Source organism: Gammaproteobacteria bacterium (assembly GCA_029882975.1).
In the GTDB taxonomy this organism is placed as follows: domain Bacteria; phylum Pseudomonadota; class Gammaproteobacteria; order SZUA-152; family SZUA-152; genus JAJDNG01.
Genome location: JAOUJW010000034.1, coordinates 1 through 53,514 on the forward strand (window position 1 = coordinate 1; position 53,514 = coordinate 53,514).

The following is a 53,514-nucleotide window of genomic DNA, read 5'->3' on the forward strand; positions in this document are numbered from 1 at the left end:
AAATCAGCACAGCGGATTCAAACGCCACATAAAACCCATGCAACAACACTATCCCAAACTGGGAAACATCCGGCATCACATACACAGGAAATCCCGCGGCCTGTAAAAAGAAAAAACAAACATGATGCAGGACAATTAAGACAGCCGCACAAGCCACCGGCAGCCAGTCGCGATAATGCAGTAAAAACGCCAGAAAGACGAAAATCCCGAAATGCATTTCAATCATGCCCTGGGATTGGTTGATTTGCACCGCCGCAAAAAACATAAACAGGCCGGCGACGACCACTCGGCTAAAACGTGTCCCCCTGCGCAACCGGGTCACCGCAGTGATCATGACGGCAGCCGGTAGCGCCAACAAAAAAACCTGCCCCCAAGTATGGTGTATAAACGCTAAAGCCACGCACAGACCCACCATGGTCCAGGCCAACTTTTCGGAAAGCCGGTCGGCGTTATTCCGTTGTTGTTGCAAAGACGCCAGTTTGGCGCAATTCATCATCGTACCCTAACTTAAAATTGGACAAAGTGCCTGGATAAACCCCCAGATAATCCCTTTTCGGCTAAAAAATCCCCATACTGAACCCAACAACGTGACAAAACAGGACACAAAGCACATTTGCTGAATCCATACAGGATGGGCAAACTATATGCATTTGGAACTCAAATTGTGGGCGGATGAGCGGAGAACAACATGGCCAAAATTATTGTCTTGGGTGCAGGTAGGGTTGGTAGCGCCATGGCTCTGGACCTGTCGCAACGGCACCGGGTTACGGCTGCAGACATCTCTACCACCGCACTTTCGACTTTGGAAAGAAACAACCTTAGAACCTTACCATTGGATGTCACCGACCCCGTCGCCTTGGCGGGTGAAGCAAAAAACCACGACTTGGTCATAAATGCTGTTCCCGGTTTTCTTGGATTCCAGACCCTAAAACAGGTTCTGGAATTAGGTTGTCATGTAGTGGATATTTCTTTTTTTCCGGAAGATCCCCTCCCCTTGGCGGAGCTGGCAAAGAAACACGCTGCTATTGCGGTGGTGGATATGGGGGTAGCCCCCGGCTTGAGCAATATTATATTGGGGCATTATGACCAACACTTACAGATCGATCGCTTCCGCTGTCTGGTGGGAGGGCTGCCCAAACAAAGGCTGTGGCCGTTTCAGTACAAGGCACCATTTTCACCCATAGACGTTATTGAAGAATACACACGCCCGGCTCGCCTAATGGTTAACGGGGAAATATTAATCAAACCCGCCCTCTCCGACTGCGAGTTAGTCAGCATTGAAAATATTGGAACCCTGGAAGCATTCAACACAGATGGCTTACGCAGCCTGCTTTCCACTATGCCCCACATCCCTCAAATGGAAGAAAAAACCCTGCGTTACCCAGGCCACGCAAACTTAATTAACGCTTTGATTAAAGGAGGATTTTTCGACAGCACCCCACTCCCCGGACAAGCCATGAGTCCGTTGCAATTCACTTCGCAAATACTGGAAAAACAGTGGCAATTGGATGCGGAGGAGGTGGAATTTACGGTACTGCAAGTAGAGATGAGTGGTACCAGTAAAACCCCCACACCGGTGGCCACTCAAGTCAGCGCTTTTTTGTATGATGAATATGATCCTCAATCCGGAATTAGCTCTATGGCTCGCACCACAGGTTATACCTGTTGCGCCACTGCCGAACTCATTTTGCAAGATTACCTTACTCACCCGGGCCTTTATGCACCCGAACACATTGGGGCTCAACCACGCTGCTACGAATTTCTGTTTAAATACCTACAAGAGCGTCAGGTTACGGTAAGATTTCAACGCCAAGTCTTGGAATAAATGCGGAAATTTCACTTAAAATTGATTTAGCTCAATTTCTTCCGCAATTTCTAAAAATAGAGTAGGAATATGATTACATCGTTCAGCTCTGATTAAGAAAACCCACCCTATAATCTAAAAAACACTACAACATATGTAGAAATTATTCGAAACTTAGGGTTATGGGGTAACATTTATGGATCACAAAATCTGCAAGCATTGCGGATATACCGGCAAAGCACGTAACTACTATCCAAACAGCGCTTTAGGCTACATCGCTGCCATCCTCATAACCATGCTGGCGGGCTTATATTTGGAAATGCTGTATATCACCATTGTACCCTTTCTGGCTGCTCTGCTGCATATGGCAAAATTCAAAGGAATTCAATGTCCTAAGTGCGACAGCCTGGATATGGTTTCCTTGCGCAGTGCAGAAGCCCGGCTGATATTTACCCGCGCTACCGGCCAACCGAAAGTATGGAGTGACGGCGCCGAATTTATCAAACGCTAGAATTTTTTACAGCTCTTTACAGTTGTTCTGTGAGTGAAGCCACCGCCCGGCCAGGAAGGTCGGGAGGTGGCTTTTTTATTCACCCCCCGAATCTGATACACTTTTACATTCCAAAAAAGCGGTAACACCCTTACCAACAGGAATCGCAAGGGCATGATTCAGCTGCTGTTTGTCACTCCCCTTTTTATTGCCGTCATTTATTTGATCACCGCACTGATCTACCGTGTGGACAATGTATTTGCCGGCACGGTGTTTTTTCATCTACCGCCGCTACTAATGCTATTCATTCCTGCAGTCTATGTCTTACAGCGTCTGGGAATGCTGCAGCTGCGGCTACCATCCAACCTCTGGCTCTACAGTGCTTTTTTGGCCCCCTTGGCCTTGCTGTATTCCTGGGTCATGGCAGGGCAACCTTTAACCGCTCAGGGCTACCTGTTTTTCATGGACTGGTTGAGCCGCGATCCCAATGTCGGCCCACTGAACTTCCAAGTGTTATTTGCGATCAGTTGTATGCTGGGTGGCGCCTTCCTCCCTTCCTTATTTGCACTGCGGGCACTCTCCAGCATAGATATACGCGGCCTGTTAATTCTGTTCTTTATTAACATCGTCGTGTTTATTCCCGTGTTTGTAAAAATGGATTTACTATTGTGGTACGCCGCTTTCTCATCACACCCTAACACTTCCTTGAGCCTGGCATACGGCCCCTTATTGCGAACCGGCTCACTGTTTTGCTGTGGACTGTTTATCATTGGCCGCTTGAAATAAAGCCTGAAAAACCTTTCTGAATTCACAAACAAAACACGCACTGAATCACATTTTTTTTTCTCGCACCAGCCCCTGAAAAACCGTTCGTCGGGGAAAACAAACCCCCTGATCCTTTAAAACCCGAGTTCCCCGGTTTCACTCTCATCTTTTTTTAGCCTCCCCCGATATAGGGCAACAGGACGACCTAATGGTTAAAACCTCAAGGACAGGAGGGCAACTATTCAACATTACAATGCGGTAAACAATGATGAAACAGTTTAAAGGCTTTACGCTGATCGAATTAATGATGACTCTCGCCATTCTGGCCATACTCATGTCTGTGGCATTGCCCAGTTTTATCAGCTTGAACAGAAGCTCCAATATCACCAGCTTATCCAACAGCATGTTGTCTTCCATGCTATTGGCCCGGGCCGAAGCCACCAAGTTGCGCGGCACTGTGGCCGTTTGTAACGCTGCCAGCGCCACTGCTTGTGGCGGCTCCAATCAGGATTGGTCCAACGGTTGGCTGGTGTATTCCCTGGGAACCAGTAGAACCAACATGGCCTACGATGCCACCCAAAACGACAAAATCCTGGCCTTGGTGGAGGCCGAAACCGGCATTACCATTAAGACCAACTCCGCCGCCAGTCAGCTCGTCGCATTTAATCGTGACGGCAGCAGTGTATCCGGCAGCATGGCCAGCTTCGGTATTTGCGACAATCGAGGCGCTGACTATGGTCGCCAGATCCAAATTCAGGCTTCCGGCCGTCCCAGTGTCATCACTCCCCTGGATGGCGTGACCTGTGCCCCATAACACCCCCAAGGATACCCCTATGGCTACTTCACTGCATAAACAAGGAAACTCCAAGTTGCATTTGAGCGGGACTTCAGCGTTGGGTACATCTGTGATGGGTACTTCTATGAGTAAACCCAAGCTCGGTACTTCCATGCTGGGTACTTCCATGCTGGGTACTTCCATGCTGGAAGTGTTGATTGCCATTTTTATTTTTTCCATTGGCTTGATCGGCATTGCCAAACTGCAAGTGGTTGCAAAAAAATCCAACTATGACGCGGTGCAGCGCATGACGGCTACCTCCCTGACCAATGAGATTATTGAGCGCATGCGCAGCAACCCCACGGTACTGAACTCCTATACCGGCGGTGCCACCACCACGATTGGCCGTGCCTCACTGGGAACCGAACCGACTCCCCGTTGTTTGCCCCAAAGGGTTGTCAGCGGCACCACCGTATCCGCAGAACCCTGTACCTCAGCACAAATGGCAACTCATGATTTGTGGTACTTAGAACAGATACTGGATGGCGTTACCGAGCAGGTTGCCAGCTCCAGCACTTATGCCGGCGGGCTGAACCAACCTACGGCTTGCATCAGCGGACCGGCAGGGGGCATATCCGGCGCCTACACCGTAGCCATTGCCTGGCACGGTAAAACGGCTCTCTCCAACCCAACCATCAACACCTGCGGCCAGGGTTTGGGCCTTTATGGCGCCAATGACGAGTTTCGCCGGGTACTGGTTGTGGAAACCTTCATTTTCAACCAAATGTAGAAGATTGCCGTTATGACATTGAATAAAGAATCCGGATTGTCTTTGATCGAGTTAATGGTTGCTATGGTACTGGGTTTACTGGTCACCGGCGCCATCGGCACCTTGTTTATCCAAAACAAAATCAGCTACAAGCAAAGCGACGAAATCGGCTACATCCAGGACAACGGCCGTTATGCCTTAAAGGCCCTGGTAAATGAGCTGGAAATGGTACATTTTTGGGGTGGCTACACGGACCCGGCCTTAATTAAACCCGAAGGGACGATTTCACTTCACAGCTGTCAACCGACCACGGAAGCCAGCGTCACAGGACGGGCAGACAATGGTACCGCCACCTACTCACTCATGTATTACAAGCAATTCGCCGGCGCTGAAGCCAAATTTGGCTGCGTGGCCGGTGATTACAAAGTCAGCCCGGTGGCTTCAGACTTTCTGCGTACCAAACGGGTTAAGGGTGAGGAGTTTACCGGCACACACGTGGCCGGGCAGATGTATTTCCGTACTGACTATTCCACTATTCGCCACACCTATATCGCACCACAGGATATGAGCGCTTATCCCGGTAAAGACTGGGAGTACAAGGAACACTTGTTTTATATCGACCAAAACCATCAGCTGGTACGCCAAACTATGATACCGGGAAGCAGCAGCACTCCTTCCATGCGCCGCGATGTTTTGGTGGAGGGTATCGAATATTTTCACATTGTCTTCGGGCTGGATACGGACAAAGACGGTTTTGTCGATACCCACAAATCGGGCAATTTGACCACGGACCTGCGCTATGCCATTTCAGCCCAGGTGTATGTGTTGGCCCGATCCAAACGTGCCGTGGACGGCTACACCAATGCCAAGTCGTACCAACTGGGAGATATTTATTTTCCCAATGCCACCGACCCCAGCGTTGCAACCAACGACGGTTACTACCGTCGAGTCTTTTCCACCACAGCGGTTTTGCGCAATACCTATATTGTCTCGCGCATGGCCGGTGGCGGTTATTAATGAATAAGGCAAGCAATAAGGAACCACTATGAAATCAACTTCCTTCAGAACCGGTAACAAACTCGGACGCCAGCAAAAAGGCGTGGTGTTACTCACTTCTCTGTCTTTTCTGGTGATTATCACCATTATTGCCGTTGCCGCCATGCGTTCCAGTAACAATGAATTACGTATTGCCGGCATTCATGAAGAAAACATGAGTGCACGCCAGCTGGCGCAAGCGGGAATCGACAGTATTGTGGAAAACTATACCACCGCATTCAACGTGACTGGCAATGCCGGCACCATAACCAACAATGTTAGCCCCTCCGGATTGACTGAATTTACCAACACCACGGTTTTAACCTTAACCGAACAGGGCATCAAAAGCCCCCCGCGGGGATTAGGCGTGAGCAAGGACAAATTTGCCACCGCCTTGTTTGACATAAAAAGCGACTATGACGGTACCGCCGGGCGTAAAGGCCGCGAGGTATTACACCAAGGCATGTTGCTGTTGATTCCACGGATTTAATCCAAGACAACGATGAACCAAATACGATGAACCAAATAAATACAACAAAACAATATCAGTACAACTCTATGCAATCGAGGTTGATGATGTTTACCAGCAAGCAAAGCAAATTACTACCGGTACTGCTGTTCAGTATGCTGTTTTTCAGCTTACCGATCCTGGCAGATGACTCGGACATCTACATTAACAATGTCCAGGGCAGCAGCACCAAGCCCTATGTCATGTTTATGTTGGATTATCAAACCAATTTGGGCTCATCGGCCTGCACCAGTGCCGGCCAGTGCGACAGTATTGCCGCTTACTTGCCGACCCTGGCAGCCGGTCAATCCTATACCAAGTTCGACGTCTTGCGCGCAGTGTTGAAAAAAGTACTGGAGCCCTTGGGTGGTTTGAATATCGGCCTGATGATGAGCCATGCCCATGACCAGGGTTGCACCGGCCCCCTGGATTCCGGCTGCAGTGGCGGTGGCTATGTGGTACAGCGCTTTTTGGAAATTCAGCCGGATGTTTTTGACGCAAGCGGCAACTTGGTTTCCCGTGACACCAACAAACAAGCCTTTCATGCCAAGCTTAACAATATCCCCATCCCCGGGGGAACGATTAATCACAGCTTTCAAGCCAAGGAATTGTACTGGGAATTCTATCGTTATCTGACGGCTCAAGGCGTGTGGAGCGGTCATTTGGGGTACCGGGATTTTGGTGACCGAACCGTAAGCACCAATCTCGATGACGCAAGCATTGCCGGCGGTCTGGCACTACGGGATATGGCAGCGGAAACCAATGCAGACGGACTTTACAACACGCCGGGCACCTACATCACCCCGTTCCGCCTGGTGCGTAACGGTAATGTGGTACCCGACCATTGCGCCAAGATTTTCACCGTTAACTTCATGTTTCAAACCACATCCCAGGATGCGGACACCGATACCCAAATTCAAGCTACCACGGGTTTGAATTTTGGGCGAACCGGTGGTGGCGGTCCCGGTGCAGCCGCTTTCAGCAGCGACGATTTTCAGGCCTATTTGAACTGGCTCTACACCACCGACCTGATCGAACCGTTGGCGGGTAAACAAAACGTCACATCCTTTTTTATTGATTCCGTACCAGCGGACAACAGCGCCGACGGTTATGCCAATGCCGGTGGTACTTCATCAGCCTATGAGTGGTCTGACGACCCGGAACAACTGGTAAAAACCCTGAGCAATATGTTCCGTGAAATACTCAGTGTCAGTACCACCTTTACCGCAGCATCAGTGCCGGTGAGCGTATTGAACCGGGCAGAAATCATCGACAATGTGTATATTGCACTGTTCCGCGCGGATGCCGACGGCAAACCCCGCTGGCCCGGTAACCTGAAAAAACTGCGCCTGGACCTGGCCGATCCCAACGCCTTGCTGAAAGACGCGAACAACGTTAATGCCGTCGCTCAGGACGGTCGCATCCACTATGACGCTTTAACTTACTGGACCGACCCAGCCACACTTCCACCCGCCAATCCGGACCGCAACGAAGTGGCTGGCCGTGACGGACGCTCTGTGGCCCGTGGTGGCGCCGGGCAGAAAATTCCGGGTTTTCTGGGTGGAGACCCGGGCACCACCAATGCGGCCGGAAGCCGCATCCTGTACTATGAGGATACCAGCGATGCCACCACGCCGGTGAAAGCACTGGATGCGGGCACAGGATCCAATGTAGCCAGTGACACCTATTTCCAAACCAATATCGGTTCATTGGTTGACAGCACCAAGTATAGCTACACTGATATTGCACTATACATGCGTGGTTACGACCGCTCCGATGACGACGGCGATAACCAAGTCAACGAGGCCCGTCCTTGGATGTTGGGGGACCCGCTGCACTCCCGCCCCTTGCCCATCAACTACGGTCAAAGCAATGGCGCCACCGTCCCGGATATTCGTATCTTCATGGGCGGCAACGACGGCTTTATGCACCAGTTTAAAAACACAGACAGCACCGGCGGCCAGCTGGGCACGGAAGTATGGGGCTATATGCCGCGCCTCACCATGGGCATCCAACAACGATTGCTCTATAACCAGGTAGGAAGTCATCTCTACGGTGTCGATGGTCCTCCCAGCGGCTTTGTTGAGTACGGCACCAATGGGGTGCCCACCACCGCCCGCATTTACTTCGGCTTACGCCGTGGCGGTAAGGGCATGTATGCCCTGGACGTCACCAATCCGGACAGTGCACCGACAAAACTCTGGACCATTGAAAAAACCAGCGGCGGTCAATTTGATGAACTGGGCTTGACCTTTTCAGCACCCAGAGTCAGTTCCCTGGACGGTTATATTAACGTTACTACAGACAATACCGTTGTACCCAACGTAGTGACACGCACTGCGGTGGCTGTCTTTGCCGGTGGTTATGACGTCAATAAAGACACCCGTGCCGTGGTGGGCTCCGACGATACAGAAGGCAATGCCCTGTACATCGTCAACGCGGAAACCGGCGCCTTGATTTGGAAGGCGGTTAAAGGGACGAGCATCGGCTACGACCCCACCACGAAAACGTTTACCCACCCGCAGCTAACCGACAGCATCCCCAGTACGGTAACCACAGCCGATGCCTACTTGAATGACGGTTTACTGGATCGGATTTACTTCGGTGATACCGGTGGCAAAATTTGGCGGGTGGATCTGCACCCGGCCGGTTCCGACTATATCGCACTATGGCCGGTGGCCAGCGTAGGTCGTCATGCCGAGGCCACTCCCACCAATGCAAACGACCGTCGCTTTTTCCATCGCATTGACTTTGTCCAGTTTAAAGACAACACCAGTCCCTATGATGGCATTATCGTCGGCTCCGGTGATCGTACCGATCCTTTAAGTACGGATACCAACAATGCCATGTTTATGATCAAAGACCGGGAGATTTATCCTTACATGTACGGAGCCCCCGGCTTGCCCACGCGGACTTACATCTATGGCCCAGCTGCGAGCAGCCCACCGGCGGCCATCACCACAGCTCAATTGGGTGATGTAACCAATAACTGCCTGCAGGATGCCAGCTGTGGCAACAATGTTCCCAGTCTGTATTACGGCTGGAAAATGTTTCTGGATGCACCGGGTGAAAAAATCCTGGCCACAGCCACCACCCTGGCCGGCCATATTTATTTCACTTCCTATTTGCCTCCGGTACCGGATATCGACACCAATCAGACCGTCATCGATTGCTCACCCAGCGAAGGTGAGGGTCGACTGTATACCGTGTCTATGGAAGACGCTACGGCGGTAATCGATTACATCGTTACTACGGACGGCATCTTGACCACGGCTGATCGGCACCGTGATTTAAGTTCCGCCGGTATTCCAGCCGAAGTCGTGTACCTGACCGGCGACAATATCATGGCACCGGACCTGTCCAAGGCCAAGGTGAAAACCAAACTGCGCTGGAAGACCTACTGGCATCCCGAGGAACAATAACGGTGTCCCCAGCCTTTAACTAGAAACTACAGAAAAGGAAACTAAAGTGAACAGATCGACAAAAGGTTTTACCCTCATTGAATTAATGATTGTCATAGTGATTATTGGCATCATCTCCATGGTGGCACTACCCTCGTTCCAAAAAAGCATGATGAAGGGTAAACGCAGTGACGCCAAATCTTCTTTGATGGACGGGGCATCCAGAATGGAACAGTTCTATCTGGACAATAAAACCTACACCACTAACTTGACCAGCATTGGTTTGGGCACCACCTCCCAAGAGGGTCATTATGCCCTTAGCGTTACGGCAGCTACAACCGCTTGCCCCATTACGTCCTGCTACGAGATTGTGGCCACGGCTCAAGGCGGACAAACCGATGACACCGGTTGTACTCAGTTAACCTACAACTCCATCGGCGTGAAAGCACCGTCGAGCTGCTGGTAGCCAAGCAGTTGTAAGCATGTCAGCGGCGTCTTATTGGACAGTTCGGTACACCCAGCCTGAGGGACAAATCAGGCGCTACGCCCCCAGTGCAAAGTGCAAGGACGCACTCTATGCACGATACTATGGAACGCGTTACCCTGGGGACACGCTGTCAGTTCGCCTCTAATTGCTGCAATTGCTCCATCAGGTCCAGCCATTGCGCTTCGAGATCTTGCAACTGAGTCGAAATATCACTTTGTTGCTGCAGCAGTTGTTTCAGTTGCGATTTATGATTGTCGCTGTATATTTGCGGTTGGGCCAATTCCTCCTGGATTTGCTTCTGCTCCCCTTCAAGATCCCCAATACCGACTTCCAGCTGTTTGATTTTTTTTCGCAAAGGTTCGGTAAGCGTACGCTGTGCCGCAGCCTGGCGCCGCTGCTCTTTTTTATTGACGGTTTTTGCGTCTTGAGCGGATTGGCTCATGTCGTCACAAGTCTGTGCCGTTACCGCTTTGTGCTCCAAGGACCAACGCCGGTAGTCGTCTAAATCGCCGTCAAAAAGATTCACGCTTCTATTAGCCACCAGGTAAAACTGATCGCAGACACTTTCTAACAAATAACGATCATGGGAAACCAGCAACATGGCACCGGTATAACTTTGCAAGGCATGATTCAGGCTGTGGCGCATCTCCAGGTCCAAATGGTTGGTGGGTTCATCCAACAACAACAAATTGGGTTTTTGGTAGATTAACAAAGCCAACACCAGTCGCGCCTTCTCACCACCGGAAAACGGTGCCACCGCTTCCTGTACCCGGTCTCCGTCAAATCCAAAGCCCCCAAGAAAATCCCGCAAATTTTGTTCGGATGCACGCGGGTCCAGACGTTGTAAATGCAACAAGGGTGAAGCCTGAGCATCCAATTGCTCCAATTGATGCTGGGCAAAATAACCCAAACGCAATCCCGGCGGACGTCGCAGCTCCCCCTCAACCCCGTTCGCCAACTCCCCGGCCAATAGACGAATGAGCGTGGTTTTCCCCGCGCCATTGGGGCCGATCAAACCCAAACGATCACCGCTGCGCAGGGTAAAATCAATGTTTTCCAGCACAGTTGTTGCACCGTACTTAACACATCCCTGTTCCAACTGCAGTAACAAGGGCGGTGCTTCAACGGCAGCAAACTCAAAGCGATAGGCGCTGTCCACATGGGCTTGATCGATAAGCTGCATACGTTCCAGTGCTTTGAGGCGACTTTGAGCCTGCCGCGCTTTGCTGGCCTTGGCACGAAAGCGTTGCACAAAGGCCTCCATGTGCTTTATTTGTCGCTGTTGCTTACTGTATAAAGCCGTTTGCTGCGCCAAGCGTTGGGCTCTTTGTCCCTCGTATAGAGAATAGTTACCGCTGAACAACAGCGCCTCGCCTTGCTCCAGCGCCAACACATGATCCACCACTCCATCGAGAAAAACCCGGTCATGAGAAATCAGTAATAAAGTGCCTTGATAGGAACCCAACCACTGTTCCAGCCAAATCACCGCATCCAGATCCAAATGGTTGGTGGGCTCGTCCAGCAACAACAAATCGGAACGACACATAAGTGCCTGAGCCAGATTCAGTCGCATCCGCCAACCACCGGAAAATTGATTCACCGGCAAACTTTGCTGAGCCTGAGTAAACCCCAGCCCATTTAATAATACGGCGGCCCTCGCATTGGCACTGTGACCGCCTATGGACTCCAATACCCCATGCCAATGAGCCAACTGCATACCGTCTTCGCCGGCTTCCGCTAATTGCAGCTCTGCCTCCACCTGGCGCAGTTCCTTATCACCGTCCATTACATAATCCAACGCAGAGCGATTGACAGCGGGTGTCTCCTGGGCCACATGTGCGACGGTCCACGGAGCCGGCACACTGAATTCACCCTGATCCTGTCCCAAGCGACCCAATATAAGCTCAAACAGACTGGACTTGCCGCTGCCGTTGGCACCGGTAATACCCACTTTAAATTTGGGATGAATATTCAGCGACACGTCCCGCAACAATAGCCTGGGTCCACGGCGTAGGTGTAAGCCTTTAAAATACAACATAATAATCGCTGCTTTATGAAGTTGATGAAGCCCTGAAATTTTTTACTACACTATAATCAGGAGTAGAAAACCGGAGCGGTTATTTTAAACCTGAAGAGCTGTGTGTCCAGTCAGCAAATCTGCACGAGGAAGCCATGGTCTTTTGCATCCAATCCAGCGCCTTTAACAACAACGATGTAATCCCAGTACGCTATACCTGTCGAGGTGAAGACGTATCTCCACCGTTGCAGTGGCAGGACCCACCCAGCGGCACGAAAAGCCTGACTCTGGTGGTAGAAGATACGGACGCCGACCCCCAAACCCCGGAAGCCCCTTGGATTCACTGGGTTTTGTACAACCTGCCACCTCAGTGCCAGTCGCTACCCGAGGGAGTTCAGACCCGGTCCTTGCCGCCAGGCACCCAATTGGCTTTAAACGACTGGAAAACATCGGATTACAACGGACCTTGCCTGGTGAACGGCAAACACCGCTATCGCCATACGCTATATGCCCTGAATACCGTATTGCCGGACCTGGGAAAAATCCCGGGGAAAAAACTCTTACAAATAGTGCGACAACACGTATTAGCCCAGTCCACGCTGACCGGTGAATTTGAGTCCAACACGTAAGCATATCGCTATTTCAGAAACAAAAATGCTTCAAGGGAGAAACCTTAACGAAAAATGACCCACGTCAAACAATGCTATAAATCCATAGGATAGAATTTAAAACAGGATAAGAAAAAGGTAAGGCATGCTAACCGCTACACACAAAAAAACCATTCACACCAAACCCTGCACGTTCTGCAAAGACACAAGTTTTACACAATTCTATACACAATCTCCCGTTATAATTTATACACGTCAAAGACGTTTGGTGAATTCTGTACGGGATAAATGAGGTGAATATGAAATTACCCTTGCAAATTACTTATAGAAACATCGAAGCAACCGAATCTCTAGACCAGCACATTCGAGCCAAAGCCGAAAAACTCAATAAACACTTTCCACACATCACTCAATGCCAGGTTATATTTGAGTGTTCTCACAACCACCAACACAAAGGTAATTTGTACCACACCACCATCGATATCACTGTGCCGGGCAAGGAGATTGCGGCAAGCCGTGAATCACACGATAAACATCAGCATGAAAATGCTTATGTAACCATCAGCGATGCCTTCGAAGCTGTGAGACGACAACTGGAAGAACATAGCCAGCGCATGAAAAAACAGGTCAAACATCACGAAAATCATCCACCCACTATTGACCAACAGGATATCGAACCTTTAGGTGACTAAGATTTCACACTGCGTACGCCGCTGATTTTCTGTATAATACCGGGGGCGGTTAGGACTGCCCCCGGGAGTGAAACCGTGCCGGGACAAACCATTCAATAGACGTCAAAGGAGTGAATTAATGAAAATGCGGTACGCCACTGCGTTGTACCACATCACATTCTTATGGATTCCCTTACTGGCATGGCTTGCACCGGCGGTTAGTGCAGAGGTCGAACCACAGCAATATATTTTGTCAGCGCCTCCGAGGGAAACCCCCGATAAAGGCCGCGAAACCTATGCGCCCATCGCCGCCAAACTCAGCGACCTCTTGGGTGTAAAAGTTGTCTATGAAGCACCCGCAGGTTGGGCTGACTACAGCCAAAAAATGCGCAAAAACAAATACGACATTGTCTTTGATGGGCCTCATTTTACCGCCTGGAGAGTCAAACATTTAAATCACACCCCCATCGCAGCCTTGCCGGGTCAGATTGGCTTTTACCTGATAACGAAGAAGAACACCAACATCAAATCCACTCGATCACTGGTGGGCAAACGTATTTGCGGTATCGTTTCCCCCAACCTGGGTACCAGTCTGGTATACGAGTTTTTTCCTAACCCCTTATTACAACCCATTCTCCATGAAGTTTCCGGCGGCATGAAAGAAGTGTATTCCAGCTTTACCAACGGCGCCTGTGTCGCCGCCATATTACGCAATACCAGTTACCGGCAGCTGCCCAAGAGTGAGCGTTTGAAAATCCGTATCCTTAAAAAAACCCGCCCCCTTCCCAACCAGACCCTGACAATCAGCCACCGTTTAAAAGAACAAACCCACAAACTTGCAGATTTTTTAGTCTCTAAAGAAGGCGCCGTGGCAGCCCAAAATCTCTTGTCCCGTTACAGCAAAAAGGCTCGGTATTTTCAACAAACCAAAACCGCTGACTACGCCGGTATCGAAAGATTGCTGGAAGGCGTGGTCTGGGGTTGGTAAGAGCCCTCAGCTAAGAAAGAGCCTTCAGTTGGGTAAGAGCCTTCAGCTGGGTAAGAGCCTTCAGCTGGGTAAGAGCCTTCAGTTGGGTAAGAGCCTTCAGCTGGGTAAGAGCCTTCAGCTGGGTAAGAGCCTTCAGCTGGGTAAGAGCCTTCAGCTGGGTAAAAGCCCTCAGCTAAAAAAAGCCCAGTTGGAATCGGAAACAGCCTTGCGTTAACAAAGAATCTGGTAAATCAGGGGGTAACTTCATCAAGCAAATTCTGCGACTGCTTTTTTTTACCCTGATCCCACTCCTTAATGATAGGACAAGCGCTGTTGCGCTGATCGCACAAATCAATAAGACTGCGGAACTCCTGCCGCAAAGAATCCAACACGGCAATACGTTCTTCGATTTCGGTTAGCTTGGTTGCCGTAAGATTTCGTATGTTCTCGCAAGCGCCCTCGGGGTCCTGGCGCATACTCAACAGTTCCGAAATCTCGGCCAGAGTAAATTTCATTTGCTGGGCCCTTTGGATAAAACGGATATTGGCCAGGTCCTTGTCAGTATATTCACGCAAGCCGCTCACATTACGCTGAATCCCTGGTAACAAACCAATTTTTTCGTAATACCGTAAGGTGTCTGCGCTGATTTGTAACAGTTTGGTTACATTGCCTATTTTAAAGCACTTCCCAGTCATTGTTGTTGGTTCCATGGATTGCCCCCGAAGCGCACCACCATAACACTTTGAGTCGACTCCATGTCAATACCGTTATATTTTTGTTGTTTTAATATTTCTTTATACCGGTATAAATTCCATTCTTGGTCGCAAAATTGCATTGTTTCACCAATTACCGGCTTAAACCTATGTCACGACTGTTTAAAAAACTCAAATCCTATCAACCTTTTGCCAATATGGATCAGCAAAGGGAATACCGACACGCTGTGGCCCGACTCGGCATTTGTTTTGCTGTTACCTGCGCTTTGGCCATTATGGCTTATGCAGGGAAAATCGCAGGCGTTACCGTGTTACTGGGTTTAAGTTACTTCTTATTCGCGCTGGCATGGGCAGTGATCACTCGGCGTTACCCGGGTGAAATCGACATTCGCCATAACACCACATTGATCAGCGACACCGGCATGACCGCTGTGCTCATGTATTTGTTGGGAAGCACGGGAGCCGTCCTGTTTCCCGTCTATTTGTTGATTATCTCCGGATACGGTTCCCACTTGGGAAAGAAATACTTTACCATCGCCGGCGCAGCCACATTAACAGCTTTTCTGATTACGATGACAGGCTCACCATTTTGGTGGCAATACCCTGGAGTCAGCCTGGGGCTTGCACTCAGCCTGGTTCTTATCCCGATTCTTCTTCACAAAATGACGCAAGAAAAAGAACAAACTGTATACAAACTGGACCGTGAACTGCAAAAAACTACATACGCTGCCACCCATGACGCCACCACCGACCTGGTCAATCGGTTTTATTTTTTCCAGCGGGTAAAAGAGGAAATTCAACGAGCCCAGCGTTATGACAAGAACTTCACCATTCTTTACATCGACCTGGATGGCTTTGAACAAATCAATAAAATATACGGTCACAAGTTTGGCGACGAGGTACTGAAAGTGGTTGCTGACCGCCTGCATGCCTTAATCCGGCGCAGTGATCTCATCGCCCGACTGGGTGGCGATGAATTCGCACTGTTACTCTACGATTTATTCCGCACCGAAGATGTCCGTTCTTTCACCCAAAAGCTCATAGAGCATTTATCGCTGCCTATTACCATTCGGCAGTCGGAGGTCTACATTACTGCCAGCGTAGGCATCAGCCAGTACCCCAACCACGGCAAAGACCCGGATGTTTTGATCAACAAAGCCGATCATGCCATGCATCAATCCAAGTCAAACGGAAAAAACAGTTATACATTTTTTCTGGAAGAAGTGGGTGGTGGTCGATAAGCCCCTTTTCCCGTAACGCTGCGTCCGTTAAACTTGGCACCTACAGTATAAATACTATAAATAATAAAAAAGGTGTCTACTATGCAAGCCCTGAGACTGATTCAAATCCTTTTCGTCTGCCTGTACGCTATCATTCTATTGGCCTGCGGATCAGCCACAATCCAAACCAACGATCGAGCCACCAGCAAACCAATCCAGTTGCGCGTTCACAACAACTCCAGCAACATCATTGACAGCATCGATGCCAAACCCTGCGGCAGTGGCCCAGAACAGTATAAAACCCAAATGACAGGCATTAAGCCACAACAAAAAATAATGTTGGAAATCTACATGTCCTGCGTGGACCTGGTGGCGACCGACGGATTTGGGACCCCTTTGGCTGAACTGACACAGTTGCGTCTCAACACAAACACTATTTGGAGTATCCGTTAGTTGAATTCACAGCCCATAGCTGCTGTGGCCGCCTTGGTGCGACGGGATGAGCGCATTTTGTTAGTCAAGCGACGTCATCCACCCAACCAAGATCTTTGGGTGCTTCCCGGCGGTAAAATCCAATGGGGAGAAACTGCAGTGCAAGCTCTGGAGCGGGAAATCATGGAAGAATGCGGCATCTGTATCGACATTCAGCAACCTTTACAAATTCTTGATCTGATTAACACCAAAAACACCCCCCACTACCACTATGTGATCATTGACTATGACGCCCATTACGTCGAAGGCGAACTCAGAGCCGGCAGTGACGCTTTGGAGGCTGAGTGGGTAACACAAACTCAGTGGGCAGAACTGCCTCTGGAACACCACACCCGGGAACTGTTACAGCGACTGTTTTGCTGAGGCCGGCCCGTCAGTCGCCGCTGAGGGCTCTACTATATCGCTGAGGGCTCTACTATATCGCTGAAGGCTCACTGTTGGAGAATACTCAACATTGGCTGCACGTATCCAGTTTTAACAATTTAGACACATTACCCAGGCAATACAATCAGTTAACTAAGTCTACAATTAGCAAACAACACGTATAAGCCGCAAGCCGGCAACTCACCCGAGTTCGCCACAAGGTGACGCGAATAACCCAGACTGGTTTGCTGTTAAAAAAATGAAAGTACTAATCGTAGACGACATACCGGAAAACCTATACATCCTTAACAGCCTGTTGCAAACCAAGGGATACCAGGTTATTGAAGCAACCGATGGACGCGACGCGCTGGCCAAGGCCCGGCTGACTCCACCGGATTTGGTAATTTCCGACATACTAATGCCGGTCATGGACGGCTTTATTCTCTGCCATACCTGGAAAAACTCCGATACTTTGAAACAAACTCCCTTCATTTTTTACACGGCCACCTATACGGATGATAAGGACCGATCGTTGGCGCTGGGCATGGGCGCAGACGCCTTCATTACCAAACCGTGCAGCTTCCAAAAACTGTTGGATACTATCGAAAAGGTAACTCATGCAGATTGCCAAAAAGCCGCAAAATCCACATTGGATGAACGCGACTATTACAAAAAGTACAATACGCGCCTGATTAATAAGCTGGAACATAAACTCGCCGAGCTGGAAATCAAAAATAAAGCCTTACAGAAAAAAGAACTGGAGTTGATGGAAGTCAATCGCCATATGGATAAATCGATGGCTGAAACCACCCGGGAACTGATACGCGCCAACCAGGAATCCCAATCCTTTTCCTACACCATTTCCCATGACTTGCGTGCCCCCTTACGCAGCATTGATGGCTTTAGCGCCGCATTACTGGAGGATTGTAGCGAACAGCTAGGAGACAATGGCAGACACTATCTGCAACGCATTCGTTTTAATGTAAACACCATGTCTGCCATGATTGATGGCCTGCTGCTGTTATCCAGGGTAAACCACACCGATCTGAGCCCGGAGCCGGTCAATCTGGCACAAATGGCTCAAGAGATAATAGCCCGCCTCTGTCAGCAGCAACCCCACCGCAAAGTGGATATAGACATCAGCCCGGATCTGTTTGCCCAAGGCGACCGTCGTTTGATTCATATTCTATTGGAAAGCCTGATCAACAATGCCTGGAAGTACACCAAACATACCCAACAAGCCCAAATCGAGTTTAAAAAAATCGCAGATAAAGATAAAAACAAGTTAGTGTATTACATTAAAGACAACGGCATTGGCTTTGATCCTCGTTACACGCAAAAACTCTTTGACGCCTTTCAAAAAGGCCACCGCGACCGCGAATTTGACGGTACGGGTATCGGCCTGACCACCGCCCAACGTATTGTGCAACGCCATGGCGGTAATATCTGGGCCGAAGCGCAGGACGGTGAAGGTGCTACCATCTATTTCTGTTTGAATTAACCTGCATGCCGATGGTCACCGGCCTGACCTGAATCCCGATATAAATGGGTATGTGGTAAATTCGTGTATAATGATGCGGCGCCTTGACCTTAGCCAAATGAGCACTAAAATCTTGGTAACGATAGTGATGGTGGTTCCTATGAAACACGGTCAGAATCAGTAAACTTTTGCAAGCAAACTTTAGGAATGAGCAGACCATGAAGCCGGTGTTTATGTCGCCCAGCATCGAACAAACCAGGGAAGTGGAAAGTGTTTTGCGCCAGGCCGGCATTGATGTCTCTATCATCGAAAAAAAGAACCACCCCCTACCGATGGATGCACGCAGTAACTGTTGTGAACTTTGGCTGAAACGCTCTTCTGACATGGAGCGCGCCAGCAGCATCATTACTCAATACGAATTTAACACCATTAGACTGCTCACCCGCGGCACAAACCCAAGTCAAGCTCCAGTACCCGCCGTGGCCCAACTGGCCAAGGATGATTTGCGCAAGGTCATGGAACAATCCCATTTACCCATTAACAATCAGCGAGTTTTCAAGCGCTTGGCCAAACTCCTGGGCGTTTCAGAGCAAGAGGCGGAACCCGGTGATGTAAGCAAACTGTATCGACCCTGGAACAACAAATCACTGATGGAAAGGGTCAAAATCCTTCAGGAAATGTGCATATCCACCACCCGCACCCCGCCAGACAACAAACGGCACTAAAACAACTCCACCGTCAAGAACCCGGTTGCTGTTTCCCTCGCCGCCACTGATCCCGGCTCGAATCGGTATAAGTTATGAAGCACATTGGGGTATAATAAGATTTTATTCGGCACACCAGTGAAACATTCAAGTAATTTCAAACGCTTAGAGCGTCGCCTGGAAAGAAACGTAGGCAAAGCCATTGGCGATTTCAATATGATTGAAGCCTCTGACGTTGTCATGGTTTGCTTGAGCGGCGGCAAGGATTCTTTTACCTTACTAAAAATTTTAACCGCGTTGCGGGCCAGAGCTCCGATAGACTTCAAAATCATCGCCATGAACCTGGACCAGAAGCAACCGGGTTTTCCGGCTCATGTACTCCCAGAGTATCTAGAGCATATCGGAGTGGATTACCACATCGAAGAAGAAGATACTTACTCCATAGTCAAAGAAAAAATCCCTGCAGGTAAAACTCTGTGCTCTCTTTGCTCCCGGTTGCGCCGCGGTGTGATATACAGGGTTGCCGGTGAATTGGGTGCCACCAAAATAGCGTTGGGGCATCACCAGGATGACATTGTGGAAACCTTGTTCCTCAATATGTTTTTTGGCGCCAAACTCAAAGCCATGCCCGCTAAATTGGCCAGCGATGATGGCCGCCACATCGTCATTCGACCCTTGGCGTATTGCCGGGAGAAAGACATTGCGCGCTACGCCCGTGGCATGGATTTTCCCATCATCCCCTGCAATCTCTGCGGATCACAACAGCATTTACAAAGAAAACAGATTAAGCAAATGTTGGCGCAGTGGGAACAGGTCGCACCCGGACGTACCGAGATGATTTTCAAATCTCTGCAAACCATTGTACCTTCCCATTTACTGGACCACCGTCTCTACAGCTTCAAACATTTGGCAACCGATTCGGATACCCTGTTTGACGAACCGGAACTGGATCAAGCGGCACTGACGGAGATTTGTGAAACGAAAACTGATCACACAACTATTGATTTTCCCACTGCCCTGGATTTGTCCACGCCGGTGCAGCTCACGCTGTCAAATCCAAAAACCAATACGGAGTAATACATGCCACAATGGATTGTCCCTGCCACCATTGCTTTTACTGCTTGGGGTTTATGGGCCTTTTTACCAAAATTGGCCGTAACCTATATGAGCCCCAAGAGCATTATGGTCTACGAAATTTTGGGTGCCATTATCGTGGGTATGGTTATTTTGTGGAGTATGGACTTTAGAGTAGAAACCCATCCTAAGGGTATCATTCTGGCCATAATCACCGGCGCCTTGGGTTTTGCCGGCTCTCTGGCCTTTGTCTATGCCCTGGCACGCGGACCGGTGTCTGTGGTTTCCATGTTTTCCGCCCTATACCCTATCCTTACCGTAACACTGGCTTATCTGTTCCTCAACGAGATGATTAGCTTGAAACAAGCTGTCGGAATTGCTCTGGCCTTGGTAGCGATATACTTATTGTCCAGCTAAATGCTCAAACCACACACCTACACCAGCCAAAAACCACATGGCTCCAATAGCAACCGTTTATCCGCTCAAAACTACCGCCTTTTGCGCTAAGACCACACGTAAAAAGGGATTAAGATATACAATAAAAACAAACGCTTAAATAACATTGTTTCTACATTGTTAATAATCTTGTGACAGTCGTCACATTTTTTTATTCAAGCTCTGATGAAAACCAACGCCGGCACGATACAGCCTTTGACGAGTATGCGTTAGCGCAGTTGCCCACAGTGGAAAGTGATTCTTGCAGCAGGGGTAAGCATGAAATCGTCTTTTCAATATTTCTGTGGAGGTCAGTATGAAAAAAAATCTATTCCCATGGCTTATGGCATGTAGTCTGGCGACCTTGCCGGGTCTTGCCGCAGCCGATATGTCCGAGGACTTGATGGTTCGCGGTTCCGTTGTTGGCACTGTGAATATCAGCCACACCGATACCGAATTAACCGTTAATGTTAGCGGTGACCGGTTGCGTAAGGTAAGCATTGATGTTGCAGCATCCCCTGAAGCACTAAAACTTAACAAAGCCGGCAAAGCCAAGGTGGGCCATTTTCGTCACAAACGTCATGGCAAAAGCGTGACCGTTAATCGTGCCGAATTGGGAGATGTCGCTTACATCACTGTTTTCGCGAGAGTCAAAGGTAAAGGTAAAGCTTGGTCAAAAGTTATCACCTATGACATGGGTATGGCGACCAGTGCAGCGGCCGTAGTGGAAACTACCCCCGGTAAAGCTCAGTTTATTGCAGACACGGCTTCCGCTTTAGAAGCAAATATGTATGCTACAGTAGAAGTTCACCGCGTGGGTGGTTCTGACGGTGAACTGACCGTTAACCTTGCCACAGAAGATGGTTCTGCGTTAGCCGGTTCCGATTACAGCGAAAGAATGGCTACAGTAACCTTTGCAGATGGTGATGCAGACCCCAAAGTTATCACTATTAGTATCAGCAACGACTGTGTGGTGGAAAACCAAGAAGACTTCTTTGTTAACCTAAGCAGTGACAATGCGGACGCCGTTGGCAGCCCCAGCCGAATTCAAATCATCGTGGGTGATTCCGGCGACTGCGGCAATTCCTGGGGTGGTTGGTAAATCGACCGCTTCTTTTCAGAAGTCAAAAAAGCCGGGGATCTCTCCCCGGCTTTTTTTTGCGCGGCTCAATGAAACCAACATTTAAAACAGTCATCAAACAGGAACTGCTGTTGCGGCTCCAAGCTATGATAAAACCGGCGGATCGGCGGCTGCAGCTGCTGTAATACTTCGGTCAAGGTCAGCATCATGGATTCCAGGAACTCCATTCCGGCCACAACGGTGGCATGGTTCTCCATTAATTCCGCTTTATCAACTGCAAAGCGCAATGCATCGGACTGTGCTTGCAGAGCCTGTAGCACTTCCTCGAACAGCACATGCTGGGCGGGCGTTAGTTCCAATTCCTCCTTGACCGCGTCAATAAAACCGTGCAAATACCAAGTACCGCGTAAACCCTTTTCGATACCACTATGGCCTCGCACATAACCAAACAAACGGCCATACCCAATGCGTTTCTCCCAATGATGGCTTTTATGCAACTTGTGAAAGCTATGTTGCCCTGAAAATCCGCTGCGGCACTCTCTTACAAGGTGGCTCCTTCGGTGCACCCACCCTATCATCAGTAACAAAACGGTGCCCAGCAAGGCCATTGACATGCCGTTCATTTCGTCCTCCTTCAACAGAATTGACCGTGAGAGACACCATAACATGACCGTTTTGCGCTATTATTGCTGCAACCCCTGAGAGTGTAACAATGTGTAACCCGGGCAGTTGCTCTCACACGCTCAACGTTACACACTGTTACAAAGCGTTGCGAGGATTGGTAATAGCTTGACGTATAATCAAACCATGGAAACGACCCATTCAAAAAAAATTCTGATTGTGGATGATGACAGCGAGATCTGCTCACTGCTTTCGGCATTTCTGCAAAAACAAGGCTTCAGTGTCAGCAGTGCGGCCAATACCTCAGAGGCTGACACCCGCTTCAAAGAACAAGAATACGATTTACTGGTACTGGATTTGATGATGCCCGGAGAAGACGGCCTGAGTTATTGCCGTCGACTGCGCGGACACAGCGGTATTCCCATCATTATGCTCACAGCGATGGGCGAAGAAACCGACCGTATTGTGGGGCTGGAATTGGGTGCGGATGATTATCTGCCCAAACCTTTTAACCCTAGAGAATTATTGGCCAGAATCAAAGCCGTACTAAGACGGCAACACCCACCCCAGGCAGCACAGGGTGACCAGGTGCATTTCGAGGGCTGGCACTTGGACTTAGCCAAACGCGAACTGACTCAAACGGATGGAACCTTACTTTGCCTTACCGCAGGCGAATTCGAATTACTGGCTGCTTTTGTGGAGCATCCACAACAGGTTTTGAGCCGGGATCGTTTAATGGATATGACCAAAGGGCGGGGGGCCGGCCCTTTTGACCGCAGCATTGATGTACAGCTAAGCCGGTTGCGGAAAAAAATGGAACACGATCCCAAAGATCCCAAGTTGTTCAAAACCGTGCGCAGCGGCGGCTATTTATTTACCGCACATATCAGCCGTTCCAAATAAGGTTGCCTGGGTCATATGAAGTCCTTATTCCCCAAAAGTATTGTCGCCCGTACGGTCTGGGTTTTGTCCATTGGTTTTGTACTCATCATTATTGATGCAGCCATTATTTCCGCGCTGATATTTCGGGCCGAATCCAAACCGACCAATATGTATGAAATAGGAATCAGCATAAAAACATTGGCGGCCTTAGTAAGCAATACCCCGATGGAATCTCGCGAGCAATTAATTCGTTACTATGAAAACCCCAATCTGACTATGAAGTGGCATGGCTACACGCAGCCCCAACCGCGTAATGACGAACATTGGGGCACCCAACGTTTTCAACAACATTTACTGGAGCACCTGAATAACCCCAACATCCAACAAGTGTTGATACGCCATTTCCACGATGATCAAACCAGTAATTTATTCGTCATTCTGCAACTCACGGATCAAAGCTGGCTCGAATTCGGAGCCAAAACCCCGAACCACCATACTCAATGGCTGTTTACCGCCATTCTTATACTGTTGTGTTTTTTCCTGGGGATCTACGTACTGGCCCTTCTCATTAGCCGCCAAATTGTCACCCCCATTCGCCATTTTACCGAGGCGGCCATGCAATTCAGTACGGACATAAACGCACCACCGCTGCAGTCGTGCGGCGCCAGCGAAGTCAATCAAGCGGTCAACGCCTTTAATGTGATGCAGGAAAGAATTCGTCGGTTCGTCACGGAGCGCCTGGAAATCAGTGCCGCCATCTCCCACGATTTGCGTACCCCGCTCACTCGTCTGCGCCTGCGCCTGGAAACACTGGATGACCCGGTGCAACAAAAAAAATGTTTACAAGACATTGATGAAATGCAATCCATGCTCCAGTCCACCCTGGCATTTGCGCGTGATGACACGGACAAAGAACCCAAAACCCTCGTTGACTTTGCCTCCCTGTTACAAAGCATTTGTAACGATTTTGCCGATAGCGGTGCTGAAGTGAGCTACACCGGACCGGAACATTTAAAAATTCAATGCCGACCCGCAGCGATAAAACGTGCTATCAACAACCTCATTGATAACGCAATCAAGTACGGCCAAATGGCGCGGTTGTCCTTACAACCCACGCCCCAACAAATCGAAATACGGGTGTGCGACGCCGGACCGGGTATTCCGGAACAGGAGTGGGAAAATGTGTTTACCCCATTCTACCGCCTGGAAAAATCCCGAAACCGTGAAACCGGTGGCACCGGTTTGGGCTTAACCGTCACACGAACCATCATTAGCAGCCACGGTGGCCATATGAAATTTTGCCAAGAGCGTCAGCAATTCTGTGTATTGATAACCTTACCTCTTTAGAAATTAAAAGTTTTTCGCACACTTTCCGATAAGTAGTTGTAAAATGCGAAAAATACTCTATGGAAACTGCTCCCTGGAACAAAACAGCCTGGAATCAAGGCAACATCTATGCAGATAGAACCGGCACGTCCTGGTCCTATGTTGCTATGTCACTGATATGGAATGTTTTTTCCTTCCCTTTTTTCTATTTAATGATTTACCGACACTACCAAGGAGGCTGGGACCCTGTCCTGTTGCTGGCATTTTTTCCCCTGGTGGGGCTCTTGTTGGCGTGGTTTTCCGTGATGCAAGTTGCGCATTGGCGCCAGTTAAAAAATCCCATGCTAAAACTCAATCCCTTTCCCGGCTCTTTAGGGGGTGATTTTGGCGGAAATGTTTATCTGCCGGTAGACTATGCTGCCAACCATCAATTTACCCTAAAGCTGCAATGCCTGCGCAACGAGGGAGATACAACCACTGTGTTGTGGGAAGAAAGGGGAATGGTTGTCGCTGAAGCCGGTGACACGGGTAGCATGATCCGGTTTCGCTTCGCCATACCCGACAACTTACCGGAGTCCAGTGACCAGGACCAGTGGAAGTTAACCCTCAGTTGTGACTTACCGGGCTTGAAACTGCAATGCCACTATACCGTACCGGTATACCTCACCCCGGAGATGTTCCACACCACCGGCGTGGTGCGATACACACCGGCCAAGCTCAACCGCGCCACCATCCCCCAGTCTGTGGTGGAAATGAGTCAGCTAAAAAACGCACGCCGTCTCTACTACCCCGGCAGTCGTAACTTGAAGCTGGGCTTGGCTCTATTGTTTAGCGCCGCTCTGTTATTCGGCCTTACGGCCTTTCCCTCGGTTTTGGCCGTATTAAACACTTCGCTGGGATATGGGGAACAAAAGCTGATGTATCTACTGGTATCCCCGGCATTGCTTTTAACCGCGTTCGCGATCTATGCGCTGGGTAATAGCCTGGAAATATTCTTCACCTTCGACAAAATCATCAGCATCCGTCGCGTATTAGGCATACCGTTCGTGCGCAGCATCCAGGTACAGGATATATGTGCCCTGATCTCAAAAAGCCAAAACCGCAGCAGATCCAAAGGCCAAACCTTTTCCCTGCAGGCCCAAACCACTGACGGACACAATATTGTGCTGGGAGACGGCATACATGGACAGCGTATAGCTAAGCGCATCAAGCAATTAATCCGGGAAACCTTGAACACGTCTTTGGAGTGGGTCGAACCCAAACCATAAGCCCCGGCTTATTCTCTAACCAACAGCCAGATCCCTTTCGATGGACCGGGTAACACCCGGTTTGAATTGACGATTTGCCCACAGGAAACCCCCAGATGATGCAGCGTACGCTCCATAAAGCCTCTGTGTTTTTGTAAGGTAGGGCCAATGATAATTACTTTACGTTCCGGTTTGGTCTTCACCAAATCCGAACACTGGCGCAAAGTCTGAAGGTCTTCATAGGTCGCCAAGACTTCGTCCTTAACCTGGATAAAGAAACTGAGACCATCGTCTTTAAAAACGCGTGATTCAATAATATCTGCCTGTTTTGCCGCCATACTCAATACTCCTAAGCCTGAACCTTTACCGAAACCACAGTTAACTTCTACCGCTTAATTACACGCCATTAAAGGGGAGGGGTGCTGGCAAAAAAATGATGAATTCTGACAATCCAGCCGGGAACAACAGGGAAATGCACGGCCCATGCCGGATTTCTCCACGAAAACCTCTTCAGCCGCTCGTGGAGCGCTACAGGCCAATTGCAAACTTTTGTTTTAAACTGTTGTAAAACCTATGTTAATTCCCGAAATATCGTTAATCCACAGCCAAGCGGAGTCGATAACCTCAGGAAGCAACTATCGCTGATGACATTTTCTTGAGACAACACAGGTGACCCCATGGCAGCACGCAATATTTTGGATTTCAGTCAACCCCTACGCATAGCCGCATTTGGATTGGATGACTATCCGCGCAAATCACTGGAAAAAGCATTGCGCAATTCCAAGCATTGCGCCACTTTGGTTGACCAAAAAACAGCCGAAGCGGGATTGTTTGACTACGACAATTCCGATACCTGCCTGTGTTGGAACAGCTACCGTAAACGTTGCCCGGATTTACCCACCATCGTGATTGGCTCCACCGACCCAAAATTGCCCAATACTTTTTATGTGTCCAAACCGGTACGAATCAGCAAACTTAAGGAAGCCATACACGCGATCAAACAATCGCAACCCAACCATTCCACCCATTATCAACCGCCACAAGCCAGTGTCAGCCATATCGATAGCGCCCGCAAAGCAGTAGAGCGTATCCCCGTGTTGGATGCGGAGCACAGTGCCACCGTGCTGCAGTGGAAATAGCTTAAGGTTAAGGTTGGTAAGTGGCGGGGAAACAGAACCGCCGCGTGCTTACAATTTTCTGATTTTTTGAGTCGCCTGAAATCGATTTTTGGGCGGCGCATGATCCTTCATGGAAAACTTCAAGCGAGTGTTTCCTACCCGAATAATGTCCCCGTCCTTCAAAGTATGTTTAGTGATCTCGCGACTATTGACGAAAGTCTGATTGGTACTGTCCAAATCTTCTAATATGTATTCAAACTCGTTTTTGTTGCTGGCAGTGGGGCGAATGGTGATCAAGGCATGATAACCACTGACCGTATCGTCATGGATAACGATTTCATTGTCTTCCTCACGCCCGATCCCCATTTGGCTTTGATTTAGAGCGCAGTAGTTGTCCTCACCCAGAATTTGCAGCGTTGCCACGACTTTTCCTCTATATTTACAAAGAGTTACAACAGAATTGTGTATAAACTGAAATTGCCATACGCGTGTCGAGTTTACAACGATCAAGTACCAAATACCATAATTACGCGGCTACCTCAGGAACTTACCGTTCCAGAATTGTCCCATTGCTGAACACGCCCGAGAAGACCTCATTATGAGATCACGGTACCATTGTGCTATAAAGAGTGCTTTAGCCCGTGAAAATCCACAAATCCGAAATGGACTGTCGCTGACTCCAAGGAGTGATATTTTGCACATTAAGTCTGTTAATTCGCACGGCTGCGGATTGGTCATTTTTTTGTTTGTCACCCAAATTTCTTTAAGCGCTTGTGTCAGCACGCCGAAATCCGGCAAGTTTGAAAAGCCCCTGTCTCGTCTGCAAGTTGCCCGCGCCATCATTGCCAAACCCAAAACCCAAGCCCTGGACATGGAGGGGAAAAATCTCAGTGATTTAAATTTAACCCATATGGATTTTCAGGGCGCTAAAATGAATCACGTGTATTTAAAAGGCTCCAATTTAGAAAACGCCAATATGAAAGGCGCACAACTACAGGGAGCCGTGCTCAGCGGCACCGATTTGACCAAGGTTAATTTAAGCGGCGCCAATCTCAGAGATGCGGACCTGCGCAACACCGAATTGAACGGCACCCTACTGGACGGAGCCGATCTCAACGGCGCCGATTTAAGCGGTGCCACATTAAAACAAGTAAGCTTCCATAACGCCAATGTGTTTGCCACTCAGTTTGTAAATACCAACATCGATGAAACCGATTTCTCCGGTGCGGTTCTGCGCGGCGTCAGTTTTGAAAAATCCACCATCAACAACAGTCGTTTTATACGCTCAGATCTCAGCGAAACCAACTTTTCCTACGCCACGCTGCGTAAAGTGGAGTTTGAGCAAGCTCAGGTCACCCGGTCTCATTTCAAAAAAACAGCATTTCTCCGCTGCAATCTACAAAACACGAATTTTCATCAATCCATATTTAATGAAAGCAGTTTGCAAAACGCCAATTTCCAGGGGGCTACTCTCGACGATGTCAATTTCACCGAAGCCAATATGAGCCAAAGCAATCTGGACCAGGTCAGCGCCATCCGGGCAAACTTCACCTGGGCCATACTGGAAAACGCCACTATCACCAATGCCAACATGAGTCATGGAATTTTCACCAACTCTTCACTGCGTCAAACAGACCTTTCCGGGACTAACTTTAGTTTCGCAAATCTCAATAAAGCGGATTTGTATCGCGCCAACGCCGATCGTACTGATTTCACCGAAACCAATCTGGCCGATACCAATTTGGATGGCACTCAACTGCAAAACGCTAAGAATTTGGAGCTATCCCGAGGAATTAAAGGTAAATAACCCAATAACGCCGCTATGACCCGCCAACCATTGTCTCGTTAGAGTAAATAATATATAAAGGAAACTCTAATAAATGCCTGGAAATCCCGAAAGCAATGGGATTATTCCACTTCCCGGTTTTGTGGCCATTCAGTAACGATCCGGCCCTTAGGTAATTTAAGCCACGATTCTATACAGGCGCAACCACTATGCTTACTAATGAAGCCGTAGTTCCCATTCAATCTTCTCAGCCGCCAAGCGATCACGAACTGATCTACCACGAACAGGTGAAACTGGCATACACACAATTTCACGTATGCAGCCTATCCTCGATTAGCGGCTTGATCATCATCCCCCTGCTGTTGTGGAACCATGTTCCTCACTTCAATTTATTCTTATGGCTGGGTTTGACCGTTTTCGGCCTGCTGATTCCACCTCATATTCTCATTTACAAATACAAAAAAGCGGATGAGGAAACTCGCAAAAAGAAATATTGGGGTCAATGGCTGGTAGGGATTGCTCTGCTGGGCAGCACCGCATGGGGCACCCAGGGAGTATTGCTGTACACACCGGAATCCACAGTACATTTATTTGTAGTTTTGGTGTTCCTCAGTTCCGGGGCCGCTATTTCCACCATTGTTGCCACGCCCTATCCCGCCCTGTTCTGGACCAAAACACTACCTATTTTGGCCCCATTTTCCATTTATGCCCTTTTTCAGGACGATCTGATCCAGATAGTCCTGGGTACGGGAATGCTGTTCTTTTACGGCGGCACCTTAGCTGTCATGTACTCCAATCTGCATCGAAACGTCCTGGATTCGCTTAAGCTGCGGTTGGAAAACACCCACTTGGTCAAACAATTACAAATAAAAAACCAGATCGCAGAAAAAGCCAGTGACGACAAATCCCGATTTCTGGCAGCCGCCAGTCATGACCTGCGCCAGCCCTTACATGCACAAGCGTTGCTCCTGCATGAACTTAAAGATCAACTACCTGAAGCGGACAATATCCAAGCCTTAATAAAGCTGGAAGCTTCCATGAATGCGATGAATGGCTTATTTAATGAGTTACTGGACATTTCCAAACTGGATGCCGGCGTGGTGACCCCTCGCTATACCCATGTGTCGGTCGCAGACATGTTTGCGGAATTAAAAACGGATTTTGCCGTTCTGGCCAAGGAAAAAAGCCTGCAATTACGAGTTCGCAGTTGTGATTGTTATGTACACAGCGATTACCAGTTGCTATCCCGCATACTGCGCAACCTCATCAGTAACGCCATAAAATACACCAGCAGCGGCGGGGTTCTACTGAGTTGCAGAAAACAAAACAGCCGGCTGCTGTTCCAGGTGTGGGATACGGGACCGGGTATCCCCAGTGAACAACGACAACTAATATTCGACGAGTTTTACCAACTCCACAATCCGGAACGTGATCGCAACAAAGGATTAGGTCTGGGTTTGGCCATCGCCCATCGCCTGTCAACTCTGTTGCAACACCCGCTACGGGTTCACAGCCGTGTGGACCAAGGCTCTGTGTTCACCATCTGTTGCCCTATTGCACCCAATGTTCTCAACATCCGCACACAACCGCCTGTCCGCAGTAATGAGGATCTGTCCCTAATTAAAATTTTACTGGTGGAAGACGATGAACTCATCCTCAGTAGCACACGGGAACTGTTATTGAAATGGCAATGTAAATTATTCGCTGCCGGCTCCCTGCAAGGGGCCATCAACCATGTGGGCAACCTGACCGGCAACGGCCCCAAGCTGATCATCGCCGATTATCGTTTGAGAAATAACACCACGGGCATGCAAGTTGTGGATAAGTTGGAGCGTATCCTAAAAACCCGGGTCCCTACTATTATTGTCACCGGCGATACTTCACCTGAGATTCTTAAGGAGATTCATGCGAGCAAGCGATACCTGTTACATAAACCGGTGGCCCCGGACACATTACGCGCCTTCATAAACGAAGTTTTACACCTGGAACGGGAGTCTTTGCTGGAAACAGAGGCCGGCTAATGCCCCATAGCCAGCTTACGTTTACATTAAACCACCTAAAGCAATGATTAAGATAGACGATAAATGGGTATACGCAACTCACCTGTAACACTGTGGAATATCAACAATGAAAACTCTTTTGAATCCAATGTTGAAAACAACCAGAAAAACTTTACTGACAGCAGCAGCGGTTATTTTCAGCGGCAGCCTGCACGCCAACACCCTGACCTTACAAGTCGTTGATGACGGCGAACCCTTACCCATGGCTGAGGTCATTTTGATCGATTCCGAAACCAATCAAATATTGGATTCCCAGTTCACCGACACCAATGGTCTCTATGCATATGCCAAAATGCATGAACGGGTGAACATTCTGGTAACCAAAGACGAGTACGCTAAAAAAGTCGTAAAAAATGTTGCCCTGAACCAGGCACCGATAAACAAGAAATTAAATATGGTTCTTCAAGCATTTGCCGACAATAACCCAGGTTATGGCGACAACGGCGAAGGTTGTGATGACTGATTGGTTCGCGGGCAACGCCACCCGTCGTATGTCGGGTTGCGCTGCGCACCCTACACAACGCTAAAGAAACGCAGCATTTACAAATTCCAAGACGCTCTTTTCGCCGCTATGGCGAATGCGGCTGAGACCGGCGTTCTCCACTTTGATGCGATACATCCCGGCACCCGACGCCCCCAGGACTCCGGCAATGATGGCGCGCATCACACCCGCATGACTGACCAATAACACGTGCTTCCCGGCATGTTGTTGCAACAACTCAGCAAAGGCCGTTTCCACTCGCGTGCGAAATTGATCCAATGGCTCCGCCCCCGGTGGTCGGCAATTTACCGGATCGGCATAAAAATCTTGGTATTGCTGCGGGTTTTCTGCCTGAATTTGCTCGGGGGTACGCCCTTCCCAGTCACCAAAACCCACTTTGAAACGCGCCTCGGTTTGCATGGGTAAGCCCTGGTTCTGAGCCAGCTCCTGCGCAAATTCGCAACAGCGACGCATGGGTGAGGTCACAATGTGCTGCCAAGGTGCCGCCCCCGCCACCGCCTGACGCATTTGTTCCCAACCTTTTTCACTCAAAGGGTCGTCCACCCCATGGCCGCGGTAAGCCCGCCCCCCCTGAGGTTCGCCATGGCGGATTAAATCGATAATCGTCATAGGCAAATCATACCATAAGCGTTTGATTTTGCTTTTTATCCGAAAAAAATGACCGCCGGTCAAACTGAAGGCTTTTTTTGTAAAGGATTTGTGAAATCAGACGTTATAAACAGTAGAAATTTCACACAATTATTACAGTTTACACCTCGGGTAGAAACGATGAAAAAAGTAGTAACTGCAAGTCTTTTGAGTGCGCTGGCATTTTTACCGCAACAACTTTTGGCCAGTCAGGCCACTTGTTCCGGACCTATAGCCTGTAGCGCAGGTGCTAGCGCCAACCTGACCTTGAATGTGGTAATCCCGGCATACATCCGTTTCCAATTGGGTGACTCCGGGTTAGTACCGGCCATTAATTTTGATTACTCGGCTGCACCCGCAACAGTTGGTGACGGCACGACCACGGGTCCCAGCGGCAGTACAGACACCGCTCTGGCAGGAGGCGCCACTGCCACGCACAGCGTAGAAATCGCCGTGGAATCCAATACAGTGGGCGTTAACAACGCCGGCTCTCTCACCATCACAGTGAATCTTACCGATGGCGGTATTCTGACCGGTGTCAGTACCACAAACCCAACGTGGGCTGAATTTTCTGTAGCTTCTGTGGGTGGTACCATCTCACCTCCACTGGTTCTTGATGGCGATACCAGTTTAATCACTGTACCTGGAACCGGGTTCACCAATGTTACCGATAACTGGGCATTCAGTTATGCAAACACCAAAGTGTTAGCCAGCGGCACCTACACCGGCACGCTCACTTATACTGTTGCCGCTTTTTAAAACAGCCGTTGTGATCTAAACTTTCTACAAGCTCCCTGATGCAAATCGAGGGAGCTTGTGCTGTTTAGGGCCTCGAAAAAAGGAGTAGTGCCTGGAGTGCGGATTCGAAAAACAACGCGTTTCATGACAATAAGTTTCCTGACGGTATTGAGTCTGATTCCGTTTGGCAGTCACAGTGACCATATCGGTATCGCCCCAGCTGGACAGCGACCCTCCATTTCCCTGGTGGTGGGACCGGTGGGCAACGAAACCGCTGCCGCCGTGATCACTTACGATTTTTCTCTCACTCCCAATTTGTTGAATACGGGCATTGTTGCCGGTACCCCCAATATTTTGGTGGAAGTGGGGTTTCGTAAAGCCCAGGGCGGTGGTGCCCCTCCCACACAAACCGTGTACCTGGACATCAGCGCACCGACCGGTCTGGAACAAACCCCACCCAACGGTAATACCATCCCCATCAGTGAGTTCAGTTGGACGGTAACCGCACCGGTGGGTAGCATCCATGATGTTACCTTGCCTGCGGGCAGTTTCAGCAGTGGCACCACACCATTTCATTTTGGTGACGCTGGAGCCAACCAGGTGTTCTGGATGGGTGGGGAACTCACCATTAATTACTCCAACAATTCTATTTATGCCAGCGGCAGTTACAGCGGCACTATTACTTACACCGCGTATATTTTGTAACGAGAATGAGTGTGCCTCTCATACGATTGTTGCTGCTTAGCTTTCTCTTCCTTTACCAGCCCGCCTCGGCCTTGGAAGTCCTCAGCGCGCGCTTTTATCCGCAGGAACATTTACAGCTGGAAGCCCAATGGTTGGAACCGCAGTTACGCAGCTCAAAAGACCGGCGGCAGGAGAACCTAATCATTGCCACTTCTTCACTGAACGAGCTGCGCTTGACCATACCCGCTCAATACCTGGGTTCCATCCACAAGATTTATCTGGTGCTACCCAAACAATTTGAAGGCGTTCGGGATCAGGGCGTGGACATTCACTGGGAAACCCGGGGGCGCTTTTTAGCGGGCAGCGCCAAACCAGGGCAACGGGTGCTGCTGTTTCAAGGGCTGATTGACACGGAGTTATTGTGGGACGAAATCGTCTTCACTTTCACCATTGACGCCCGATACATTTATGGCCCTATGGCCTTTCATCCCCAATACGAAATCGAATAAAGTAATCTGCAGGCATGATAAGCTAATGAGAATAACCACCGTTTTTTTGTTCGCTATTTTTAGCCCGACTTTATGGGCCGGTTCTTTTGACGCCACCGTGAGTCCGCCCAAATTTGAAGTTAAAGCTGAGCCCGGCGAAGTCGTTCGCCAGGTCATTCAAATTACCAACATGTCCTCCGAACTCATGAAATTTCGAGTTAACACCGAGGATTGGGATTTTGTGGACAATGGCAAAGTGAAATATCACGCGGGGACACCGGTGGCCGGTTCCTGCCGTCCCTGGACGCGTATCGAACGGCATTTGCTCGCCATTCCCGGCAAACGCCAACGCCCCTACCGCTTTGAAATCCATATTCCCAAAAACACAGCACCCACATCCTGTCATTTCGCCTTAGTCATAGGACCGGACCCCAAGTCTGTACAACCGGCTAGTATGGGTAATGTGAGTATGCCCTTTGTGGGACGTATTGCCGTCATTATTTATGTGACCATCGGTTCGGCGCAACCGGTGCTGAACGTCAAAAGCATCAGCATGCAATCCTTTCAGAACAATCAAATACCGGTAGCGGTTATCAGCAACACGGGGAATGCACACGCTCGCCCCAGCGGCATTTTGAAAGCCAAGGATGCATCCGGCCGCCAAGTGGAACTGTGGGTAGGCGCCATGCCCATTTTGCCTCAGCAAAGCCGAAAAATCCCCTTACATCCCATGGATTGGTCATCCGGCAGTGCCCAAAAAGCATCCTTCACCTTAACGCCGCCCATTCATGTTCAAGGAGAACTGGAATGGGGAGACAACAAGACCAAGCTGGACCAACTTGTTCATTAAACGCCTGCTTAAAATGCGGCAGAAAGTAGGCTTGGGAATTAATTGGTATTCAGATCCACCCAACTAATATCATGCAGCCCAAAATCCACACTATGAGTCTCCCGAGTTTCCACCACAATCACCTCCGGCTCTTCATTGTCCAGCCCCCACGGTAAAGGAACATCCGCAATATTAATGGAGACTTGATGAGCACCACAGCTCACCGGTGAAAACTCATAGCGACCGTCGGCATCGGTTTTTGCCGAGTAAGACGCATCCAGATGCACAGTCACTCCCGCCAGGGGTTTCTCCGTAGAATCCCGTACAGCGTCATTGTTGCTGTCAGCAAACACATAGCCCTGAATCGCGCCAAAGCCGTTACAGGCCCCGGGACCGGCAAAAACAGCGCTGCGCCGCCCCCAATCCTGATTGTATTTCAGCGAGACCATGATGAACTGATTATTACTCACACTGTCCAGTACACTACTGTCCAGCGCATTTTTTTCCCATACCAATTCCGCATTCATAAGGAAGTTGCTGTCTATAAACCAATTGATATTAGAGTTAAGCGAGTAGTTACGCCCGTCATAAGCACTGCCCTGACGATATCCCAGCCCCGCTTTGCCACCTACCGAAAAATCCTGATAATGTCTGGATATAGCGATATTTACACTGGTATCGGATTCGGTTTCACCATTACGGGAACGTCGCTCCGCCAGCAACCCGACATTGGCTTGCATATCCAGTAAACCGGAAAACCCGTGATCCCAACTGAAGCGGACATCACTCACGTCACCACTATTGAGAGACCGGGTAATCGCCGTATTCCAGGAGCTGCGCCCCAGGGAAAACTTATGCCCCAAACCCATATTCAGGCCCAACAAACGGGTCCGGCGTTGATCCAAAACAAGCGACACACGCCCCTGTCCTTGGGTAATACGGGAAAACCGATAAAACCCGTGGCTGGAGAACTGCATTCGCCCCAAATCCGGGTCTGTTAAACTGCGATCCGCATCCAGTCCGAAGCCCAAACCATAACTGCTCCGATTGTATCCTGCCTGCCAATAGGCACCACCGGAATCCGTGCGAACCGGTGCACTGTGGTCCACCCAGCGAAGCTCCGGGTCAAACCGAAAAACCCCATATTGATGAATCCAGCCTCGCAACAACGAGCGATTATCCAACCACAAACCCAGCCCCCCCCCCGGATTAGCCAACAGATGCACCTGACCCGAATAGCCGTACTCAGGTTTGCGGTAACGCAAACCACTGAGGACAGCCTGATGATCACTGGTGTTGTTGTTATAGCGAACATCGTTCAGTTGCCACCATAAGAGACCTCCTTCCAACCCCTCTCCCAGATGACCCGTCACGGAAACACCGGCAACCTCTCCCTGAGTCCGTTCAAACGTCGGGAACGTACTGCCTTTTAAGGTGCCCAGTTTCCCCCCCAAGAGGTGAATTTGGGCCTGTTCAGCGCTTAGTTGACTGCTGACCCCCTCAATCACGGGCAAGGACAAACGAAACCGGGGGGAATTGAGCAACATACCCGGATAACTCAGAAAATGCTGTCCCACACTGTTATCCATAGCCCAAGAACGATTCAAAGCAAAATCTTTTTGCTTTAGCCAAAAAGACGTATCACTGGCATATGGGTCTTGGGACACCGTGGTCTGCACCAATAATTTGCCGTAGCCCAAGCTTTCCTGCTGTAGTGTCAGACTCAGACCCTCATCCTGTCTGGAACTTGAAACAGCTTGAGACTGACTCACTTTTCGATTGATATAACGCAAGTCCACATCAACGGCACCGGGTAACCACTGAGGCATAAGCTGCGGACCCGCCTCATATGCATAGTCATCCGCCACAGCCGTGGGATCGATGAGAGTGTCTGTATATTCCGGTTCAGGCTCTTGACCGGGAAGGGGTGTTTGCAGATTGACCCCGGTGCTGTTCACATCGATGAGCGCCAACTCTTTATCCGACAGCGTGTCTGATAGCTCCAATGCCCGAGTCGAAATCGTGAATAGCAGACACACCAAACCCGGTACCAAAACCGTCGATAGCAATACTGTTAATTTTTTGCTCTCCACCCGGAGTTATTCCCTTCACCCAGGAGCCCCTTAAACTCCTGAAATCACTCAAATAAATAAGGATATTGGTATTGCTGCCGTGACCACCTCTCAGATTCGCCGACAAGGTACGGCTCTGCTGCGAATTAGGGCCTTTTGTTAACTAGATCGGGCAGTCGCTGGTATTTTTTAGGGTAAAAACAAAGATCTGCCTTTGGGCATTCACAAACTGCACCAGAGGAGCTAAAAGGGACAAACCGCAGAGGTAAATGAAAAAGTCTAGGATGGCTTCCCCTGCCGGGCTTTGCGAATCAGGCGCCGGGCACGTTGCACCTTGACCACACAATTTCGATATTTTCCAAACTGTTTTTGTACGGCTGCACCGGTCAACAAGCCGGCAGCTTTTGCAAAGGCAATGGAACCACCAAAACCTTGCACTTTCGCTGCAGCCAGTTCCTTATCAGCCTTCACCAGGCCCTGGGCGCATTGTGACTCCTGAGAGGCAATGGCACCGGCACAATAAAAGGTAAACAACAACGCTAATAAAACACTTCCAGCTTGCTTCATTAAGCCGCTCCTTGCTGCTTCATATGGGGAACATAGGCTTTATCGATTTCCAGGATATGGTGCCTAAGCCAGTTTTTTAGGAATTCCAGCGCCTCTTGGGCCACCACTTGACCTTGCTCGTAGTGATCCAACAGCTGCATGGCTTTCACATTAAAAGCATCATGTTCCTGCTTGTGTTCTGCGGTTTCGGGGTAGCTGAAGCGCTGAAACATCTCCTCTTCCATAATAAAATGGTTCATGGCGTATTCCACCAGTCCTGCCAAGATATCTCCGACCACACCGTTGTCCGGTTGATCTTTACTGATTTCATCGTGCAGTTTATTGGTTGCATCCACCAACCAATGATGTTGCGTATCAACCTCGTTGATTTCGAGAATAAATTCGTCGTTCCAAGGCATAAAAGTCATCTTGCTCTCCCGTTAGGGCAGTTGGGGCTGCCATTGTCAATTGGAAAAGAGGGTTTGTTGTTTACCGTTTTATCACCCCTTATTTATGCTAAGTCGGACAGGACTTAAGGAATTTTGTGACCGCGATCACACTATAGGGTTCAGGGAGACAGATTTTGTGAGTATGAGGGACACGGAGTAAGAATCGACCGGTGATAAGTAAATCACCGGATTGGATATTTAGTTTTATTCCGAAATATGAGTCACTTTGCCGCCTTCAAAGTGTAATAAAATGGTGTTGGTGCGGCTGGTCCAATAGCGCCACTGATCCACTTCCGGTGACGGGGTTTCGTGTGCCGGAGGATAGCCCAGAGCCAGAATAACCTGCTTCTTGGTCATGCCGGGTTCCACAATCCCCTGACGAATATTATTGGCAATGGACTCAGGATATTGATCCAAATCGGTCGGATCGGCGGAAAACATACGGTCAAAAATGGAATTGATATCCGTAACACTGTATTTTCGGATATTATCAATACGCAGCTTCCCACCGGTATCGTGACGCCGAAAGATGAGTACATGGCGATTGTATTTGAGCAAGGTCATACGCGTATTGATAGGTAGAACCTTGCCTTTGAGATAATTGGTGGTGCGGTAACGGCGCTTTTCCACCTTAAACGTGTGGCGGGTATAAAATTCCCCACCGATATCACTGCGCTCCAATGCTTGGGCAAACCCGGGTGACAGCAGGCAGAACGCCAATACCAGAGTGATAAAACGATTCATAGCAACAGCCTTTTTTCCCATAGTGATAAAATACTAATATCCGCAAGAGTCGAATTCAATAGACCGTATTTCCTAGGCGGGTCCAGCCACATGAGAATGGGCGGCAACTAAAAACAAAAAAGCCACAGCGAACTGTGGCTTTTCTGGGGAACAACACGATAACCGATGGTCTTAGAACGTACCCAACAGTTCCAGGCTGATGATGGCGCCATCACCCAAACCGGTTGCGTTGGTGGCGTCATCAATAGAAGCAAATTCACCATTAATGAAAATATTCTTATCCAACTCATACAAACCGGCAAAAGTGACGGAAGAAACACTATCGGTGCCCGGAGCTTCAAAATTCAGCATATTGTAACGACCGGTAACGCTGAACTCACGGTTAACCTTGTAGTTACCCAGCACGCCCAAGCCTTGATCCACAAACTGGCCAGGCATAATCAACTCTCCACCCACCATCAACGGTCCGTTTTTCCAGGTAGCGTTCACATTGATAATATTACCGGCAGCCGCAGCAGCAGTATCATCCATGGTCACCAAACCGCCGGTGATCTCCAGATTGCGAACGGGCGAAGCTGTCACACCGATCAGGATAGAAATCTCTTCCGGCACATAGCCCAGATCATTGACAATACCGCCGAAAATTTTGAAATCGCCTGCATTGTGTTCAACCAAAGTACCTTGAATGTTATTGCCATCGCGACTTGTTTGGTCATCCCAAAACCAGGCAATCAAACCGGCGCTGATGGTATACATATCCGGAGCATCCTGCTTTTCCCAGCCAAAGGGATTATTCATGATACCGACAGACAATTTTGTTTTAGTGTCGACGGAGAAAGCTGCATAGGCTTGCTCAACAACGGCTATGTTAGTACCGCCAAAATCAGGAAAATCCACATCCAAGCGCACATTGGCTTTGGAACCGGCATCCAGTTCGAAATCCAGTTCAGCGCTGGTGAAATAACGCATTTCCAACTGACTTGGAACACCGGCGGCCGTAGTTCCGTCGGATAAAACAAAACCCGTATCAATAAAACCCGACATTTTGGGCCCCGCGGCAAAACTTGCCATGGGAATCAAAGTTAGCATTGCTGCTGCACAGGTTATTTTCTTCATCTTAATTCCTCTCCAAATATATAGGATTCAATTAAATTCAAAGATATTGTAGACCATATCTTCACTTTGTCTCTTAAAGTTTTAATTTTTAAGCCGATTGAGTTTATTTTGTGTGAACCACTTATTATTTTTTAGATATGAATAACACAACACCCTTTCCTTTAGTGGTTGAATTTTATTCATTTTTGACTGCTTCCAATCGATATCCTTGAACTATTCCATCGCGTGTAAAAGCCATGGCCAGAAGCCTGGGAGCATCCTATTGGATTGCAGAACCGAAATCAACGGTATGAGATGAAGGAGAATGCCAATCTGGTCACACGATGAACAATACGATTAATAATCAACCATAAATTTCGTGCGTTAAGATTCTTACGATGAAAAAGATCCAAGTTTATAAAGTCGCGCCAATGAAAAGTTGATTCATTGGCGCGATTTGTTATGGTGCACGTTCAGACAAGGCGCTTTAAAATTCCCAGGTTCCACCTAACCACAAAATACTGCGATCAAACTGGTAGCGCTGATCCGAGGAGTTTTCGTTCCAGTGTTGAAGCTGGGCAAAAAGCATTTTGGTATCATCCCATTGGTAATCATAATTGACTTTCAAATGAGTACCGTAGTATTTCTTTTGATTTTCGTTGGGATCGTCGTATGCAAAGGCATTGGGATAATCCCGGTGCCAAACGGCAAAATCCAGTTTCAACATCTGGCGCGGATCGATTTCATACTTTAAGCGAGTACGCAGTTTGTTTTTGGTGTAATCGTAGTAGCCCTGGTAGGGATCCTGCCGCAACTTATACTGATAATCCAAATGCAGCACCATCGCCTTACTAAGACGCTGACGCAGGTGAACGCCGATGTCGTGGTAACGAAATTCACGCAACACATTCACATAAGCCGCGTTGGCATCTCGCGCCGACAACTCATCGTAAGATATGGTGTAGTAGTGATAGGACATGCCCAATTTGCTTGATCGAGCCATACGAAACTTCACTTCACCGCCCATATTGAAATAACCGTAATCATACTCTTTTATTCCGGCGATTTTTTCATATTTGCGATTATAGAGATCCATGTCAAAAGAGTATTGGGGGCTGGTGGTACGGGATTTATAGTCAAAATTTATACCGGATTGAGTATAGCGATAGCGTTGTGAAATATCGGTTGTCCCGACGAGTTTTTCATCTCCCGTATCGCGATCCACATATGAATCGATATTATTGACATATTTGAAACCCACATAGAACTTTTTATCCAGGCTTCGCTTTCGGGAAATAATGTGTTCGTTGCCAAACTTCATTAAGAACTTGGTGTTGTCCGCATTTCTGTATTTGGAATCCAGATACAAATCCTTGAGTAACAACACGGACCCTTGCAGCCGGTTGTCCTCATTGGTAGAGTGGTCCAGCTTGCCCCGTAAGCGTACCGGCAAAAACAAACCGGACTGCACTTTAGGGTCAACCGGCGCTCCCGCTGCGACATCAAAGTATGGGTCGCTGGGTGCTCGATAGATATTGCTGTCAAAAGCCAGTGCAGCTTTGGCCTCCCATCCATTTGGGGCGGAATCTTCTCCATCATCGGCACCATAGACAGGTGAAACCAATACCGCCAGCAACCCTATCCATGCCAACTTACTTCTATTCATGACAATATCTCCACGTTTAACGACACTAGTGCCTTTATTGCAATTCACTTAATTGTTGATTGATTTCTTTGTTGTCCGGATCCAGTTTCTTTGCCTTCAACAATTCTTTACGTGCCTGCGCCTTGTCACCGGAATCCAATAAAGCCATCGATAAGCTGAAGCGAAGATCCGCTCGATTAGCATCGAGACTTACAGCTTCGCGCAATACCGCCACCGCCCTATTGGGCTGTTTTGCCCCCTGATAAACTGCAGCCAAAGCGCTGCGCGCCTTGACGCTTTCACTATCAAGAGTCAGTAGTTGCAAAAAGGCCTCTTCGGCTTTCTCCCATTGTTTTTGCCTGTACAGGACACTGCCCAGGTTATTCCAAGCCTGAGCATAGCTGGGATCTTTTGCCAAAATTGCTTCATAGGCGGTAATGGCCTTGTTCTCCTGGTTTTTTCGTGAATACTGAACCGCCAGGTTCAGCATGGCCTTCAAATAGTTGGGCCGAATGCTGACGGCTTTCTCGTAAGCCGTAATGGCTTCGTCAACTCTTTCCTGACGACTGAATACCAGCCCCCGGTTAAACCAGGCTTGTGCATATTGCGGCTTAATCTCAATTGCCTTTGCAAAAGCGGCATCCGCTTTAGAATAGTTTTTGTTTTTCAGATAGAGCTGCCCCAGGTTGTACCAGGCTTGCGGATAAGCTTTTTTAGCTTCAATTGCTTTTTTATAGTAGATTATGGCCTTGTCATATTGCCGCATGGCTTTATACGCCAAACCGATGTTTAAATAAGCCTTGGGATAATCCCCTGACTTCATTGCTACTGCTTTTTCGTATTCCGCAATAGCTAGCTTATAATCTTTTATACCGTATGCCACACGTCCCAGATTAAAGCGGGCCGTCGCGTTATTCGGCTCTTCGCTCAGAGCCTTCTCAAACCGAATCCGGGCATCCGACCAACGCTTCTGCTCCAGGAAAACCAATCCTAAGTTTATGCGTGCTTTTGTGTATTGGGGATTGAACTGCAAGGCTTTTTCATAATACTGCAAAGCATTATCCAAATCCGCAGCGTCAAAGTACACCGTTGCAATTCGAAAATACGCCGGAGGATAATTGGGTACCAAATCCAGAACTTTATGGTATTGCGCTATACGTTCCTTGCGCCCTTCAGCGGTCTCTGGCTCCAGCGCTGCCAGAGCAAAACGCGCTTTTATGTAGTCTGGCCGGATACGAACGGCTTGATTGAACACCTTACGCGCAATCGACCACTGCTTTTTACCTATAGCCTTATAGGCAAGCCCAAGGTTGTACAGCGCCTTGGCCTTGCGTTTGCCGCCGGCCATGCTTTTGGCTTTTTCCAAGGTGGTAACCGCCTTGGCGTACAACTTCATCTTTAAGTAAGTCACGCCCATATTCAGGTGGGCTTCAAAGTGATGTGGTACCGCACGGATCAGGCTCTCATAGTCCTGCAGCGCCCGCTCATAATCCCCACGCTTCAGGTAAACCAAGCCCCGATTTAAATATGCCGAGACATCCACCGGCTTGGTTTTCAGGGCTCGATTGAATTGTGACAAGGCCTGTTTGCGATCCCCCTTGCGATAATAAAACAGCCCCAGATCATTGTAGGCAGCTGAGCTCTTGTGTTTCTGCAGTAACTGCTGATAGATGGACTCCGCCTCATCCCAGTGAGATTGGACGATCAACGCTTCGGCCTTTTGCAATTGAACACGATCATCCGAAGGTCGCGCCGGTTGCAGATCTATCGTATTGCCCGCATCGGCTATATCGCCCGCGTCATCTTCATCATCGTTTTGGGCATCTGTACTGCTGATTTCTATGACAACCACTTTATCGGCATTACTTCTGCTTTCAAACTCCACATAGCCCAACAACACAAACAAAGCTAACAACACCAATAACACAGGCACGAAGCTTTCACGCCAGATTTTTAATTGCAGGCTATTCACGGTCACCACCTTCCGCACCCAATGGCGACAAATCCTCCAATAAACCACGCAGGCCCAGCATATTGGCATTTTGTATTTCTATTCCGGGACGCACGTTGATCTCCAATACTTTGGGTCCCGATGACTCCAGAGCAATGTCAATGCCCAAGTATTTCAAAGGTACGGTGTGCGCCACGGTTTGCGCTATTTCTAGAATGTTGTCCCAATAGGGTATTTGTGCGCCAATCAACGACTGGCCGGAATCGGGATGTTGCTGTATCGCGCGTCCGTCATGGATGGCATGGCGGGTAATGCCCGTCTCCATATCAACCCCCATTCCCACTGCACCCTGGTGTAAATTGGCAGTACCGCGGGACGCCTGAGTCGCCAGACGAATCATGGATAACACCGGCTGATGATCACATACAACCACCCGCACGTCCGCCAAACCGTAGGGACTAAGCCGGGTTATCTGATCGTGCTGTTTTAAGCGCTCCTCCACTATTGCTTGATCGTTTAGATCAAAACTGTAAACACCAAACAATATATCCGAAATGTGTTTGCGCAACTGCTCTTCGCTGTATTGCGTACCACCGACACTGATCCAACGATCGCCCCGGCGTTGTGCAATTACAATGATTCCGCCCCCACCCCGGCCTGATGCCGGCTTGATCACAAACTCGTTGTGAGGTGCCAAATCCTGTGACAATTGACTCATGCCGTAGAAGGAGTCATAAACCAAATACGTTTTAGGTACCGGGACACCGTGTTGCGCCAACACGCCTTTTGTTTTGAGCTTGTTATCCGCCAAAGGGAAATGACGACGTTGATTGCGCGGATAAATATAGGACAGATTACGCTGATTGATGCTCAGTACGTCACCCCATGCTTCGCCGGCTTCGCGCATACGTTTAAAGACTTGCTTCAAACCAAACATCAAGCACTCGCCTTGTTGAATATCAGGCCGCGAAAACGGTAGAACTCTGACAAACGCATGCCGACCCATTTACCCAGCCACAGATTCAGTGCCACAATGACCAACAGCAGTTCGGGAAACGCCAATATCATGCTTTGCAAGAATAGTGAATCCATCACAACATAGGCAGCTGCGATGACCATCAAGGTGGAGGCGGTGATTTTAAACGCCTTGCGCCATCCCTGCTCAGTTTCTATGATCGCAAAGCGCTCTGCTGTTATGGCTAAAATGGCAATAGGAAACAAGGTAATATGCGCCAGTTCAAACAAACCAAACTGCACCCCTAATACGGTCATAATTAACATGACAATCACAACAGTGGTCAACATAATCGCCATCTTGGGAGAATGCAGTAATTGCATCGAATCCAAAACCCGCCGAACCAGAGAGGAAATCAGGATAATCAAGGTAAACCCGATTGCACCCCACAACAACCCGGTTTCCCGCGAAGCGGCTGCAATCAAGGCGGGTAAAAATGTACCGAAAGTCTCTACTCCGATCACGTTTCTGAATATCACCACCACAAAAGCACCCAGGGGAATCATGAGCAAAATCTTAAGTAAATTTTGCGAGATGCCCACGCGCTCGAACACCGAATAGATATTTAAAATATTAAACGATGACTTACTCAGAGACTGTTGTACCTCCGCCTGGGGCACAAGACGTTTTAGAATTTTAAAATTGTATTGAAAGTTCACATTGGTCGTGTGCTTAAACAATACCTGATCACCATAATACAAACTGACAAAATTGGCCGGGATTTCTGCGAAGTGATCGTTGATGGTGTCGAAGGGTACCCAGTGACCATTAACATAGACCTCAACCCATTGGTGGCTGGTACGCTTGGAGCCGGGATTGAGAATCAACCCTCCCACCAGACGCGCAGGTAAATTGAGCTTTCTGGCCATGGCCACAAACAATCGGCCCTTGCCGTTGCAACTGGCCTCCCCCAGCTTTAAGGCGGTGAGGGCATCGGTAAAACCGGAGAAATTACGATTGGCAAACTTATCCTGTAAATGCCGATGAATGGCTGTTAAGGCCGGTTTAATATTGGGCTCCGACCCCAGAATTTTTGCCAACTCCAGCTCAATCAAAGGATCATTAACCGGTACGCCCGGCTCTGAGAGCAGATACTTTTGCAGCAATTGGGGGTAGCTGTTTGGAATGGGTGCATTTTCCGGCAATACATAACGTACATGTCGCCCCAATACAGAATAGTTGTAGCGCACGGTCTGATTCCCTGAAACCGAATCCGCTGTCCATTGCGCCATGCGATTTAGTGCGTCAGACTGCAAGCCCAGGGAAAACAAACCCGGTGAACTTTGCTCGTCCATAATTTTTTGCCGCGCATCAGACCGGGGTAAAAAAGTCCCCAGCTGAATATCATCACCATGACCATCCACCTGCAGCGTGATGTCCACATTATAACTCACGGCAGGAATCAACCCGGAAACGGTATAGTCCAGTATGTATAACTTGTAGATCATTAAAGAGGCGGGCAGCAACAGCGATACCAGCAATAGAATGGAATACCCAAGATTTTTATTCATATAAGAAATTACTAAAAGAACAATGTGTTAAATTCGAAAAGAAATGTAACACTTATAATAGCTTAATCTCTGTGGGATTGAATTAAGCTGTCATTAAGAACGTAAAAACCGCCGACCGTTTCGCACAATAGCTATAATTGCCAACCACTTAGAGAACAGCCGTTTGCAACGCCGCGGGAAAACTGGAACTGTCGAGAGGGTCGGTGCCGGAACGCACCTCAACCAGATTGGAAAACCCGTCTATATCGGCGTCATAATCGCGGTTTAAGTCGTTATCCGTCAGGATTATCTCGGATATTTGACCATCCGCCACTGTTACGTCCGTAACAACAGTTGCCAACAGCAGATCCGTGTCCGCCAAAACAATAAAATAGCGCACTATCAAGACATGGTCGCCGGGAGCCACATTATCCATGCGGCCACTAATACTGTTATCGATGTCACTGACGCTGAGCTCCACCACGCGCTGCCCGTCGAGAATCAATTGTGCCCGCAAACCGGCAATTAAAGGGTCCCCCAGAGCCGCCGGCGCCATAAAACTCAAGATCATACGGTCTCCGTCATACTCCACACTATCCTGGCTACAGGCGAATAAGGGCAAACACAAACAAGCCACGCAAAATCGCAAAACGCCACGAAGCGATGTTATCCCCGGTCGGTGAGCACCAAACATCATCAAAAAAACCGCCACGGACTGGGCCCCGAAATTACAATGGTCCCACCATCACTGCTCTCATCATCTTTATTGGCTGCCGCAACAATGGCGCCCGTGACCAGCACCCCCACGGCCACCCAGACCCAGGTGCTGGTCGCCGCCGGCTTCTTGGAGCCGGCTGTAACAGCTGCGGTTGGCGGTGGGCTATCCAACGCCACGGCACCTCGCACGGGAACGGACAAGGGTGAAAAAGGATTGCCGTGCTGCACCGTATTGCCTGCCTGATCCACCGCCTGAATATAGTACTCCAATCCCGGGACGATTAATTCCAGTTCATCCACCACGGCAGTGTAAAGGGCGGAATCGGCTACGGGGTTCATGGTACGAACTCTAAAAGTCTCCGTGCCCTTTACCCGATAGTACAGTTCCACAGTTTTTACGCCGCCGGAGTCCGTCACCGTCGCCGATATAGCCAGCGGCCCGGTTTTTTCCGCCATATCAACAGGAAGATGGTGTTGAACTTGTGGAGCCTGAGTATCCTCATCCGCCGCCACAGAAAAATGCATGGGCACCAGAGTCAACAGGCTGCACAACAACCGGATGGCTCCCCCCATCAACTGCTTCCGTTTCATTAACTTATTCAAGTTTGCACCTTACTGGTTTTGCTATGCATTATAACGCTACTGGCGTCAACGCGCAAAAGACCACCCTGAGCGTCATATTCACGAATTAAACCGCCTTTACGATCTCTCCAATTGTTTCTGCATCAATCGGGCGATGGCAACAGACCCGGCATCCCCTTGTTTGGAGAGCTGCTCAGCCACACGCCGCCTGTCCTTTGGACTGCGATTTTGACTCAACTTTTCTTTGAAACGAATATCCTCAATATCGACTGCAAACGCAGCCAACATATTCAGCATGGATTGGCGCGGGGCAGCATCCAATTGGGAGAGTGTCCAGGCTTGCCCAAACGGCGATTCGTGGAATTGCGTCAAATCTTGAAGCGTCTCCGGTAGTTGAGAATCATCCAGAACCTGCACCGTCCCGCGTATCTGCAATGTCTGAAAATTCCAGGTCGGCACCATATTCCGGCTTGCATACCACTGAGGCGACACATAAGCACCCGGCCCGGAGAAAATTAGCAAAACATTTGCCGCTCCCGCCTGCAAGTGTTCCAGTTGCGGATTCCTGCGACCCACATGACCGAACAATCGTTTTTGTTCACGATTTAAAAACAGGGGATACTTATTGCTCAGCATTACGCCGTCAAAACAAGTCACCACATCAGCAAAATTGACGCTTTCAATAAAGTCGAGGGCTTCGTTTTCATTGGTATTTTGGAACGACGGTAGGATGTACATATTCTCTCCTTCAACAACGACCGGCTCCGGTCAGTATACACACAATAATCCCTATACGAACAAACTCAAGCAGTTATTGAGTTACTGAAACAACAGAGGTAGACTGCTGGTTCACGGAGGTCCGCGCATGGCAAAATTGAACATTAACGGCAAAGAGGTCGATATTGATGTGTCCGGATCAACCCCTCTGCTCTGGGCAATTCGCGAGCAATTGGGCCTGACGGGCACAAAATACAGTTGCGGCATCGGTGTATGCGGCGCTTGCACCGTCCATATCGACGGCAAAGCCGTGCGATCCTGCAGCATCAAGGTTGATTCCATTGGCGCATCGCAAAAAATCACCACCATAGAAGGACTTTCAGAGAACAACAATCATCCCCTGCAGCAGGCCTGGGCTGAATTGGATGTACCTCAATGCGGCTATTGCCAACCCGGCATGATCATGGCCGCCGCTGCCCTGCTTAAGGATAATCCCAATCCCAGTGACGCAGACATAGATGCAAATATAAGCAATATTTGCCGCTGCGGCACCTTTAACCGGGTACGTCGTGGTATTCACTTAGCTGCCGGTAAAGCCCAGGGACGAACCCAGGAACAAACCCAGGGAGAGCCCAAGTGAAACCGGATGATCAGCCTATACCAATTTCCCGACGGGAGTTTCTCGTTCGCAGCAGTGCCGTAGGCGCGGGACTGGCCGGTTTTTCTCTGGGGCTGTATATACCTTTTCACAGTTCCCAACTGGCAGCCGCCGCCGGCGTAAAAGTGGAAGCGATGGTCCCTCCGGAAGTGAACGCATGGGTGGTTATCCAGCCCGATGATACGGTTATTATTCGCATCGCCCGCTCCGAAATGGGCCAAGGCAGCCTGACCGGCTTGGCGCAGTTAGTGGCAGAAGAACTGGAATGCGACTGGTCTAAAGTGAAAACCGAATACCCCACCCCGGGACAAAACCTGGCTCGGGACAAAGTCTGGCGCAGTTTTTCCACCGGCGGCAGTCGCGGCATTCGCGACAGCCATCTATACGTTCGTAAAGGCGGCGCTGCTGCCCGGCATATGTTGATGGAAGCGGCCGCCGAACAATGGGAAGTACCGATGGACGAATGCCAAGCCGTCAACAGCGTTATTACCCATATACCCAGTGGACGCCACACCACCTATGGACAGGTAGCCGCAGCGGCAGCCCAGTTATTCCCACCGGAACATGTCACGTTAAAAGAACCCAAAGACTGGAAACTCATCGGTAAACCGGTCAAACGCCTGGATACCGTTGATAAACTCAATGGAAAGCAAATATTTGGAGCGGACGTTAGCTTGCCCGGCATGCTCAATGCGGCCATTAAAGCCTGCCCGGTGTTTGGCGGCAAACTGAAATCTTTCGACGCAAAAATCGTGAGTAACATGGCGGGAGTGCGACATATCCTGCCTGTAGAAGATAATGCAGTCGCGGTCATTGCTGACACCTGGTGGCAGGCACATACCGCATTACAAGCCCTGCCCATCAACTGGAGCAAAGGCCGTAACTCCAAAGTCAGTAGCGCCTCTATCAGTAAATGGCTCGACAAAGGCTTGAAACGAGGCAAAGCCTTTGTGGGCAACAAAAACGGAAACGCCAAAAAAGCTCTAAAACGCGCCTCCAACCACATAGAAGCCACCTACTCCTATCCCTACCAGAACCACGCCACCATGGAACCCATGAACGCCACGGCTTTATGGAATGAAGACCGATGCGAAGTTTGGTGCCCTACCCAAAATGGCGAGGCGGCGCTGGAGGCCACAGCAAAAGCAGCCGGCCTGCCCATAGAAAAATGCGAAGTCTATAAAATTCATTTGGGTGGAGGCTTTGGGCGCCGTGGCGCTTTTCACGATTTTGTCACCCAGGCCGTTTCCATTGCCAAACAAATACCCGGCACTCCCGTTAAATTATTGTGGAGCCGTGAGGAAGACATGCAACACGGTCACTACCACCCGATTACCAAGTGCAAACTGAGCGGCGGTTTTGACAAAAAAGGTAACTTGACCAGCTTACGCGTGCGCATATCCGGACAATCCATACTGGCCTCAGTGTTCCCGCATATGCTCGCCAAAGGCGCCGATATGATCACTTTCCAGGGCTTATTGCCGGACGGGGATCACGCCATCAGCTATAGTATCCCCCACTTACTGGTGGAACACGCTATGCGCAATCCGCCGGTACCACCGGGGTTCTGGCGCGCGGTCAACATGAATCAGAACGCCATATACATGGAATGTTTTATGGACGAACTGGCTCATGCCGCCGGCAAAGACCCTTTGGAGTTTCGCCGTCAATTAATGACCAAACATCCCAAAAGCCTGGCAGTACTCAATGCCGTCGCGGAAAAAGCCGGTTGGGGCACACCCGCCGGTGAAGGTATTTTCCGTGGCCTGGCCGTATGTAATACCTTCGGCAGCTTTGTGGCCGCCTGCGCGGAAGTTTCGGTGGACCCGGAAGGTAAACTGAAAATTCATCGCATTGTTGCCGCCACCGATCCGGGTTACGCGGTAAACCCGCAGCAAATTGAAGCCCAAGTCGAAGGATCCTTTGTCTACGGATTGTCTGCTCTGCTCTATGGCGAATGCACTATTAACAGTGGCGCGGTGGAGCAAAGCAACTTTAATGATTACCCTTCCTTGTTAATGGCAGAGATGCCCAAGGTGGAAACCATTGTCATGCCTTCCGGGGGATTCTGGGGCGGAATCGGCGAACCCACCATTGCGGTTGCGGCTCCGGCGGTGCTTAATGCCATTTTTGCGGCCACCGGCAAACGGATACGTGAAATACCGTTGAAACACGCAAACTTAAGCCATAGCTGAGCCTGTGACGGCACGATTTTTTAACCGCAATTAGGCACTAAAAAAAACACCAAAACATATTCCCTTCGAACTTAAATTTTGAAATAATCTTCATACGTAACCCGCCCCGGAATACTTACCACCAACTTAAATTTCATCTGGATTTACCATTATGCGCAGTGTTCGCTACTCACTCCTTTTTCTTACAGTACTGATAACTATCATGTCAATTGGCTGTGGCTACGAACCGGAATATACCGAATCCGATAGTTTACTTTACCAACAAGCATTGGCGAACTACCAAGCCGACAACTACGAACCGGCCAAGACCCAATTTTTGGCGCTTATAGATCAATACCCTCAAAGTATTTATATCGACAATGCCAATTACTACATAGCACGTTGCTATCATGAACTGCAGGATTTTGCGACAGCGAGAAATTTATACACAGCCTATCCCGGCCTTTTCCCCGCCAGTGTCTATGTAGACAATGCCGTATTCTACCATGCCAAGTCTTTTTATGACGAAGCAAAACTACAAATCCAACCCCAAGCCGAGTTCGATTTGTTGCAAAACGCGGCGAACGGATTCCTGGACTACATTACCACTTTCAGCCTGGAATCCTTATTGGATGACGCTCAGTATTACCTGGGCCGCAGCCTGCACACACAGGCAGAGATGCTACAAACCAATCCTTCCCTATCCATCACCCTGGCATCTGACCTGTTTATCAACGCAAGACACTATTACGACACGCTGATCGCCGACCCACTGAGCGTTTATAACGACAACGCCCAATACTTTAAAGGACAGAGCTTCCACGAAGAAGGGCTTTATGCGGATGCCAGATTGGAATACATAAAACTGGTCACCACAGGCACCAGCAACTGGTCGGATGATGCACAATACCAGATAGGGAAAACATTCTATGATGAAGCATCGAGCACCGCGGATGCCAATACGGCAACCTCATTGTATGACAGCGCAATTGTTGAATTCACCGCTTTGATCACCTCTATTAACCCAATCTTCAATAACAGCAACCGTCTGGACAGCGCTTACTACTTCGAAGGACGTAGCCTGCAACAACAAGCCGAGCTGATCACTGCAGGGAACGTTAACGGAGATTTTACCAGTAAGTATGTACAAGCACGTACAGCATTCCAAGAATTGGTTAGCCGGTTTCCACTGAGTATTTGGGCTGATAATGCCCTGTATCAATCAGGTTCCAGCTATTACGATGAGGCAACTCTGGCACAGAACAACCAGGATTTTGCCGTGATGAAAGACCGAATCAGTTTGGCTGTCTTACAATTTTCCACTTTATTATCCAATACAGTATATTCGCGCTCCAATAGCGCTGATAACGCCCGCTATTATCTGGGCAAAAGCTACCAAATGATCTATAGCCTGCCGACCGTGGAACGCAGCGGTATTTACAACAATCTGGATTTGGCCCAAGTGACCCTGGACTGGGCCCGGGACACATTCATCACATTAGCTCAGGATTTTCCCCAAAGTAACTGGGTTGATAACGCCTATTATGAAATTGGCACGATTTACCAATTGGAAGCACCCACTGCAATTGACCCGGTCGCAGGCTTTAATCAAGCCTTGCATTACTATAACCTGGTCGTCCGCAACTATGCCGGCAGCATCCGTGAGGACAACGCTGTCTACAATATGGGTGAAATCTATCACTACACCGGTTACTGCGCTGCAGAAAAAGCGACACTGGACTATGCCCTTACCTTACCCACATTGAGTCAGACCCTGGCAGATGATATCAATACCAATCACTTTGCGGAACTAACCACCGCATTGGCCACGGCACCACCAACACCTAACGGTTCACACCTGTGTGATAACACCAATTTTGCTGGAATAGACACCACATATTTCTAAATCAGAATAACCAGCCAGAACAAAACCGGTTTTGTGATTAGCTGCATAGACGCGAAACCCAGCACCTGACAAAGATTACATACAACGAAACCGGTTTTGACTAATGCCATAAAGTGTGGCATAACCTTACTAATCGACTGAGTATGTTAAATATAAACCTAAATACTCAGCGCGCTCTCTTAAATAAGTATCACTTTAAACTTTTTGCAACCATCGACAACAACCGTTTAAGCAGTATGACCCAGGGTACTGGAAGCTTTCCGATGTTACCCAGTGCCAATCTTTTTCGTAGAGGAACCGACTAACAACTTGTATACGGAGTTATAAGAAAATCATGAACATCCTGCACACTCTATTTGTTATTATTTTGGCTGTTTTCATCAGTGGCTGTGGCGGAGGCGGAGACAGCGGCAACGGCGGCGGCGACGCAAACCAAAACCCTGTTGCCGTGGACGACAGCGCCAACACAGAATTCGATTCGCCCGTGACCGTTGATGTATTAGCCAACGACTCCGATGCCGATGGAGATACTCTTACCATCACCGAAGTTTCTGTGACACCAAACAACGGCAATGCTGTCATCAATGGCGGCACCACCATCACCTACACTCCCAATACCGGGTTCAGCGGATCGGACAGTTTTCAATATTCCATCTCGGACGGCAATGGCGGCACCGGCACCGCTACGGTAACTGTCACCGTAGCTACAGAGGGAAACAACAACCCGATGGCAATCGATGACAGCGCCACCACAGCTTTCAATACCGCTGTAACCGTCAACGTCCTGACCAACGACAGCGACGCTGACGGGGATAGCCTTAGCGTTACCGCTATTGCAGTAGCACCGGGCAACGGCACCGCGGTCATTAATGGCGGCGCCACCATCACCTACACTCCCAACACCGGGTTCAGCGGATCGGACAGTTTTCAATATTCCATCTCGGACGGCAATGGCGGCACCGGCACCGCTACTGTCACCGTCACTG

Annotated in this window: 54 protein-coding genes; 35 read left to right on the plus strand and 19 right to left on the minus strand. The window is 49.2% G+C overall.

From position 1 onward, the window contains the following. A partial coding sequence (locus OEY58_19045; protein MDH5327554.1) for a methyl-accepting chemotaxis protein occupies positions 1–496 on the minus strand: 496 nt, incomplete at its 3' end. 192 nt (positions 497–688) lie between these two features. Here OEY58_19045 and OEY58_19050 point away from each other — a divergent pair. From OEY58_19050 to OEY58_19090, 9 genes are all read left to right on the plus strand, one after another. Beyond that, positions 689–1,825: a saccharopine dehydrogenase NADP-binding domain-containing protein gene (locus OEY58_19050; protein ID MDH5327555.1), complete on the plus strand. Its 1,137-nt coding sequence runs from the start codon at positions 689–691 to the stop codon at positions 1,823–1,825. 175 nt (positions 1,826–2,000) lie between these two features. Continuing rightward, positions 2,001–2,315 (plus strand): hypothetical protein, encoded by a 315-nt coding sequence (locus OEY58_19055; GenBank protein ID MDH5327556.1) that lies wholly within the window; start codon positions 2,001–2,003, stop codon positions 2,313–2,315. Positions 2,316–2,468: 153 nt separating this feature from the next. After that, positions 2,469–3,080, plus strand: a complete 612-nt coding sequence (locus OEY58_19060) for a hypothetical protein (protein ID MDH5327557.1) — start codon at positions 2,469–2,471, stop codon at positions 3,078–3,080. A 244-nt stretch (positions 3,081–3,324) separates the two neighbouring features. Continuing rightward, the gene (locus OEY58_19065; GenBank protein MDH5327558.1) at positions 3,325–3,873 is read left to right on the plus strand and encodes a GspH/FimT family pseudopilin; all 549 of its coding nucleotides are present in this window, start codon (positions 3,325–3,327) and stop codon (positions 3,871–3,873) included. Between the two features lie 19 nt (positions 3,874–3,892). After that, a complete protein-coding gene (gene pilV / locus OEY58_19070) occupies positions 3,893–4,624 on the plus strand; it encodes a type IV pilus modification protein PilV (GenBank protein MDH5327559.1) in 732 nt (243 codons plus the stop codon). A 12-nt stretch (positions 4,625–4,636) separates the two neighbouring features. Beyond that, positions 4,637–5,620, plus strand: coding sequence for a PilW family protein (locus OEY58_19075; GenBank protein ID MDH5327560.1), 984 nt, complete (start codon positions 4,637–4,639; stop codon positions 5,618–5,620). Positions 5,621–5,648: 28 nt separating this feature from the next. Then, the gene (locus OEY58_19080; protein MDH5327561.1) at positions 5,649–6,128 is read left to right on the plus strand and encodes a hypothetical protein; all 480 of its coding nucleotides are present in this window, start codon (positions 5,649–5,651) and stop codon (positions 6,126–6,128) included. Between the two features lie 68 nt (positions 6,129–6,196). Further along, positions 6,197–9,568: a PilC/PilY family type IV pilus protein gene (locus tag OEY58_19085; GenBank protein MDH5327562.1), complete on the plus strand. Its 3,372-nt coding sequence runs from the start codon at positions 6,197–6,199 to the stop codon at positions 9,566–9,568. 46 nt (positions 9,569–9,614) lie between these two features. Continuing rightward, positions 9,615–10,013: a prepilin-type N-terminal cleavage/methylation domain-containing protein gene (locus OEY58_19090; protein MDH5327563.1), complete on the plus strand. Its 399-nt coding sequence runs from the start codon at positions 9,615–9,617 to the stop codon at positions 10,011–10,013. 151 nt (positions 10,014–10,164) lie between these two features. Here the strand turns inward: OEY58_19090 and OEY58_19095 are convergent, their stop codons facing one another. Then, on the minus strand, positions 10,165–12,072 hold the full coding sequence (locus OEY58_19095) for an ATP-binding cassette domain-containing protein (protein ID MDH5327564.1): 1,908 nt from the start codon (positions 12,070–12,072) through the stop codon (positions 10,165–10,167). A gap of 134 nt (positions 12,073–12,206) precedes the next feature. Between OEY58_19095 and OEY58_19100 the strand changes: the two genes are divergently transcribed. From OEY58_19100 to OEY58_19110, 3 genes are all read left to right on the plus strand, one after another. Beyond that, the gene (locus OEY58_19100) at positions 12,207–12,680 is read left to right on the plus strand and encodes a YbhB/YbcL family Raf kinase inhibitor-like protein (GenBank protein ID MDH5327565.1); all 474 of its coding nucleotides are present in this window, start codon (positions 12,207–12,209) and stop codon (positions 12,678–12,680) included. A gap of 278 nt (positions 12,681–12,958) precedes the next feature. Then, the gene (gene raiA, locus OEY58_19105; GenBank protein MDH5327566.1) at positions 12,959–13,351 is read left to right on the plus strand and encodes a ribosome-associated translation inhibitor RaiA; all 393 of its coding nucleotides are present in this window, start codon (positions 12,959–12,961) and stop codon (positions 13,349–13,351) included. Between the two features lie 118 nt (positions 13,352–13,469). Next, on the plus strand, positions 13,470–14,318 hold the full coding sequence (locus OEY58_19110; protein ID MDH5327567.1) for a phosphate/phosphite/phosphonate ABC transporter substrate-binding protein: 849 nt from the start codon (positions 13,470–13,472) through the stop codon (positions 14,316–14,318). Positions 14,319–14,548: 230 nt separating this feature from the next. On the opposite strand, the gene OEY58_19115 is transcribed toward OEY58_19110, so the two are convergent. Continuing rightward, positions 14,549–15,007 (minus strand): heavy metal-responsive transcriptional regulator, encoded by a 459-nt coding sequence (locus OEY58_19115; GenBank protein ID MDH5327568.1) that lies wholly within the window; start codon positions 15,005–15,007, stop codon positions 14,549–14,551. Between the two features lie 152 nt (positions 15,008–15,159). On the opposite strand from OEY58_19115, the gene OEY58_19120 reads away from it, so the two are divergent. The 8 genes from OEY58_19120 (at position 15,160) to OEY58_19155 (ending at position 21,880) form a co-directional block, all read left to right on the plus strand. Then, complete coding sequence (locus tag OEY58_19120) at positions 15,160–16,251, plus strand: diguanylate cyclase (GenBank protein MDH5327569.1); 1,092 nt, start codon at positions 15,160–15,162, stop codon at positions 16,249–16,251. A gap of 81 nt (positions 16,252–16,332) precedes the next feature. Continuing rightward, positions 16,333–16,683: a hypothetical protein gene (locus tag OEY58_19125; protein ID MDH5327570.1), complete on the plus strand. Its 351-nt coding sequence runs from the start codon at positions 16,333–16,335 to the stop codon at positions 16,681–16,683. Next, positions 16,684–17,085: an NUDIX hydrolase gene (locus OEY58_19130; protein MDH5327571.1), complete on the plus strand. Its 402-nt coding sequence runs from the start codon at positions 16,684–16,686 to the stop codon at positions 17,083–17,085. It begins immediately after the preceding gene. 259 nt (positions 17,086–17,344) lie between these two features. Continuing rightward, on the plus strand, positions 17,345–18,586 hold the full coding sequence (locus tag OEY58_19135) for a response regulator (protein MDH5327572.1): 1,242 nt from the start codon (positions 17,345–17,347) through the stop codon (positions 18,584–18,586). Positions 18,587–18,783: 197 nt separating this feature from the next. After that, positions 18,784–19,290, plus strand: coding sequence for a hypothetical protein (locus tag OEY58_19140; protein ID MDH5327573.1), 507 nt, complete (start codon positions 18,784–18,786; stop codon positions 19,288–19,290). A gap of 117 nt (positions 19,291–19,407) precedes the next feature. After that, positions 19,408–20,346 (plus strand): tRNA 2-thiocytidine(32) synthetase TtcA, encoded by a 939-nt coding sequence (gene ttcA / locus OEY58_19145; GenBank protein ID MDH5327574.1) that lies wholly within the window; start codon positions 19,408–19,410, stop codon positions 20,344–20,346. Between the two features lie 3 nt (positions 20,347–20,349). Then, positions 20,350–20,760, plus strand: a complete 411-nt coding sequence (locus OEY58_19150) for a DMT family transporter (protein MDH5327575.1) — start codon at positions 20,350–20,352, stop codon at positions 20,758–20,760. A gap of 334 nt (positions 20,761–21,094) precedes the next feature. After that, on the plus strand, positions 21,095–21,880 hold the full coding sequence (locus OEY58_19155; protein ID MDH5327576.1) for a hypothetical protein: 786 nt from the start codon (positions 21,095–21,097) through the stop codon (positions 21,878–21,880). Between the two features lie 65 nt (positions 21,881–21,945). Here the strand turns inward: OEY58_19155 and OEY58_19160 are convergent, their stop codons facing one another. Beyond that, complete coding sequence (locus tag OEY58_19160; GenBank protein ID MDH5327577.1) at positions 21,946–22,482, minus strand: Spy/CpxP family protein refolding chaperone; 537 nt, start codon at positions 22,480–22,482, stop codon at positions 21,946–21,948. A 184-nt stretch (positions 22,483–22,666) separates the two neighbouring features. On the opposite strand from OEY58_19160, the gene OEY58_19165 reads away from it, so the two are divergent. From OEY58_19165 to OEY58_19175, 3 genes are read left to right on the plus strand one after another with little or no spacing between them, the layout of a single operon-like run. Further along, positions 22,667–23,383 (plus strand): response regulator, encoded by a 717-nt coding sequence (locus tag OEY58_19165; protein ID MDH5327578.1) that lies wholly within the window; start codon positions 22,667–22,669, stop codon positions 23,381–23,383. A 15-nt stretch (positions 23,384–23,398) separates the two neighbouring features. Then, positions 23,399–24,709 (plus strand): HAMP domain-containing histidine kinase, encoded by a 1,311-nt coding sequence (locus OEY58_19170; protein ID MDH5327579.1) that lies wholly within the window; start codon positions 23,399–23,401, stop codon positions 24,707–24,709. A 59-nt stretch (positions 24,710–24,768) separates the two neighbouring features. After that, a complete protein-coding gene (locus tag OEY58_19175) occupies positions 24,769–25,956 on the plus strand; it encodes a hypothetical protein (protein ID MDH5327580.1) in 1,188 nt (395 codons plus the stop codon). A gap of 8 nt (positions 25,957–25,964) precedes the next feature. Here OEY58_19175 and OEY58_19180 read toward each other — a convergent pair whose 3' ends face one another. Continuing rightward, positions 25,965–26,273 (minus strand): hypothetical protein, encoded by a 309-nt coding sequence (locus tag OEY58_19180; protein MDH5327581.1) that lies wholly within the window; start codon positions 26,271–26,273, stop codon positions 25,965–25,967. 339 nt (positions 26,274–26,612) lie between these two features. Here OEY58_19180 and OEY58_19185 point away from each other — a divergent pair, with 339 nt between their 5' ends. Then, the gene (locus OEY58_19185; GenBank protein MDH5327582.1) at positions 26,613–27,074 is read left to right on the plus strand and encodes a hypothetical protein; all 462 of its coding nucleotides are present in this window, start codon (positions 26,613–26,615) and stop codon (positions 27,072–27,074) included. Positions 27,075–27,122: 48 nt separating this feature from the next. Here OEY58_19185 and OEY58_19190 read toward each other — a convergent pair whose 3' ends face one another. After that, positions 27,123–27,476, minus strand: a complete 354-nt coding sequence (locus OEY58_19190; GenBank protein ID MDH5327583.1) for an FHA domain-containing protein — start codon at positions 27,474–27,476, stop codon at positions 27,123–27,125. A gap of 271 nt (positions 27,477–27,747) precedes the next feature. Here OEY58_19190 and OEY58_19195 point away from each other — a divergent pair, with 271 nt between their 5' ends. From OEY58_19195 to OEY58_19205, 3 genes are all read left to right on the plus strand, one after another. Beyond that, positions 27,748–28,860 (plus strand): pentapeptide repeat-containing protein, encoded by a 1,113-nt coding sequence (locus OEY58_19195; protein MDH5327584.1) that lies wholly within the window; start codon positions 27,748–27,750, stop codon positions 28,858–28,860. 188 nt (positions 28,861–29,048) lie between these two features. Further along, positions 29,049–30,860 carry a hybrid sensor histidine kinase/response regulator gene (locus OEY58_19200; GenBank protein ID MDH5327585.1) on the plus strand — a complete coding sequence of 604 codons (1,812 nt, stop codon included), beginning with the start codon at positions 29,049–29,051 and terminating at the stop codon, positions 30,858–30,860. Positions 30,861–30,966: 106 nt separating this feature from the next. Further along, complete coding sequence (locus tag OEY58_19205; GenBank protein MDH5327586.1) at positions 30,967–31,362, plus strand: hypothetical protein; 396 nt, start codon at positions 30,967–30,969, stop codon at positions 31,360–31,362. Positions 31,363–31,422: 60 nt separating this feature from the next. On the opposite strand, the gene OEY58_19210 is transcribed toward OEY58_19205, so the two are convergent. Beyond that, positions 31,423–32,016 (minus strand): histidine phosphatase family protein, encoded by a 594-nt coding sequence (locus tag OEY58_19210; GenBank protein ID MDH5327587.1) that lies wholly within the window; start codon positions 32,014–32,016, stop codon positions 31,423–31,425. A gap of 153 nt (positions 32,017–32,169) precedes the next feature. Here OEY58_19210 and OEY58_19215 point away from each other — a divergent pair, with 153 nt between their 5' ends. The 4 genes from OEY58_19215 to OEY58_19230 all read left to right on the plus strand — a co-directional run bounded on the left by OEY58_19215 (position 32,170) and on the right by OEY58_19230 (position 34,788). Further along, a complete protein-coding gene (locus OEY58_19215; protein MDH5327588.1) occupies positions 32,170–32,787 on the plus strand; it encodes a hypothetical protein in 618 nt (205 codons plus the stop codon). Between the two features lie 123 nt (positions 32,788–32,910). Then, a complete protein-coding gene (locus OEY58_19220; GenBank protein ID MDH5327589.1) occupies positions 32,911–33,471 on the plus strand; it encodes a hypothetical protein in 561 nt (186 codons plus the stop codon). Between the two features lie 11 nt (positions 33,472–33,482). Continuing rightward, positions 33,483–33,959, plus strand: a complete 477-nt coding sequence (locus OEY58_19225; GenBank protein MDH5327590.1) for a hypothetical protein — start codon at positions 33,483–33,485, stop codon at positions 33,957–33,959. Positions 33,960–33,984: 25 nt separating this feature from the next. Then, positions 33,985–34,788, plus strand: a complete 804-nt coding sequence (locus tag OEY58_19230; protein ID MDH5327591.1) for a hypothetical protein — start codon at positions 33,985–33,987, stop codon at positions 34,786–34,788. 38 nt (positions 34,789–34,826) lie between these two features. On the opposite strand, the gene OEY58_19235 is transcribed toward OEY58_19230, so the two are convergent. From OEY58_19235 to OEY58_19290, 12 genes are all read right to left on the minus strand, one after another. Next, positions 34,827–36,860, minus strand: a complete 2,034-nt coding sequence (locus OEY58_19235) for a hypothetical protein (protein ID MDH5327592.1) — start codon at positions 36,858–36,860, stop codon at positions 34,827–34,829. A 258-nt stretch (positions 36,861–37,118) separates the two neighbouring features. Further along, positions 37,119–37,406, minus strand: coding sequence for a hypothetical protein (locus tag OEY58_19240; protein MDH5327593.1), 288 nt, complete (start codon positions 37,404–37,406; stop codon positions 37,119–37,121). Continuing rightward, positions 37,406–37,813, minus strand: coding sequence for a bacteriohemerythrin (locus tag OEY58_19245; GenBank protein MDH5327594.1), 408 nt, complete (start codon positions 37,811–37,813; stop codon positions 37,406–37,408). The genes OEY58_19240 and OEY58_19245 overlap by 1 nt, the downstream gene beginning before the upstream one ends. A 225-nt stretch (positions 37,814–38,038) precedes the next feature. Beyond that, positions 38,039–38,578, minus strand: a complete 540-nt coding sequence (locus tag OEY58_19250; protein MDH5327595.1) for a DUF2845 domain-containing protein — start codon at positions 38,576–38,578, stop codon at positions 38,039–38,041. A 171-nt stretch (positions 38,579–38,749) separates the two neighbouring features. Then, positions 38,750–39,694: a porin gene (locus OEY58_19255; GenBank protein MDH5327596.1), complete on the minus strand. Its 945-nt coding sequence runs from the start codon at positions 39,692–39,694 to the stop codon at positions 38,750–38,752. Between the two features lie 466 nt (positions 39,695–40,160). Then, positions 40,161–41,339 (minus strand): hypothetical protein, encoded by a 1,179-nt coding sequence (locus tag OEY58_19260; GenBank protein MDH5327597.1) that lies wholly within the window; start codon positions 41,337–41,339, stop codon positions 40,161–40,163. A gap of 34 nt (positions 41,340–41,373) precedes the next feature. Further along, positions 41,374–43,290, minus strand: a complete 1,917-nt coding sequence (locus tag OEY58_19265; protein MDH5327598.1) for a tetratricopeptide repeat protein — start codon at positions 43,288–43,290, stop codon at positions 41,374–41,376. After that, entirely contained in the window at positions 43,283–44,206 is a 924-nt protein-coding gene (locus tag OEY58_19270; GenBank protein ID MDH5327599.1) for a hypothetical protein, read from the minus strand. The genes OEY58_19265 and OEY58_19270 overlap by 8 nt, the downstream gene beginning before the upstream one ends. Beyond that, positions 44,206–45,795 carry a UUP1 family membrane protein gene (locus tag OEY58_19275; protein MDH5327600.1) on the minus strand — a complete coding sequence of 530 codons (1,590 nt, stop codon included), beginning with the start codon at positions 45,793–45,795 and terminating at the stop codon, positions 44,206–44,208. The genes OEY58_19270 and OEY58_19275 overlap by 1 nt, the downstream gene beginning before the upstream one ends. A gap of 148 nt (positions 45,796–45,943) precedes the next feature. Continuing rightward, positions 45,944–46,486: a hypothetical protein gene (locus OEY58_19280; protein MDH5327601.1), complete on the minus strand. Its 543-nt coding sequence runs from the start codon at positions 46,484–46,486 to the stop codon at positions 45,944–45,946. Continuing rightward, complete coding sequence (locus OEY58_19285) at positions 46,471–47,082, minus strand: hypothetical protein (GenBank protein MDH5327602.1); 612 nt, start codon at positions 47,080–47,082, stop codon at positions 46,471–46,473. Before OEY58_19285 ends, OEY58_19280 begins: the two co-directional genes overlap by 16 nt. 108 nt (positions 47,083–47,190) lie before the next feature. Continuing rightward, positions 47,191–47,811, minus strand: coding sequence for an FMN-binding negative transcriptional regulator (locus OEY58_19290; protein MDH5327603.1), 621 nt, complete (start codon positions 47,809–47,811; stop codon positions 47,191–47,193). Positions 47,812–47,938: 127 nt separating this feature from the next. Here OEY58_19290 and OEY58_19295 point away from each other — a divergent pair, with 127 nt between their 5' ends. The 4 genes from OEY58_19295 to OEY58_19310 form a co-directional block, all read left to right on the plus strand. Beyond that, the gene (locus OEY58_19295) at positions 47,939–48,430 is read left to right on the plus strand and encodes a (2Fe-2S)-binding protein (GenBank protein ID MDH5327604.1); all 492 of its coding nucleotides are present in this window, start codon (positions 47,939–47,941) and stop codon (positions 48,428–48,430) included. Beyond that, a complete protein-coding gene (locus OEY58_19300; GenBank protein ID MDH5327605.1) occupies positions 48,427–50,643 on the plus strand; it encodes a molybdopterin-dependent oxidoreductase in 2,217 nt (738 codons plus the stop codon). The genes OEY58_19295 and OEY58_19300 overlap by 4 nt, the downstream gene beginning before the upstream one ends. Before the next feature lie 202 nt (positions 50,644–50,845). Next, positions 50,846–52,528: an outer membrane protein assembly factor BamD gene (gene bamD / locus OEY58_19305; protein MDH5327606.1), complete on the plus strand. Its 1,683-nt coding sequence runs from the start codon at positions 50,846–50,848 to the stop codon at positions 52,526–52,528. A 334-nt stretch (positions 52,529–52,862) separates the two neighbouring features. Next, on the plus strand, positions 52,863–53,514 hold a 652-nt coding region (locus OEY58_19310; GenBank protein ID MDH5327607.1), incomplete at its 3' end, for an Ig-like domain-containing protein.

Coding starts and splice junctions, on each gene's coding strand:
- OEY58_19050 (MDH5327555.1), top strand. CDS start 689: ATGGCCAAAATTATTGTCTTGGGTGCAGGTAGGGTTGGTAGCGCCATG.
- OEY58_19055 (MDH5327556.1), top strand. CDS start 2,001: ATGGATCACAAAATCTGCAAGCATTGCGGATATACCGGCAAAGCACGT.
- OEY58_19060 (MDH5327557.1), top strand. CDS start 2,469: ATGATTCAGCTGCTGTTTGTCACTCCCCTTTTTATTGCCGTCATTTAT.
- OEY58_19065 (MDH5327558.1), top strand. CDS start 3,325: ATGATGAAACAGTTTAAAGGCTTTACGCTGATCGAATTAATGATGACT.
- pilV (MDH5327559.1), top strand. CDS start 3,893: ATGGCTACTTCACTGCATAAACAAGGAAACTCCAAGTTGCATTTGAGC.
- OEY58_19075 (MDH5327560.1), top strand. CDS start 4,637: ATGACATTGAATAAAGAATCCGGATTGTCTTTGATCGAGTTAATGGTT.
- OEY58_19080 (MDH5327561.1), top strand. CDS start 5,649: ATGAAATCAACTTCCTTCAGAACCGGTAACAAACTCGGACGCCAGCAA.
- OEY58_19085 (MDH5327562.1), top strand. CDS start 6,197: ATGCAATCGAGGTTGATGATGTTTACCAGCAAGCAAAGCAAATTACTA.
- OEY58_19095 (MDH5327564.1), bottom strand. CDS start 12,072: ATGTTGTATTTTAAAGGCTTACACCTACGCCGTGGACCCAGGCTATTG.
- OEY58_19100 (MDH5327565.1), top strand. CDS start 12,207: ATGGTCTTTTGCATCCAATCCAGCGCCTTTAACAACAACGATGTAATC.
- raiA (MDH5327566.1), top strand. CDS start 12,959: ATGAAATTACCCTTGCAAATTACTTATAGAAACATCGAAGCAACCGAA.
- OEY58_19110 (MDH5327567.1), top strand. CDS start 13,470: ATGAAAATGCGGTACGCCACTGCGTTGTACCACATCACATTCTTATGG.
- OEY58_19115 (MDH5327568.1), bottom strand. CDS start 15,007: ATGGAACCAACAACAATGACTGGGAAGTGCTTTAAAATAGGCAATGTA.
- OEY58_19120 (MDH5327569.1), top strand. CDS start 15,160: ATGTCACGACTGTTTAAAAAACTCAAATCCTATCAACCTTTTGCCAAT.
- OEY58_19125 (MDH5327570.1), top strand. CDS start 16,333: ATGCAAGCCCTGAGACTGATTCAAATCCTTTTCGTCTGCCTGTACGCT.
- OEY58_19135 (MDH5327572.1), top strand. CDS start 17,345: ATGAAAGTACTAATCGTAGACGACATACCGGAAAACCTATACATCCTT.
- OEY58_19140 (MDH5327573.1), top strand. CDS start 18,784: ATGAAGCCGGTGTTTATGTCGCCCAGCATCGAACAAACCAGGGAAGTG.
- OEY58_19150 (MDH5327575.1), top strand. CDS start 20,350: ATGCCACAATGGATTGTCCCTGCCACCATTGCTTTTACTGCTTGGGGT.
- OEY58_19155 (MDH5327576.1), top strand. CDS start 21,095: ATGAAAAAAAATCTATTCCCATGGCTTATGGCATGTAGTCTGGCGACC.
- OEY58_19160 (MDH5327577.1), bottom strand. CDS start 22,482: ATGAACGGCATGTCAATGGCCTTGCTGGGCACCGTTTTGTTACTGATG.
- OEY58_19165 (MDH5327578.1), top strand. CDS start 22,667: ATGGAAACGACCCATTCAAAAAAAATTCTGATTGTGGATGATGACAGC.
- OEY58_19170 (MDH5327579.1), top strand. CDS start 23,399: ATGAAGTCCTTATTCCCCAAAAGTATTGTCGCCCGTACGGTCTGGGTT.
- OEY58_19175 (MDH5327580.1), top strand. CDS start 24,769: ATGGAAACTGCTCCCTGGAACAAAACAGCCTGGAATCAAGGCAACATC.
- OEY58_19180 (MDH5327581.1), bottom strand. CDS start 26,273: ATGGCGGCAAAACAGGCAGATATTATTGAATCACGCGTTTTTAAAGAC.
- OEY58_19185 (MDH5327582.1), top strand. CDS start 26,613: ATGGCAGCACGCAATATTTTGGATTTCAGTCAACCCCTACGCATAGCC.
- OEY58_19200 (MDH5327585.1), top strand. CDS start 29,049: ATGCTTACTAATGAAGCCGTAGTTCCCATTCAATCTTCTCAGCCGCCA.
- OEY58_19205 (MDH5327586.1), top strand. CDS start 30,967: ATGAAAACTCTTTTGAATCCAATGTTGAAAACAACCAGAAAAACTTTA.
- OEY58_19215 (MDH5327588.1), top strand. CDS start 32,170: ATGAAAAAAGTAGTAACTGCAAGTCTTTTGAGTGCGCTGGCATTTTTA.
- OEY58_19220 (MDH5327589.1), top strand. CDS start 32,911: ATGACAATAAGTTTCCTGACGGTATTGAGTCTGATTCCGTTTGGCAGT.
- OEY58_19230 (MDH5327591.1), top strand. CDS start 33,985: ATGAGAATAACCACCGTTTTTTTGTTCGCTATTTTTAGCCCGACTTTA.
- OEY58_19240 (MDH5327593.1), bottom strand. CDS start 37,406: ATGAAGCAAGCTGGAAGTGTTTTATTAGCGTTGTTGTTTACCTTTTAT.
- OEY58_19245 (MDH5327594.1), bottom strand. CDS start 37,813: ATGACTTTTATGCCTTGGAACGACGAATTTATTCTCGAAATCAACGAG.
- OEY58_19250 (MDH5327595.1), bottom strand. CDS start 38,578: ATGAATCGTTTTATCACTCTGGTATTGGCGTTCTGCCTGCTGTCACCC.
- OEY58_19255 (MDH5327596.1), bottom strand. CDS start 39,694: ATGAAGAAAATAACCTGTGCAGCAGCAATGCTAACTTTGATTCCCATG.
- OEY58_19260 (MDH5327597.1), bottom strand. CDS start 41,339: ATGAATAGAAGTAAGTTGGCATGGATAGGGTTGCTGGCGGTATTGGTT.
- OEY58_19270 (MDH5327599.1), bottom strand. CDS start 44,206: ATGTTTGGTTTGAAGCAAGTCTTTAAACGTATGCGCGAAGCCGGCGAA.
- OEY58_19275 (MDH5327600.1), bottom strand. CDS start 45,795: ATGAATAAAAATCTTGGGTATTCCATTCTATTGCTGGTATCGCTGTTG.
- OEY58_19285 (MDH5327602.1), bottom strand. CDS start 47,082: ATGAAACGGAAGCAGTTGATGGGGGGAGCCATCCGGTTGTTGTGCAGC.
- OEY58_19290 (MDH5327603.1), bottom strand. CDS start 47,811: ATGTACATCCTACCGTCGTTCCAAAATACCAATGAAAACGAAGCCCTC.
- OEY58_19295 (MDH5327604.1), top strand. CDS start 47,939: ATGGCAAAATTGAACATTAACGGCAAAGAGGTCGATATTGATGTGTCC.
- bamD (MDH5327606.1), top strand. CDS start 50,846: ATGTCAATTGGCTGTGGCTACGAACCGGAATATACCGAATCCGATAGT.